Below are 54,253 nucleotides of genomic sequence, written 5' to 3'. Positions count from 1 at the left end.
CTTCGTACACCTCCCCCGTCGTGAGGCGTCGATTGCCGCCTACCTCGACCGGCTGCCCGAGGGTGCCGACATCTCCGTGAAGACGCTGGCCAAGGTGTTGCCGGACTACGGGCAGTGCGCCCTGCGGACCGCGCTCCGCCGCCTCTCGGAGGCCGGTCATCTGCGGCGGGTCACCGAGACACACACGAGTGACGGCGGCAGTCCGCTCTGGGTGACGCGTACGTACTTCTCGCGTACGGCGCGGGACGACTCCTGGTGGACGGCCTTATGCGCCGGGAACGTTCCGATGGCCGACGACGACGGTGACGCCCCGCCTCCCACCGCCGGTCCGCCGCGCTCACCAGGCCCACACGTCCGCGTCCGCACCCGGCAACCGCAGTCCCCGGGCTACGCCGCCCTCGCCGCCCTCGGCCGCGCCGAACCCCGTATGACGCTGTCGGCCGCCGACTGCGCGTCCCTCCAAGCGTTCGCCGAGGAATGGCTGGCGCGCGGCGCGACCCGCGACCAGCTCCTGTCCGCCCTGACCTCGGGGCTGCCGCCGCACATCCACCACCCGGGCCGACTCGCCCGCTCCCGGCTGCTCGCCAAAATGCCGCCGGAAGCCACGGAGCCGGGAGCGGGCGGCCAGGCCGACCAGCCGTCCTCCAAGCCCCTCCGGATCATGGAGTGCACCGTCTGCCGCGCCCCCGGTCGGCCCGAAGCGCTGCCCGGCGGGGTCTGCGGCCCCTGCCGGGGCGAGGCCCCACCGGACGACCGGCGGCGGCGTGCGGCGGAGGCGACGGCCTCCCAAGTACGCGCCCAAGTGGAGCATTTGCGCGCGGTCGCACGGCCACCGGCAGCCGGCCGCGGTAGGGCCACCGTCGGCCGACCGTGATCTCACCGCATCGTGGCGCGGCTGTCAGTAGCAGTCAGTAGGGTCGGCGCCATGCTGATCCGATTACGCCGCCCCTGGCGCGCCAGGCTGATCGTGGCACTCACGGTTCTCGCCCTGACCGCCGGCGGGGTGGCACTGATCCTGTGGAGCGAGACACCGCCCCCGTTCCCGTCGCTGCCCGACTCCGGGCCGCACGGCAATGTCCTGACCCAGGTCGTCTTCGAAAGCACCCTCGACCGCGACACCCCGCCCGCACCGGCCACCCTCGGCGGCGCCGTGATGCTGGCCGCGGCAGGGGCCCTGTGCCTCGCCGGCTGTCTCATCGTCCGCCGCCGACAGCAGGCGCCCACGGACTGAGCCGAGAACCCCGCCCTCAACAACCCCCGGGGGCGGGGCCCTGGACCGTGTGGCTGCCCAGCTCGCCGGCGTACCCCGGATCCGCAATCCGGATCCGGACCTCCCTCCGCAATCGGGGCTAATGGGACAGGCGCAGGTGCCAGCCGGCCGGGCCCTCGCCGTCGCCTGCGGGAACAAGGGTGGGGGTGTAGGACTCAGGGACCGGGCTGCCGGCGTTCTCCCAGGTCGTGAGCCAATCCCGGAGAGCGGAAAGCGACGGGGAGTCGGGGCTGTCGGCGAGGATCATGCCGTCCTGCTGGATCACGGCGGCCGTCTCGCTTGTGGAGTGGCCGATGGCCCACAGGTCCGGCCGGAGTCCGGCCATCGTGAGCTGTGGGTTGCCGAGGGCGGCGACAAAGGTGCGCCAGCTGGGCCAGTCGACTTCTCCGCCCTCGTACGGCTCAGTGTATTCAGCGTGCAGGAGCCTGTTCAGGGTGGTGCGGGCGCCGGTGTGCAGCCGGTCGTCCTGTGCCCGCCAGGCCAGGGAGATCCAGGAGGGGCCGGGAACGCGGTTCTCCCAGTCCACCCAGCGGCCCGGCAGATCGAGGTCTCCCTTGGGGGAGGCGGTCGCCTCGATGTACCCGCCGGTGAACACCGCTTCCACCGCGGGCTCGCCACCGTGGACGCGAACCTTGGCGACCACCGTCATGTTGGGCACCTCCGCGATCGGCAGTGGCGCGACAATCAATCCGCGGTCGGCGATCTGATCCGTCCATGCTTTGGGCAGCAGTGGCGGGGTGCACCAGGCCACCACCCGGTCGTACGGCGCTCGTTCAGGGAACCCGGCTGTGCCGTCGGCGGTGTAGCAGTGGGCGTTTTCCAGACCCCGCTCGGCCAGGATGACGTTGGCCCAGCGCGTCAGGTAGGCGTCGATGTCGACGCTGGTGACCTCCCCTCCGGGGCCCACCAGGCGGGCGATCAGCTCGGTGGAGTAGCCGGAGCCCGTGCCGTATTCAGCGACCCGCATGTGCTGCTGCAGGTCCAGCGTGGTCAGTTCGCGGTGGATGACCGATGGGTTCGAGCGGTGCGGCGTCGGGCCGCGGCCTTCGTGATGGGTGTAGTGGCGCTCGGGGACTTGCTCGGCGGCCAGGGCGACGGCGCTCACGGCTCACTCCTTCGAGGTGGGGTACGCGTATGCGACAACCGGTCCGGGCGGGTGAAGGACACGGCGCCCGGAGGGCTCGGTGGATCAGATCGTCAGGGCGGTGTGGTGGTGCCAGCCGGCCTCGGTGTACTCGCCCACCGGGCCACCTCCGGACAGTTCGGCCCAGGCGTGGTACTCCACCGGCGGCGGCAAAAACCTCACGCCTACACACCAGTGCAAGCGGCGCCCGAGTAGGGCGGCAGCCAGGACCGCGCCGAGCGAGGTCTCCATGCAGGCGGCACGCCCCGGCCACAGCCGACTGGTGTGCCGCACTGCTTCGACCAAGGCCTCCGCCCGCTCGGCGGTAAGCGGGCGGCGTCCGGCCCGCCGGGCGAAGCGGACTGCGCGGGTGGTGTGGCGGAAGGGCAGCCGCAGCAGCACCAGGGCCACTGCGAGGCCGGCCACCGCGGCGCAGCGTTCGAGGACGGTTCCGGTGCGGACGGTGGAGTACGCCTCCATGCTCGTCATCGCCACCACCTGCCCCGGCTGCGCCCCCGGCGGAGAGATTCCTTGGCGGCGAGGCCCTGTGCGGTGAGCGCGGCGGCGACAGCACGGACGTCGGCGGCGGCCTGCTCGAAGGCGGTGCCGTAGCGGGTGGCGTACTGGCCGGCGGCCTCTTCCTCGGTGCCGCCCGCCAGCAGGAGCATCACGGCGGCGGACGCGGTCTCGGTCAGATATGTCCAGCGTCCGGTGCGCTCGTCCAGGATGGCGCCGCCTTCGTCAGTGAGGACTGGGTGAGTGCTCTCACGCAGTCGCCACACGGGAGTTCACCTCCCACCATTCCGGGGCGGTCTTCAGCTGCCGCAGCCAGACTTCTGCGGCGATGGCGAGGTGCAGGGCGCCCTGGGCGGTGGGCAGTCCGGCCGCTGCCCGCTGGAGCATGGCGGCCACCGGCGCCTCGGTGACCAGACCCGCGGCAGCCAGCCGGGAGGAGGGGCCGAGCAAATCCATTAGCACGGAGGCGTGTTGGCGCAAACCGGCGTAGGCGAGGGCGTTGAAGCCGCCTTTCGTTACCCGAGTCAGGACGAAGGGCGGCAGCACGTCGGAACGGGCGAACGCCTCGCCCAGCAGGGGCTTGTAGCGGCCCGGGGTGCCGCGCTGGTCGGCGGGTACGGCCAGGCAGGCTCGGACGACCTCGTTGTCCAGGAACGGGGCGGCGACCTCGATGCCGTATGCGGCGAGGGCGATGTCACGCAACCCGGTGGTGTCCGCGCCGACCCGGGCGAGGTCCTGGCGGTCGGTCCATGCCGCCAGCCGGGCGGGACCATCGGCCAGTTCGGCGGCGACGTCGAGAGCGCCGGCGAGCCGGCCGCGTACGTCCGGGGTCATCCAGTCGGCGGTGGCCAGCAGCGGCGTCCAGGACACTGGTCGTTCTGCCTGGGGCACCCACGGGCGCGAAGGGCGCCGCAGTTCGGAAGCTGCCGTGCGCAAGGCTCCGGCCAGATACGTGCGGGCTGCTGGGCGGGCCCGGCGCAGCAAGGCCAGGGCGGAGGTGTGCCGGAGCCGAGCGTGGGCCTGTGCGTGCTGCCAGGCACGATGATGCCGGCGCTCGCGCAGGAGATCGGCCAGGTAGGACGAGGGCGCGGACAGTGCCGTGTCCCCGGCCGCCCCGGTCAGGTGCACGCCCGCGGTGTGGCGTCCGGCGACCGTATCCAGGACGGTCCGCTTGATGGAGGCGGTCACCACGTACGCGTTCGGGGCGTCGGTGACCGGCAGTGCCGGAAGGTCCTCAAGGCCGGCGTAGTAGACGGTCTCCGGGCTCCCCGGCACTGTGCGGTGCGCGAGGCCCGGCACCGTGGCCGCGGTGCGGACTGCATACGCCAGGTCGTCGTCCCGCAGACGTGCGTCGGCGAACGTCACCGCGGTCACCGCGCCGCGCTGGGCGGCCAGGCAGGTCAGCGTGGTGGAGTCCAGCCCCGCCAGGTCCGCGCTGACAGGTCGGCCGTCGCATCGAAGACCGACGGCTTCGGATAATGCGGCGCGCACCCTCGGTGCGGCATCGCGCAGTTCCACCGGCTCGTACTCGGCCGGCTCGTACCGGAGAGCGCCCGCGCCCTGCGGGCCGATCAGCAGCAGGTGCCCGGTCGGCACCCGGCTCACCGAGCGGTGCAGGCTCCGCTGCCCCAGGACGTCCGGCTGGGCCAGGGCGAGGTGGGCGGCCAGCGCGGTCGGATCAACCGGAGCCCCGTCCAGCGCCGCCAGCGCGGTAGCGGAGGTCGACCACCATGTCCCGGCGCCGTCGGTCCGCCAGTACACCGGGTGCTGACCGGCCAGGTCACCGAGCACTGCCAACTGGTCGCCGCTGCGGGCGATGGTCAGGTAGGAGCCGGGCCAGCGAGTCAGCGCCCGCCAGCTTTCCGATCGCACCGCCGTCAGTGACTCCTGGAACTGCTGGTCATCGGCGCCGCAATCGCCGACGACCGCCACCGCCAGCGCGCCCGAGCCCGCCGCCCGGACCCGCGGCGCGGGCCAGTTGACCGTCCATGTCGTCTCCAGGCCCGGCACCGGGCGCCCGCTGCGCGGAAGCCGGCCGTACCGGCTACCTCCGTACCAACCCGTACTCCACCGCATTGCCGCCCGCTTTCTCGAAGTTCGTGGTGTCCATCGCTTTCGGTGGTCAAAGAGCGGGCGCCGGGCCGCTTCAGGCCGTGCCTCAGCACGACCGTCGCGGGCCCGGCGCTCTCTCACACCCCGGTGCCGGCCGTGGCACGTGGCCCCGTCGGCTCCGGGCAGAACGCGGGTCAGGCGTTCTTGTACTGGGTGTCGTCGGCGGTGTCGAAGTTGTTCGTGCCCAGCGTCACCTCGGCGATGTCTCCGGCGTCCAGGACGACCGGCGCGCTGTAGACAGGCTTGGTGGTCTGCTCCATGATCGAAACCTCCAGGTTCTTGTGTCCCCCGAACCCTCCAGTGGGCGCGAGGCAGACGTCCGTACCGGGTCGAACGGTGGGGACGGGAGAACCGCTTGGCCCCCGCCGCTCGGCCTGATGAACAGTCAACCCACGGCCGGGGTACGGCGGTACGGTGGCGGGCAGGGCAAGAGGTATATCGGGTATACGGGCAGGTGCTCCCATGGCCACGCGCACGCCGAACCAGCAGCTCAAAGAGCTCGTCGCCGAGTCCGGCCTGACCTATGCAGCCGTGGCCATGGCTGTGCGCACGGTGGCCGCCGAGTGCGGCACGGCTTTACGCACCAACAAGTCGACCGTCGAGCACTGGATCGCCGGCGTCACACCCCAAGGCGACACCGGCCGCTACCTCGCCGTCGCGCTGTCCAGGCGGCTCGGCCGTCTGCTCACCCCGGCCGACCTCGGGCTGGCCCCGCCGGAGGAGGATGACAGCATCGGGCTGGCTCTTGAGGACGACCCGATCGACGCCCTACTGCCGATGTGGAGGTTCGAGTTGGACCGCCGCCGTTTCCTCACCACCTCCGCCTATTCGGTGGCCGCCGCCGCCCTGCCCCTGTCCTACGTACAGGAGATCGCCGACCGCACCGCCGCGGCCCGCAGCGGCCACACCGTTGGCATGGCCGAAGTCGCCGCCGTGCGCGACATGGTGCGTGTCTTCTCCGAGATGGACGAACGCCACGGCGGACAGCACGGCCGCAGCGCGCTCGTTCAGTACCTGCGCGACGACGTCGCGCCACTGTGCAGGGGGCGCTTCCGCACCGAGGAACTGCGTCAGCAGATGCTCTCCGCCGCCTCCCGTGGCGTGCATCTGCTGGGCTGGAAGTCCTACGACGCAGGCCAGCAGGGCCTCGCGCAGCGCTATTACCTTCAGTCCTACGCACTCGCCGTCGAATCCGGCGTCACCGGGCACGACGGGTTCGTGATGCGCACGATGGCCATGCAAGGGCTCAAGTTGCACCGTCCCGAACACTGTCTCGGCCTGGCCGAGACGGGGCTGAACCACGCCAACGGCAAGGTCGACGCCCAGACCGAATCCCTCTTCCGCGTCGTCCACGCCCACACCCTGGCCAAGGCCGGACGGCGCACGGCCGCCCTTGCCGAAGCCGAGCGGGCGAGCACCCTGCTGACCGCCGGCCCCGGCGACGAAGTGCCGTTCTGGGCCCTGGCCTGGGGGCCTCCGGCCGCGTCGGTGTACTCGCGCAACGCCAAGGTCTACGAGACGCTCGGCGACCACCGCACCGCCGCCGAGCACTACGACCGCGCCGCCGGCGCCCGCCCCGCGGGCACCTACGCCCGCATCGTCGCCCTGGACCTGGTCGCCGGCGCCGAGATGCAGCTCAAGCGCGGCCAGATCGAGCAAGCGTGCACCACCTGGAACCGGGCCCTCGACCACATGGACGGCGTACGGTCCGTGCGCACCCGCAAGGCAGTCACCCGCATGCGCGGCGACCTCGCCCGATTCCGCGCCCGCGGCGTACGCTGCGCGGCCGAACTGGATGAACGCGCCATCGACTTCCTCGCCGACGCCTGATCCGACGGGTGGCTCCGCCTCCACTCGGTACGTCACTGGCCTCGGGCCGCTCTGAGAGCAGCACTCGCCCCGGACACGATCGCGTCCTGTATCTGCATCCGGCGCCCCGGGCATCCAAGAGGCGCGAGCGGCCCTCGCCGGGCCGGACGTCACCGTGTAGTGAAGCGTCCTGTCCGAAAGACACGTCCCAGCCGCAGCCGACGCCGGACGCCCCCGAAAACGCCGCCGGGGCGGCACCCCCTGGGAGGAGGGTGCCGCCCCGACGTACGTCTGGACGTGCGGTCCGGGAGGACCGGTGTCTGATCCGCGAGGATCAGAAGTCCATGTCACCGCCCGGCATGCCGCCCGGAGCGCCCGCCGCGGCGGCCTTCTCCGGCTTGTCGGCGATGACGGCCTCGGTGGTGAGGAACAGCGCCGCGATGGAGGCGGCGTTCTGCAGCGCGGAGCGCGTGACCTTGGCCGGGTCGATGATGCCCTCGGCGATCATGTCGACGTAGTCGCCGGTCGCGGCGTTGAGGCCGTGACCCACGGGCAGGTTGCGCACCTTCTCCACCACGACGCCGCCCTCAAGGCCGCCGTTGACGGAGATCTGCTTGAGCGGGGCCTCCAGCGCGAGCTTCACGGCGTTGGCGCCGGTGGCCTCGTCGCCGTCCAGGTCCAGCTTCTCGAAGACCGAGGAGGCCTGGAGCAGGGCCACGCCACCACCGGCGACGATGCCCTCTTCGACGGCCGCCTTCGCGTTGCGAACGGCGTCCTCGATGCGGTGCTTGCGCTCCTTGAGCTCGACCTCGGTGGCGGCACCGGCCTTGATGACGGCCACGCCGCCGGCCAGCTTCGCCAGACGCTCCTGCAGCTTCTCGCGGTCGTAGTCCGAGTCGCTGTTCTCGATCTCGGCGCGGATCTGGTTGACCCGGCCCTGGACCTGCTCGCTGTCGCCGGCACCGTCGACGATGGTGGTCTCGTCCTTGGTGATGACGACCTTGCGGGCGCGGCCGAGCAGTTCGAGACCGGCGTTCTCCAGCTTGAGGCCGACCTCCTCGGAGATGACGGTGCCACCGGTGAGGATGGCGATGTCGCCGAGCATGGCCTTGCGGCGGTCACCGAAGCCCGGGGCCTTGACGGCGACGGACTTGAAGGTGCCACGGATCTTGTTGACGACCAGGGTCGACAGGGCCTCGCCCTCGACGTCCTCGGCGATGATCAGCAGGGGCTTGCCCGACTGCATGACCTTCTCCAGCAGCGGGAGCAGGTCCTTCACGTTGCTGATCTTCGAGTTGACGATCAGGATGTACGGGTCGTCGAGCGCGGCTTCCATGCGCTCCATGTCGGTCGCGAAGTACGCCGAGATGTAGCCCTTGTCGAAGCGCATACCCTCGGTGAGCTCCAGCTCCAGACCGAAGGTCTGGGACTCCTCGACGGTGATGACGCCTTCCTTGCCGACCTTGTCCATGGCCTCGGCGATCAGCTCGCCGATCTGGGTGTCAGCGGCGGAGATGGAGGCGGTCGAAGCGATCTGCTCCTTGGTCTCCACGTCCTTGGCCTGCTCCAGCAGGGCGGCGGAGACGGCCTCGACGGCGCGCTCGATGCCGCGCTTGAGGGCCATCGGGTTGGCGCCGGCGGCGACGTTGCGCAGGCCCTCGCGGACCAGAGCCTGGGCCAGGACGGTCGCGGTCGTCGTGCCGTCACCGGCGACGTCGTCCGTCTTCTTCGCGACCTCCTTGACCAGCTCGGCGCCGATCTTCTCGTACGGGTCCTCGAGCTCGATCTCCTTGGCGATGGACACACCATCGTTGGTGATCGTGGGGGCGCCCCACTTCTTCTCGAGGACGACGTTGCGGCCCTTGGGGCCGAGGGTGACCTTGACGGCGTCGGCGAGCTGGTTCATCCCGCGCTCGAGACCGCGCCGTGCCTCCTCGTCGAACGCGATGATCTTGGCCATGTGAAGTGGTCCTCCCGGACTGGGGTGGATTGCTCCGGACCTGGCTGGCGCCCGCGACGGACGACCTGCAGACCTGTGTGGTTCCTTGCCCCACCCGGCCTACGGGCCTCACCGACCCGGTCCTTCGTTGTCACTCTCACTGGGAGAGTGCTAACGCAATGATTAGCACTCGCCCCCCGTGAGTGCAAGGCAGCTTCGAAGATGCCTCCCATCGGGGTGGCGCCCGAGCCCCGTGGGAATGACGGGTGAGGCAGGTCCCCCGGGGTCCGCCGGCCCGCAGCCCGCACCCGCCCCGCACCCGCCCGTCCGCCGACAGCGGACAGCGAACAGCGGTCGACGGGCGTGGCGACAGCCGAAGGCCGCCGTCAGCGGACAGCAGAAGGCCCGCACCCCTCAGGGGTACGGGCCTTCACTACGCAGCAGTCGGTCGGCGCCTCAGCCGGCCACCCGGACCATGTCCGCCTGCGGCCCCTTCTGGCCCTGCGAGATCTCGAACTCGACCCGCTGACCCTCCTCAAGGGTGCGGTAACCGTCCATCTGGATCGCGCTGTAGTGGACGAAAACATCCGCACCACCGTCGACCGCGATGAAGCCGTACCCCTTCTCCGCGTTGAACCACTTGACGGTGCCCTGAGCCATGCCTAACTCCCCTATTACTGGCCCTTGCGCAGGACCGCACTCCGCGGACCCGGGTCAGACCTCACCCCATGAAAGCCCTGTGGGGTGTGCGCCGGAACGCGTCGACCGCCGCTGAATGTATCTGCACAGATGCCCAGCGCAACAGGTCAATCGGACGAGAATTCTGGGGCCGGAGAATCGGCTATATGCGGCGAAATCCCGGTTCTCCCGGGCAAGTCGGGCCGGGCATAGCTCACCTAAGCGACATATGTTGCCCACACTTTGGGCACAACTGATCGCGATCTCATATGCGTTCGGCACACGCACGCGCTATAGCGGAGGGGTATCACCCCAATGGTATCTCCTTTCACAACATGGAATTGCCCCGTCCGCTTTCTGGCGGACGGGGCAATTCCGGTCAAGCAGGCCAAGAATTGGCGCAAATCAGCAGCCTCCGGCTACCGCCGGAATGATCGAGACGCCCGCACCGTCCGGGGTCGGCGTCTGAAGGCCCTGCTCGAAGCGCACGTCGTCGTCGTTGACGTAGACGTTCACGAAGCGGCGCAGCTTGCCGGCGTCGTCGAGCACCCGGGCGGCGATGCCCTGGTGGTTCTGCTCCAGGTCGGCGATCACCTCGGAGAGGGTCGCGCCCTCGGCGGCGACCTCGGCCTGGCCGCCGGTGTAGGTGCGGAGGATGGTGGGGATGCGGACCTTCACGCTCATGGTTCTGCCTTCCGGGTATTGCGGAGTACGAGTTCGGGGACGGTGGCGCGGCCTCGTGGCGGACGGGCCGGCGGCCTCGCGGCGGAGGTGGCGCGGCCCCGTGCGCGGACGGGGCCGGCGGCCTCAGCCGGCCAGGCCGGCCGCGCGGAACGCGTCCAGGTCCGGACGGATCGTGGCCGTGGGACCGGAGGTCGGGGCGACCGCGTCCAGCGTCTTGAGGCCGTCTCCGGTGTTCAGGACGACGGTGGTCAGGGACGGGTCGAGCACGCCGTCCTCGATCAGCTTCTTGGTCACGCCGACGGTCACGCCGCCCGCGGTCTCCGCGAAGATGCCTTCCGTCCTGGCCAGCAGCTTGATCGCGTCCACGATCTGCTCGTCGTTGACGTCCTCGACCGCGCCGCCCGTGCGGCGGGCGATGTCGAGCACGTACGGGCCGTCGGCCGGGTTGCCGATCGCCAGCGACTTGGCGATGGTCTTCGGCTTCTGCGGGCGGACCACGTCGTGCCCGTCCTTGAAGGCCGCGGACACCGGGGAGCAGCCCTCCGCCTGGGCGCCGAAGATCTTGTACGGCTTGTCCTCGACCAGGCCGAGGGCGATCAGCTCCTTGAGCCCCTTGTCGATCTTCGTGAGCTGCGAGCCGGACGCGATCGGGATGACGATCTGGTCCGGGAGCCGCCAGCCCAGCTGCTCGCAGATCTCGTACGCCAGGGTCTTGGAACCCTCGCCGTAGTAGGGGCGCAGATTGACGTTGACGAAGCCCCAGCCCTCGCCCAGCGGGTCGCCGATGAGCTCGGAGCAGAAGCGGTTGACGTCGTCGTAGTTGCCCTCGATGCCGACCAGGTCACCGCCGTAGACCGCGGCCATGACGACCTTGCCGGCCTCCAGGTCGTGCGGGATGAACACGCAGGACTTGAAGCCGGCCCGGCGCGCCGCGGCGCCGACCGCGCCGGCGAGGTTGCCGGTGGAGGAGCAGGAGAGGGTGGTGAAGCCGAAGGCGCGGGCGGCCTCGACGGCGATCGCCACGACGCGGTCCTTGAAGGAGTGCGTCGGGTTGCCCGAGTCGTCCTTGACGTACAGCCCGCCGGTGACGCCCAGCTCGGCGGCGAGCCGGTCGGCCTGGACGAGCTTGGTGAAGCCGGGGTTCAGGTTGGGCTTGTCGGCGACGTCGGCGGGGACGGGCAGCAGCGGGGCGTAGCGCCAGATGTTGTCCGGACCGGCCTCGATCTGCTTCTTCAGACCCTCGGGGTCGCCGCTCGGCAGGTCGTACGCGACTTCGAGCGGCCCGAAACAGTCCTGGCACGCGAAGATCGGGCCGAGCGGATTGCGCTGTCCGCACTCGCGGCAGGACAGCGCGACAGCGGGGCCCAGAGCGACGGTGGGGGTGTTTTCGGTGACTTGCACAGCCATGGAGGCGAGGCCCTTTCTCCTCATCTTCCTCGCGGCGAATCTCGCCACGAGACGGATTTGGCACCTTCCCTAGCCGGGAGCCTCGCGCGCGGGACGTCAGCGTCCTTGCGGCAAGACCGGCTGGAGGGTTGCCGGGGCTTCAACGGGCCGTATCCCTCTGCCCCTCTGGATGAGCGGTATGGCGCTGGGCCGAAACCCAGGCGTTTGTGGCGCGGACCCCGACATGCGACGGTCATCCGCGTTGTTCAAGACTGTAACCGACGGCACTGACGGTTGAGATAGTCGTCCGAACCGCGAGATGGATCACAAGGCCGCCGATCCGGCGGCGACCGAGGAGTCGTAGACGTGCTGGAAGAGGTGGAGCGCTGGCTGAGCAGCCGCTCCTGGTCCGCCGCGGACCGCCCGCTGGGGCAGCTGCTGGAGGCGAAGCACCAGTCGGGCCGCACGGTCAGTGTCGTCCTGCCGGCGCTCGATGAGGAGGCCACGGTCGGGGCGATCGTGGCGGTGATCCGCGCCGAGCTGATGACCGGGCCGGTCCCGCTCGTCGATGAGCTGATCGTGCTGGACTCCGGCTCCACCGACCGCACCGCCGAGGTCGCGGCGGCGGCCGGCGCCCGGGTGGTCCCCCGCGACAGCGTCCTGCCGCGGCTGCCGGCCCTCCCCGGCAAGGGCGAGGTGCTGTGGCGCTCCCTGCTGGCCACCACCGGCGACATCATCTGCTTCATCGATGCCGACCTGCGCGAATTCTCCGCCGCCTTCGTCTCCGGGATCGTCGGCCCGCTGCTGACCGAGCCGGACATCCAGTTCGTGAAGGCGATGTACGACCGCCCGCTGGAGACCGGCACCGAGGGCGCCGGCGCCGGCCAGGGCGGCCGGGTCACCGAGCTGGTCGCCCGCCCGCTGCTGAACCTGCACTGGCCGCAGCTGGCCGGCTTCGTCCAGCCGCTGGGCGGCGAGTACGCGGCCCGCCGCTCCCTCCTCGAACGCCTCCCCTTCCCCGTCGGCTACGGCGTCGAGCTCGGCCTGCTCGTCGACGCCCTGCACACCGTCGGCCTCGACGCCCTCGCCCAGGTCGACGTCGGCGTCCGCAAACACCGCCACCAGGACGGCCAGGCCCTCGGCCGGATGGCCGCCGCGATCTACCGCACCGCCCAGCTCCGCCTGGCCCGCGGCCACTTGGTGCGCCCCCGGCTCACCCAGTTCGACCGCGGCGCCGACGGCTTCGTCCCCCGTACGACGGACGTGGACACCGAGGAGCGTCCGCCGATGGCCGAGATCCCGGAGTACGCGGAGCGGCGGGCGGCGTGAGGGGCGGCGCCCCTCGGCCTCCCCGCGGCTGACAGGTGACGACGGACGGCATCCGAAGCCGCACCCCGGGCGTGTCGCCGGTGCCGACCCCAGCGCCCCCCTGACCTGGCGACCCCGGACGTCACGCGGCCCACCTCCCCCAACTCCCAGGAGGGAAACGCATATTCCCTTACCCGCGAGTAGTCGGACCGAGTAGGGTGACAGCGTTCTTGATCATTCCAGTCTGACCAGGGGGAAGTCTGTTCATGCGTATTTCTACGGGGAAGATCCTCACCGCCGTGACGGCAGTGGGGGTGCTGGCCACTGCGACGCCCGCTCAGGCGCAGTCGGCCGACTCGGCACAGCAGCCCGTGACCAAGGCTGCCGCCACCCACTCCGCGGGCACCAAGGTCGCGGCGGCGGGCCTGCGCAAGCTGTACGACGAGCGCTTCACCGTCAAGCCCAACAACGCGCACTACCCGGGCCTCAGGGTGAGCCCGGCCAAGGCGATGAAGTCGCTGAAGCACTGCTTCAACTGCACGTTCCCCGTCAAGGGGGCGCCCAAGAAGTTCCCGAAGGAGAACCAGCGCATCAACCTTGAGGCCTGCGCCGTCTTCTTCGCCTGCAAGGACGCTCCGGTGCGCTACCACGGCCTCGGCAACATGAAGAACGCCTGGTACTTCACCGCGGAGAAGGGCCACTTCGACGGCGCGGGCTCGAAGGTCTACTTCAACTTCTACACGGGCTCCAAGGGCTACCTGGAGCTCCATGTCGAGGGCTACGTCACCCACCCGAGCGTGCCCGACTCGCTCAACAAGCGCTTCGCCGTCGAGAAGTGGCAGAGCTTCGCCCACAACATGGGCGTCGAACTCGACTGATCCCCCCGCCCACCGCGGAGGACGCGCGTCACTACCGCTGCGCCCCCGGCCCCTGACCGGCCCGAACCGGTCAGGGGCCGGGGGCGCTCCCCGTTCCGGACTGGGCGGCGCAGCGTTTGCGGTCTGCGGCTCAGGCGTCGAAGTCGTACTCCAGCACGTAGGCGGACGAGTCGAGGATCATCTCGTTGACCTCGACGGTCCGTCCGTCGGCGGTCACGGCCGTGCGGCTGATGAGGATGACGGGCGTGCCCGCCGGAAGGTGCAGACGGGTGGCCTCCTCCGGCGCCGGCATGCGTGACCGCACCTCTTCCCTGAAGCGGGCGGGCCCCGCACCCAGCTCGGCGAGCCGCGCGTAGGTGCCGCCGGCCCCGGTATCCGGCTGGGTGATCGCCGATCCCGCGACAAGAGCAGCGGGGAGGGAGGAGGTGGACAGCAACACCGGCTTACCGTCGAGCACGAACCTGCGGCGCCGCACGATCACGGCGTCTCCCGGCGCCATGCCGAGCTGCGCCGCGACGGTTTCGGGCGCCGGCTCCTCGTCCACGGTGACCTCGTCGACCACCAGATCACGGTCCGGGACATCGGCCGACCAGACCGACCGCCCCTCACCCCATTGCTCCCGAGCCAGCCGCGGGACGCCACGGCGCCGGACCGGCTGGAACGCCCGCACGAAGACCCCGGCACCCTTGCGGGCCTCGGCAAGCCCCTCCGAGGTGAGCACACCGAGCGCCTGCCGGGCCGTCATCCGCGCCACGCCGTGCCGGTCCATCAACTCGTTCTCCCCGGGCAGCCGGTCTCCGGGCCGGAACTCCCCCTCCGCAATCGCCCGCTTCAGAGCGTCGGCGATCCGGCGGTATTTGGGCGACGAGCTCTCCTGTGCAGCCATCGCGACGCATCCCTCCTGGCGATCTCTAGACATCCTAGAGATCCGTTCGAGTGCCACAGCGTCACCACCTACCTCAACGTCAACCTCTCTAGAGAAGTAGTTGACGCTATGCAGTCATCCCGATTCAATATGTAGCGATCCAACTTCTCTAGAGAACTGGAGTCGCCGTGACGCCTCCTGCGCGCCCACGCCTGCTTCCCTGGTCGAGTCCGGAGGGGAAGCCGTGCTACCTGCTCTCCGACGGGGACGGCCCGGTCACCCGGCAAGCGGACACCGTTGAACGCGCCCAGCTCGCATCCGGTGAGGTCCTTCTGGGGCACGCCCGCGCCCTCCTCCGCGACAACGGGACCACCAAGCCCGAACTACGCTTTCTGGTCGGTTGCTTGACGGGCGCGCTCGGCGACACGCTGCGCATCTCCCGCAGCCGGGGCGACCGTCTCGGCTGCAGGCATCCGGAACCCGCGGAAGATGAAGCGGCGTCGTCCCAGGACGCGTTCCGGCCGGGCGGCGGCTGAGGAGTGGTCACCCGGCCGCGTCTCTTGGCCGCTTCCGTACGTTTGCGCGGATCTGTGGCGGGTTACTGTCGCGACATGGTGTCCGAGCGCAGTGCAGCTGCCCCTGTGGGGGCCGAGGTTCTTGTTGCGTCCAATCGCGGGCCGGTCTCGTACGGCCTGGCGGAGGACGGCACGCTCACCGCCAAGCGGGGCGGGGGCGGGCTGGTGTCCGGGCTGTCGGCCATCGGACCCGACGTCAATGCAGTGTGGGTGTGTGCGGCGCTCGGTGACGGGGACCGGGAGACCGTGCGGCGGACGGGTGGTGCGCTGGAGCCGGGGGACACCGGCGGGCAGCGGGTGCGGATGCTGGACATTCCGGCCGAGGCGCATGCCGCCGCCTACAACGGCATCGCGAACTCCGTGCTGTGGTTCGTCCACCACATGCTGTACCAGACGCCGCTGGAGCCGGCCTTCGACGCGGAGTTCCGAGCGCAGTGGGCGTCGTACGAGGCCTACAACCGCGCCTTCGCGCAGGCGCTCGCCGACGAGGCCGCCGAGGGGGCGGCGGTGCTGGTGCAGGACTACCACCTTTCCCTGGTCCCGGGGATGCTCCGGGCACTGCGGCCCGACGTACGGATCGCCCATTTCTCGCACACCCCATGGGCGCCGCCGGAGTACTTCCGGATGCTGCCGGACGACATCGCCGAGCAGTTGTTGCGGGGGATGCTGGGCGCCGACCGGCTGGGGTTCCTCACCCACCGCTGGGCGAACGCGTTCCGCGCCTGCTGCGCCGAGGTGACCGGCGGCACCGAGAACACCCGGATCGGTGTGCACGGGCTCGGAGCGGACGCCGACTTCCTGCGCGAGCGCTCGCAGCGGGCGGACGTCGACGAGCGGATGGCCGCCCTGCGGGAGCAGATCGGCACCGGGCCCGACGGGACGGCGCGCAAGACCATCGTCCGGGTGGACCGGACGGAGCTGTCGAAGAACATCGTGCGGGGGCTGCTCGCCTACCGCGAGCTCCTGGCCGGGCACCCGTCATGGCACGAGCGTGTCGTGCATGTCGCCTTCGCCTATCCCTCACGCCAGGACCTGGCCGTCTACCGGGAGTACACGGCGCAGGTCGGACGGCTCGCCGAGGAGATCAACGCCGAGTACGGCACGGAGAGTTGGCAGCCGGTCGAGCTGCATGTGAAGGATGACTTCGCGCGCTCGCTGGCCGCGTACCGGCTGGCGGACGTGGCGCTGGTCAACCCGATCCGGGACGGGATGAACCTGGTCGCGAAGGAGATCCCGGTGGTCTCCGACCAGGGCTGTGTGCTGGTGCTCTCCCGGGAGGCCGGGGCGCACGAGGAGCTGGGCAAGGACGCCCTGACGGTCAATCCGTACGACGTCAGCGACACCGCGCGGGTGCTGCACGAGGCGCTGACGATGGCGGCCGGGGAACGCGGCGAGCGCACGGCGCGGCTGGCCGCTGCCGCCACGGCGCTGCCGCCGGCGCAGTGGTTCCTGGAGCAGTTGCAGGCGTTGCGGGCGCTGTAGGGAGAGCCCCCGGCAGGCGGCAGCCGGACGCGCCGCGCCGGCGTGTCCGGCGCGGCGCCGCTTGGTCCCGGCCAGGGGCCTCCCTTGGCTCCGGCCAGGGGCCCGGAAGGGGATCACGCGTCAGGGTTGCCGTGCGGGGCGTCGAGGATGATGTCGGCGGCGCGGGCGATGACCGGGGCGCGGGTGCTGCCGGGGTGGTCGGCGGCGAGGAAGTGACTGCCGATGGCCGCGCAGAAGGCGAGCAGGGCGCGGGCCTCGACCTCCTCGGGGTCGGCGCAGAAGGTGCCGATCGCGTCGCGGGCCAGCTGCATGCGCTTGTTGTCCACGCGGCGCAGGCGGTCGGCGACGGCGTGGTCACGGCGGGCCCATTCGCGGACGGCCAGGTCGATGGGGAGCAGGCGGTCGCTGGAGAAGGTGAGCCGTCCGGCCAGGCGGACCTTGTTCCGTGCGTCGCCGCCCTCCCGCTCGACCCGGTCCACCACGTCGTCCACGCTCTCGCGCTCCCAGGCGTCCAGCATCTCGGTCAGGAGTGCGTCACGGTCGGCGAAGTAGCCGTAGAAGCCCCCCTTGGTCACCCCCAGCGCCTTGGCGAGCGCTTCGACCCGCACCGCGTCCACTCCGCCTGCGGCCAGCGCCCGAAGCCCTTCCTCGACCCACTTCTCGCGCGGTGTGCGCAATGCGCCCATCCGTGACCCACCTCACCCTGTCGCACCTGTTGTACGGCTTCGTATAACAGGTCTGGCCCTCGCCTTGTGCGGCATCGTATAACCCGAGAGGGGCACGTCATGTCATTCGGTGTTGCGGCGGGGGCCTTGGCGGGAGTGCGGGTGATTCAGCCCAGCCGGCCGGCCAGGGCGGCGAGCAGGGCGACGACTCCGGTCGGGCCGTCGACCACCAGGTCGGCGCGGTCGGCCAGCTCGGCGACCTCGTTGCTGCCGCTGCACACCAGGACGCCGCCCAGGCCGTCGGAGCGCAGCTTTTCGACGGCGGCGAAGGCCGCCAGGTCGCCCAGGTCGTCACCGGCGTACAGGACGGTGGTGGCGCCGGTCTCGCGGACCCAGTCGGCCAGGGCCACGCCCTTGTCCATGCCCGGCGGGCGGAGTTCCAGGACGAGGCGGCCCGGCTCGACGATCAGGCCGTGACGTTCGGCGAGCGCGGTGAGCGGGCCGCGCAGTTGGTCGAAGGCGCCCTGTGGGTCGGTGGCGCGACGGGTGTGGACGGCGATGGCGCGGCCGCCCTTGCGCTCGATGGCGTTCTCGATCCAGGTGCCGTGCCAGACGCCGGAGGCATCCAGGACGCCGGGGAGCTCGGCCTGTATGGCGGCGATGCCCGGGGGCGGGGCGGGCGCGTGGACGGTGCCGGTGGCGGCTTCCCAGCGCTCGGCGCCGTAGTGGCCGAGGACGGTGAGACGGTCCAGGCCCGGTGCCTCGGCGAAGCCGCCGAGGCGGACCGCGACGGTGGCCGGGCGGCCGGTGATCACCGCGGCGGCGCGCAGCCGGGGCGCCAGGCGGCCGAGGGCGGCGACGGCTCCGTCGTGGGCGCGGGCCTTCGCCGGGTCGGGGACGATATCGGCGAGGGTGCCGTCGAAGTCGAGGGCGATGACGGCGCGTTGCGGGTGGGCCAGCAGCGCGGCGAGGCCGTCGCGGCCGGCAGCGGTGCGCGGGGTCGGTACGGATCCGGGTCCGGGTGTCGGCTGGGAGTGCGGCGCGGCGTTCGGGGGGCTGCCCATGGCGCCGACCCTACCGGCGGACGGCGGGCGGCGGGGGCACCTCCACGAGGGCCGGGAGGGTGCAGGGGCGCACCAGGACGGCGCGGTGGGCGCCCGCGTCAGCGGCGGCAGCTCTGTCGGCGGCGGACACCCGCGCCGACCGCCCGTGTCAGCCGCCCGCGCCGGCCGCCGACGGCTGCGTCAGCGGCAAGGGCCGTGCGTCAGCGGCGGGCGCGGCGGGCGTCACGGACGCGGCGCAGGCGGTTGACCGTGACGGGGTCGTGGGCGAGCGCGCGGGGGTCGTCCAGGAGCGCGTTGAGGAGTTGGTAGTAGCGGGTCGGGGAGATGCCGAGCTGTTCGCGGATGGCGCGCTCCTTGGGGCCGGGGCCCGGCCAGGAGCGGCGTTCGACGGCGAGCACCGCCTCGTCCTGGGCGGTCAGTCCCGCGGCGCTCGCAGCGGCCGGGCCAGCCGTCCCTTCCGGGACGCCAGTGGCCTCCGCGCCGTCCGTGCCTTCCGTACCGCCTGTCATCACGCTTCCACGATAAGCGCACGGTCGGACCGGGCCCGGCCGCTCGCCCCGGCCGGATGGGGACGGCCGGGGCGAGGGCAGCCCACCGGCCCGAACCGGTCGGCCCGCCTTCTCGCCCGCACCCGCGCCCCCACCGTCATTCGCCGGTGTTGTCCGCCGCGTCCGCGGTGTTCTGGATGTCGGTGAGCACCCCGGCCGGATTGCCCCGGGGGTCGACCGCGGCGCCCATCTTCGCCTTGACCGTCTTGGAGATCAGCGGCCAGGACGTCTTGTTCGCCGGGTAGAACTCGGCGTTGGGGAGCTGCTCGAGGAAGCCGTGCAGCTTGGCGTACCTGTCGTCGCCCTGCATCGCCTCGGAGGCGGAGGTGGTGACCGGCAGCAGGCCGTAGTCGCCGGAGAACTTCTCGACGTTCTTGTCGCTGTAGACGAAGTCGAGGAACTTGCCGACCTGGGCGCGGTGGCCGCCCTGCTTGAAGGCCATCATCCAGTCGGCGACGCCCATGGTGGCCTTGGCCTTGCCGTTGGTGCCGGGGAGTTCGACGCTGCCGTAGTCGATGCCCTTGGCCTCGGCCTGCCTCATCAGGGTGGGGTGGCCGTTGAGCATGCCGACCTTGCCGTCGGCGAAGTCCTGGAAGGCGTCCTTGCGGTTGAGCTTGGCCGGGTCGGTGCCGGTCAGGCCCTTGCCGACGAGGTTTTCCTTCAGCCACTTGAAGGTCTTGACGTTCTCCGGCGAGTCGATCGTGTACTTGCCGATGCTGTCGGTGTAGCCGCCGCCACCGCTGAGCATCCACTGCATCGTCTCGGCCTGGGTCTCCTCCGGGCCGAGCGGCAGCGCGAAGGGCATCTTGACGCCATGGGCCTTCAGGAGCTGGGCGTCGTGGGCTATGTCGTCCCAGGTCTGCGGCGGGGAGGTGATGCCGGCCTGGGCGAACAGCTTCTTGTTGTAGAAGAGCCGCCGGGTGCTGGCGCCGAAGGGCATGCCGTACTGGACGCGCTTGTATTCACCGGCCTCCGCGAGGGAGGGGGTGAAGTCGGCCTGGGTGGTGACGTTGAGCAGCTTGTCGACACCGTAGAGCTGGCCCTTGGCGGCGTAGTCGGCGTAGGCGCCGATCTGGGCGAGGTCGGGTGCGTGGCCGGACTTGACCAGGTCCTCGACCTTCTTGTCGACGTCCGTCCAGCTGTAGACCTCGACATCGATCTTGGTGCCGGGGTGCTTCTTCTCGTAGGCGCGGGCGAGCTCGTTCCAGTAGTGCCGGGAGCTGTTGGACGGGCTGCTGCCATAGTCCGCCGCGATCAGTTTGAGAGTGACGTCATCGCTACCGGAGCCGCTGCCGCAGCCGGTAAGAGTCAGCGTCATGGTGGTGGTGATGACCGCCGCCAGGCTCAAGTACCGCCGCTGCACCGCTGTTTACCGCCCTTTGTTCTGAAAATCCGTACTTGCCGGGGCGCCTGGCCCCGCCGTCTGCGGGGTCCCCCTGCAACGGCATGAACAGCGGGCCGGGCCCGCGTCCGTACCAGAGTCTCCCCCGCGCCCTTTACAAGGTCTACACCACCCCCCGTTTCACGGAGGCGCAGGCCGTCGGGCCCTTCCCCGTGGGCTCCCTCCGGGTGATCCGATCGGTGAGTGGACTAGACCTTTCGGGGCGGATCGCGCGAAACTGTTCCCGTGAGACACGTCATCGCCCTTGATGTGGGCGGCACCGGTATGAAGGCCGCCCTCGTAGGGGTGGACACGGCGCCTTCCGGGGAGACCGCCACCGGTCCTCCCGTGCTGCTGTACGAGGCACGGCGCCCCACGGGCCGGGAGCGGGGCCCCGACGCGGTGGTCGAGGCCATCCTCGGCTTCGCCGCCGAGCTGCGTGACCTCGGCGCGGCCCGCTTCGGCGTCCCCGCGGCGGCGGCCGGCGTCGCCGTCCCCGGGATCGTCGACGAGCGTTCGGGCACCGCCGTCTACGCCGCGAACCTCGGCTGGCGGGACGTCCCGATGCGGGCGCTGCTGTCCGAACGGCTCGGCGGGGTGCCGGTCGCCCTCGGCCACGATGTCCGCACCGGCGGCCTGGCCGAGGGGCGGATCGGCGCCGGGCGGGGCGCCGACCGGTTCCTGTTCGTCCCGCTGGGCACCGGGATCGCGGGCGCCATCGGCATCGGCGGCCGGATCGAGGCCGGCGCGCACGGCAGCGCGGGAGAGATCGGCCACATCGTCGTACGGCCCGGCGGACGCGTCTGCGGCTGCGGTCAGCGCGGCTGTCTGGAGACGGTGGCCTCGGCCGCCGCGGTCGGCCGTGACTGGGCGGCGGTCTGCAAGGATCCGCAGGCCGGCGCGGCGGACGCGGCCAAGGCCGTGGAGTCCGGCGACGAGCGGGCCCGCGCGGTCTGGCACGACGCCGTGGACGCCCTCGCCGACGGCCTGGTCACCGGGCTCACCCTGCTCGACCCGCAGACCCTGATCATCGGCGGCGGACTCGCCGAGGCGGGCGACACGCTGTTCACGCCTCTGCGGGAAGCGGTCCGCCGCCGCGTTACGTTCCAGCGGCTCCCCTCGATCGTCCCGGCGGCCCTGGGTGACGCCGCCGGGTGCCTGGGCGCAGGCCTGCTCGCCTGGGATCTTCTCTCCACGGAGGTAACCGCCTGATGGCACGGCAACAGTTTGCGCAGCGGCCCTCGGGCCCCGGGCGCACCGTTCTGACCGGCGCCCGGATCGCCCGGCCGTCCGGCGTCGTCGAGCCCGGCCGGATCACCGTCGAGGGCGGCCGGATCGGCGATGTGCACAGCCGGGAGGCCGACCTGGACGAGGCGGCGGCCGGACGGGTGGTGGACCTGACGGACCACCTCATCGTCCCCGGCTTCGTCGATATGCACGTCCACGGCGGAGGCGGCGGCTCGTTCTCGTCCGCCGACCCCGAGGAGTGCATGACGGTGGCCGAGACCCACCGCAGGCACGGCACCACCTCGATGGTCGCCTCCACCGTCACCGGCGAACTGACCGACCTCGCCCGGCAGGCCGCGGTGCTCGCCGAGCTGGTCCAGCAGGGCGAGCTGGCCGGTATCCACTTCGAGGGCCCGTTCATCTCCGCGCACCGCTGCGGCGCCCACCAGCCGGAGCTGCTGCGCGACCCGGACCCGGCCGACGTCCGCAAGCTGCTCGACGCCGCACACGGCACCGCGTCGATGATGACCGTCGCGCCCGAACTGCCCGGCGGCCTGGAGTCCGTACGGCTGCTGGCCGACGCCGGGGTGATCGCCGCCCTCGGCCACACCGATTCCGACTACGACGCCACGCGCCGGGCCATCGAGGCCGGCGCCACCGTCGCCACCCACCTCTTCAATGCGATGCCCCCGCTGGGCCACCGCGCGCCGGGCCCGGTCGCGGCCCTCCTGGAGGACGAGCGGATTACCGTCGAGCTCATCAACGACGGCACCCATCTGCACCCGGCGATCCTGCAGCTGGCGGTCCGTGAGGCCGGCGCCGGACGGGTCGCGTTCATCACCGACGCCATGGGCGCGGCCGGGATGAACGACGGGATGTATCCGCTCGGCCCGATGCAGGTCGAGGTCAAGGACGGGGTCGCGCGGATCAGCTCGGGCCCCACGGCCGGTTCGATCGCCGGCTCCACCCTCACCCTGGACCGGGCCTTCCGGCGCGCGGTCACCCTCGACGGCCTGACGGTCGACCAGGCCGTACAGGCACTTTCGGCCACCCCGGCCCGCCTCCTGGGCATCGACGACCGGACCGGCTCCCTGCAGACCGGCAAGGACGCCGACCTGGTGGTGCTGGACGCGGCGTACGAGGTGGTGGGGGTCATGCGCCGGGGCGAGTGGGTGGTGCGCCCGAAGGGGGCCTGACGCCGGACGGGGCGGCGGTCTGACGCGGGCAGAGGCGGCGGGCGTCTGACGCCCGACCGGACGGCGGTCAGGGACAGGGCGAGGGCAGGGCGGCAGTCAGGGGCAGGGCGGCGGTGAGGGGCGCGGTCGAGGGCCGGGGACACGGTCGGCGGTCAGGACACGGTCGGCTGACGGGCCTCGGCGGCTCCGGTACACCCGGGAGCGGGCCGGGTCTGGGCCAACGACCACCAGCGATGGCATGATCGCTCGCGCACTTGTCCGTATGCCACCGCCGTGCGCGGTGGCCCGACGCCCGGCCGCCCGGCCATGACTGCCCGGAGGGGCGACCATGATCCTCACGGTCACGCTGAACGCCGCCCTGGACATCACCTACCGCGTTCCCCGGCTCCGACCGCACGCCACGAACCGGATCACCGAGGTGTCCGAACGCCCCGGCGGCAAGGGCCTGAACGTCGCCCGGGTGCTGGCCGCCCTCGGCCACCGCACGGTCGCCACCGGCTTCGCGGGCGGCGGCACCGGCGAGGCGCTGCGCGCGCTGCTCGCCGAGACCGACGTCACCGACGCACTGGTCCCGGTCGGCGGCGCCACCCGCCGCACCGTCGCCGTCGCCGACGCGAGCAGCGGGGACACCACCCAGCTCAACGAGCCGGGCCCGACCGTCTCCCCCGCCGAATGGGACACCTTCCTCGGCACCTACCGCGAACTGCTGGGCGAGGCGCGGGCGGTGGCGCTGTGCGGCAGCCTGCCGCCGGGCGTCCCGGTCGACGTCTACGCCCGGCTCACCCGGGCCGCGCGCAGCGCCGGCGTCCCGGTCCTGCTGGACACCAGCGGCGAACCGCTGCGCCGGGGCCTGGCCGCCCGCCCCGACCTCGCCAAGCCCAACGCCGACGAACTCGCCGCGCTCACCGGCAGCACCGAACCGCTGCGCGCCGCCCGCGACGCCCGCCGCCGCGGCGCCCATGCGGTCGCCGCCTCACTGGGCCCGGACGGCATGCTCGCGGTCACCGCCGACGGCGCCTGGCAGGCCGCGCCGCCGCAGCGGATCGCCGGCAACCCGACGGGCGCCGGCGACTCCGCGGTGGCCGGTCTGCTGTCGGGGCTGGTGGAGGAGCTGTCCTGGCCGGACCGGCTGGCCCGTGCGGTAGCCCTGTCCGCCGCGACCGTACGCGCCCCGGCAGCGGGCGAGTTCGACGCGGCGACGTATGAAGAGCTGCTGGCGCGGGTGGTGGTGACGAGCGCACACCCCACGTCCGGCCCGGCCCGCTGAGCAGCAACGCACCGGGCCACCACGACCGGACGGCCCTCAACGGCATGCACCCGCCGAACGCGCACACCTCACTGCAACCGCCACTGCAATCGCCCGACGAAAACGGTGTGCCGCGGGGGCCGTTCTCCCCTGCGGCACACCGTCGGCGCCTACCGGACCGTCGCCGGCCCGGCCGTCGTCAGCGCTTGACCTGGCCCGCCTTGAGGCTGACCTTGTCCAGGTTGAAGTCGCACTTGTTGCCCTGCTCGCACGAGATCTTGATGGTGTTCGTGCCCTTGTTGAGCTGGATCCAGGCGAAGGTACGGGTCCAGCCCTTGTCCCACTCGCCTTCCTTCGCCCCCGCGAAGTTCTCCATGTTCAGCTTCGTCGAGCGCGGCTGGCCATTGATGGTCAGCGAGGAGTCGGCGTCCTTGCCCGGCACGCCGTAGCCGACGAAGAGCGTGTAGTCGCCGGAGCGGGGCACATCGACACTCCACGTGGCCGACGCGCCGGGGGTGTTCATACCCGCCACATACGTCCCGCCGTCCGAGCGGGCGCCGGGCACGTCCTTGGCCGTGGTCGCCCCGCCGTCGAGCCGCAGGCTGCCGGCGTCCTGGGCGGGCAGCTTGCCGGGAGCGGGCTTCTTGGGCTTGTCACCGGGGTGCACCTTGCCACCGGCCGACGGCTCCGACTTGCCCGCGGTGTCGTCCTGGGAGTTCTTGCCGTTGGTGAGCATCGCGACGCCGATGCCTATGCAGACCACCGCGACCACGGCGACGGCGCCTATCAGCAGGCCGTTGCGGCCGCGGCGCGGCTCCTGGCCGCCGCCGTTGCCCGGGCCCGCGCCCGGACGCGCGCGGTCCCCGCCGGGCAGCGTTTCCGGCGCGGCGTAGTGGGCGTTCTGCTGCCCGTAGGTCACCTGCTGCGGGGCCTGCTGTCCGTACTGGCGCTGGCCGACCGCCCGCACCTGGTTGTAGGAGGTACGCGGGACACCCGGCTGCCGCGCCGCCGCGCCGTCGCCCGACGGGCCCGATGCGCCGCCCTCGCCGCCTTCCGAGCGGTAGAGGTAGCCGAACGGGTCGTCGTTCTCCGGCGTGTCCGCGCCGTTGTTGCCGGCCGTCATTCCGTGTCACTCCCAAGCGATCTGTGCGCGTCTGGACGCGTCTTCCCGCGTGCGCTGTCGTCTGCCGCGCGAACTGGTCTGGCGGGCCCCCGGCGGCACCGCGCCGCATCGGCGCAGCCTACCCCCTCAAGGCCTGCGCACACCGAGCCCGAAGGGCCACAAGATCACTACAGATCGGTGAATTGCTGGTGTGCGGGCCGTGGGGTGCCGGGTGTGAGATACGCGGCATCCGGCCCGGGGCGAGGCGGGCGCCCCGGGCGGCGGGGACTCCGGCCAATGGGGGGCGCTACGGGCGACGGGAGGGACCCGGCCATGCCACCCGCCGACGCCGCCCGCTCCGCCCGCCGCTCACCCGGCCGCCCGCCGGTTCGCCTTCGAGCGGGAGCGCTTTTCGACGTACATCCGCTGATCGGCCGACTCCAGCACTTCCTCGGCCGTCATCCCGCAGCTCGCCCAGCCGATGCCGAAACTGGCGCCCACCCGGACCGCCCGGCCCTCCACCCGGATCGGCGGGATGATCGCGTTCCGCAGCCGGACCGCGAGATCCTGGGCGTCGGCGGTGCCGAGACCGTCGGCGAGCACCACGAACTCGTCGCCGCCGAGCCGGGCGACCGTATCGCCGTCCCGGACGCCGCTGGTCAGCCGGCGGGCGACCTCGATCAGCACCGCATCGCCGGTGTTGTGCCCGAAGCGGTCGTTGATCGACTTGAAGCCGTCGAGATCGCAGAAGAGGACCGCGAGCCCCTTGGAGCCGTCGTCGGCCGGCCCGTCCGCGGGGGCGACGAGGTGGACGTGGTGGTCGAACGGGGCCGGGGGCACGCCCTCGAAGCCGTCGAGCCCGTCGAAGGGCTCCTTGCCGTCCGGCCGGAAGCCGGGCGCCTCGTGGGGATCGGTGTGCAGGACGCGCGAGGCGTAGGCGTCCGCCATCGAGCCGGGCGTGCGGGAGCACAGCCGGGCGCCGAGCCGGGCCCGCAGCTCCGCGCTGTTGGGCAGTCCGGTCAGCGAATCGTGGCTGGCGCGGTGCGCGAGCTGCAGCTCGTGCCGCTTGCGCTCCTCGATGTCCTCGACGTGGGTGAGCAGGAAGCGCGGCCCGTCGGCGGTGTCGGCGACGACGGAGTTGCGCAGCGAGACCCACACGTAGGTGCCGTCCCGGCGGGCCAGCCGCAGCTCGGCGCGGCCGCCCTCGGCGGAGGTGCGCAGCAGCGTGCCGATGTCCTCGGGGTGGACCAGGTCGGAGAAGGAGTAGCGGCGCATCCCGGAGGCCGGGCGGCCCAGCAGCCGGCACAGCGCGTCGTTGGTGCGTAGCAGCCGCCCGTGCTGGTCCCCGCCCATTTCGGCCACGGCCATGCCGCTCGGCGCGTACTCGAAGGCCTGCCGGAAGCTCTCCTCGCTGGCGCGCAGCGCCTGCTGCTCGCGCTCCAGCCGGACCAGGGCGCGCTGCATGTTCGCCCGCAGCCGGGCGTTGCTGATCGCGATGGCGGACTGGAAGGCGTACATCTGCAGGGCTTCCTGGCCCCAGGGGCCGGGCCGCCGGCCGTTGCGCGGCCGGTCGACGGAGATCACTCCCAGCAGCTCGCCGCCGCCGTTGGACGCGGTGTACATGGGCGCGAAGAGGCGGTCCATGGGGTGCCACTCGTCGGGGAAGCGCGGCACGGGCCCGGCCGTGTGCCACTGCGGTACGTCGTCGTCATCGAGCACCCAGCCCTCGGTGTGCGGGATGAAGATCAGGTCGCCCCAGCGCTCGCCCATGGCCAGCCGGCGCTCCCACGAGGTGCGGGAGCCCGCCCGCCCGGCCATCAGCGCCTCGGCGCCCGCGCTGCCGGCGACCGCGGCGACCACGAGATCGCCGTCGGGGCGGACGAGGTTGACCGCGGCCAGCTCGTAGCCGAGCCCGTTGATCGCGCCGTCGGCGACCGTCTGCAAGGTGTCCGCGAGACTACGTGCGGTATTCAGCTCGGCGACCACTTGGTGCAGCTGCCGCAGGGTCGCAAGACGGACGTATGGCTCCGACTCGGTCTCCATCGCTCGCTCTCCCTGAGACCTCGACAGCAAACTCCACGATTCTTTGTCGTCCGATTCCACGCTCACTGAATCACAGTGAGCTGTTCACTCGGTACACAGGGTCAACAATTAGCGCCTCCTGTGACTCAAGTCACAAAGTCGGAAGGGTGTTTGGCGATCTTCCATAAACCCGCCACGGGAGCGCGCCTTCACTCTTTCTACACTTGCTGAACGCAAATTTCTGAGTGTTCCGGACTTCCGTCGTCAGACCTAGGACGCGGCTGGTCCCCGGGCCCGATGCGCGGCGCGGGCCGACGAAGTTAGCTTTTATGGCGTGTTCACGAAAAGCCCTGCCGATACGGCGGCCTCCGGGCCCACCGCCCCTTCCGCACCCGTCGTCGCCCTCACTTCCACGCCGGACGGGGTGCGCATCCCGCATTCTGTTGGAGTGAGTGACGACGAATTCCGTGCCGCCCTGTCCCGCCTCGCCGCAGGCGTGGTGCTGATCACCGCCCGCGACCCGGACTACGGGCCGCACGGCGAGGACGTCGGCATGACCGCCACGGCATTCCTGTCGGTCTCCCTCGACCCGCCGCTCGTGATGGTGAGCGTTCGCAACGATTCACGGATGGACGACCTGCTGGCGCTGCAGCCGCTGTGGGCCGTGTCGGTGCTCTCGGGGCATCAGCGGCAGATTGCCGGGCGGTTCGCGATGAAGGGGCGGATCAGCGACCGGCTGCTCTTCGAGGACCTCGGGTTCGTACGGGGCGAGGTGTCCGGTGCCCCGCTCATCGGCGGGGCGCTCGCCACCATGGAGTGCCGTACCGAGCAGCGGGTGGTGGCCGGCGATCACACGCTCGTCATCGCGCGGGTCCTGGCCACGAAGCTGTCCAGCGAGGACGACGGGCCGCTGACGTACTTCCGGGGGAAGTACCGGCAGTTGGGGTGAGGGGCCCGGGGACGGGCTGAGGATGATGCCTGCGGGACGGGCGTGATGGTCGGGGCGGCCGGGGGACGGCGCCTGCGGGCCGGTCAACGCCGGTGGCGGTCCGGTCAGCCCCAGTCGCGGCCCGAGCGGCCGCGCTTGGTGTCGCCGCGCTGCTTCTTCTCCCGCAGCCGCCGCTCGTTGATGCCCCGTGGGATCCGCGACTTGCGGCGCGGCTTGGGCGGTGGCGCGGTGGCCTCGGCCAGCAGCGCGGCCAGCCGGACGGCGGCGGTCTCGCGGTTGCGCCACTGGGAGCGGTGCTCCGAGGCCCGTACGGACAGCACGCCGTCGGTCAGCCGGCCCGCCAGCCGCTCCAGGGCGCGCTCCTTCCACACCGGCGGCAGCGCCTGCGTCCTGCCGAGGTCGAAGCGCAGCTCGACCTGGCTGTCGCTGGTGTTGACGTGCTGGCCGCCCGGACCCGAGGAGCGCGAGAACCGCCAGACGAGCTCGGCCTCGGGAAGGACGACCGCACCGCGGATGACATGGGGCCCGGACATGCGTCCTATGATCTCGCGCGCCACGGGACCCGTCACCCGCTTTTCCTGGTCCATTGCGGCACATCCGGCATCAGGATTCGGCAAAGAAAGTAAAGAGAGCTGGAACCTCCCGGACCTCCGATGGCGTTGTGGTGGGTGACGGTAGCTTCGTCCGCAGTACGGAGCCCGACGCTTCGACGAGTCGACAAGGAAAGGGACTTCCCATGGCTGTAAGCCTGTCCAAGGGCGGCAACGTCTCCCTCACCAAGGAGGCACCGGGCCTGACCGCCGTCACGGTGGGCCTCGGCTGGGACGTCCGCACCACCACCGGCACGGACTTCGACCTCGACGCGAGCGCCATCGCGGTCAACGGAAACGGCAAGGTCTACTCCGACCAGCACTTCGTCTTCTTCAACAACAAGGCGACGCCCGACCAGTCGATCGTGCACACCGGCGACAACGTCACCGGCCAGGGCGAAGGCGACGACGAGCAGATCAACGTCAACCTGGCGGCGCTGCCGGCCGACATCGACAAGATCGTCTTCCCGGTCTCGATCTACGACGCCGAGAACCGCAGCCAGAACTTCGGCCAGGTGCGCAACGCGTTCATCCGCATCGTCAACCAGGCCGGTGGCACCGAGGTCGCTCGCTACGACCTCAGCGAGGACGCGGCCACCGAGACCGCCATGGTCTTCGGCGAGCTGTACCGCAACGGCGCGGAGTGGAAGTTCCGCGCGGTGGGCCAGGGCTACGCCTCGGGCCTCGTCGGCATCGCGCAGGACTTCGGCGTCAACGTCTGAGCCACGCCTGCACCCGGCGCGGCCGGGTCGGCGCACGGAGGGCCGGTTCCCCACGGGGAGCCGGCCTTCGGCGCGTTCTGGGGGCGGAGAGCCGTGGGGGCGGCGGACCCTCGGCGCGTCCGAGGGGCCGGGAGCGTGGGGGCGGGTGCGCTCTGCGCGCGTGGGGGCTGCGCGGCTCCCCTCAGGCGACCGCGGCCTCCGCGCCGGCCTCCTCGGGGGGCGTGGCCAGCACGGCCACTTCGTCCAGCGACAGGCCGAGCGTGCCGGCCAGCGCGGCGACCGTGAAGAACGCCGGGGTCGGCGCCCGGCCGGTCTCGATCTTCCGCAGCGTCTCGGCGGACAGCCCCGCCGCCGCCGCGACCTCGACCATGCTCCGCTCGCCGCGCGCCCTGCGCAGCAGCGCGCCGAGCCGTTCACCGCGTTCGCGTTCCCAGGGGGTCAGTGGAGTGCGCACCATGCCCGTGATACTAATACCGGTAAACAAATACCGGTAAATAAATACCGCCCCCTTGCCGCTGCCGCCGCCGTGCGTGCGGTGCGGCGTGGGAGGCGGCGAGCGGGAGGTAGCCCCATGGTCGAGATCAAGACGGATGCGGCGCTGGACGCGATGCGGGTGGCCGGCCGGGTGGTCGCCGACGCGCTGGCCGCGGCGCGGGCGGCGGCCGCCCCGGGCGTGCGGCTGCTGGACCTGGACGAGGCCGCCCATACGGTCCTGCGTGAGGCCGGCGCCACGTCCCCGTTCCTCGGCTACCAGCCGTCCTTCGCGCCGACCCCGTTCCCCGCCGTCCTCTGCGTCTCGGTCAACGACGCGATCGTGCACGGCATCCCGAACGCCACCCGGCTGCGCGACGGCGACCTGGTGAGCATCGACTGCGGCGCCCTCGTGGACGGCTGGGCCGGCGATGCCGCCCTCAGCTTCACGGTCGGCACCGCCCGTGCCGAGGACCAGCGGCTGATGGACACCACCCGGCAGGCGCTGGAGGCGGGCATCGCGGCGGCCGTGGTCGGCGCCCGGATCGGCGACATCTCCCATGCGATCGGCAGCGTCGGACGCGCGGCCGGCTACGGCATCCCCCGTGACTTCGGCGGCCACGGCATCGGCCGCCAGATGCACGAGGACCCGTCGGTCCCCAACGACGGCCGCCCGCACCGCGGCTTCGTCCTACGCCACGGCCTGGTCCTCGCCATCGAGCCGATGTTCCTGGCCGGCGGCAAGGACTTCTACGCCGAGGACGGCGACGGCTGGACCCTGCGCACCACCGACGCCTCCCGCGCCGCCCACTTCGAGCACACGGTGGCGGTGACCGAGGAGGGGCCGCGAGTGCTGACCGCGGCGTAGCGGGAGCGGCGGGTGGCGAGGGGGCAGCGGAGTGGGGGCGGCGGAGGGCGCGCCAGGGGGCGCCGGCGGGGCACATGCGGGCGGGGCGCCGGGCGGGCGGGAACGGCCGGAGACGGGCGCGGAGACCGGCGTGGGCAGGCGGGGCACGGGCGTCTCTCCGTGCGGCCGGTGCGGGCGTCCGCGCGCCGCACCGGCGTGACACCATCAAGGCGTGATCGACCTCGGCTACTCCCTCTCCCGCCGCTTTCCGGATCCGCCGCAGACGGACTACCGGACCGCGGACGTGCGCACGCTGCGCCACGACCTCTTCTGCGGCGATGTCTACCTCGCCGACACGAAGACGGACCGCGAGCTGTCCACGGCCTGGGGCTGGGTGCCGGTCCTCGACTTCGCCTGGGCGCTGTGCGATATCGTCGAGCAGCTCGACACCGACCCCCGGGGCAACCGCTCCGCCCGTCCCGTCCACGCCGAGCTGGACTTCACCGAATCCGCTGACCGGATCTTCTTCGAGCGCCGCTTCGGCTGGGTGGACGTGGACGCCGACTGGATGGCGGCCGACGAGGCCCCGCTCACCTTCAACCACGCCGCACTGCGCCGCGAGGCCCGCGACTTCCTGCACGACCTGATCGCCGACCTCACCGATATGCACGACGGCCTCGGCGACAACCCGGCCATCTGGGACCTCCAGGCCCGCTTCCCCCGCGTCTGAGCGCCCGGCCGGGCCGGCGGCTCACTCCACCCGCACCCCTATCTGGGCCGCGAACGCCGGTGCCAGATCCAGCAGTTGGGACGCGCTGATCACCGCGCCCGACAGCCGGTCGATCCCCCGGGCGACATCCAGCGCGGCCGCGCCCCGCAGATCGACGTCCGTCATTCGCGCCTCGGAGAAGTCCACCCGCGACAGCGTGCAGTCGTCGAAGGTCACCCGCTCCAGCTCCGCCCCCGCGAAGTCCGCCTCGACCAGCACACAGCCCTCGAAGGCGACGTCCCGCAGCTTCGCCCTCCGCAGATTCGGGAAATCGATCTTCCCGCCGCGCACCACGACACGCTGCAGCACCGCGCCGTGCAGCTGGGTCCCGCCGAGCCGGGCGTCCGTCACCTCCACATCGCGCAGGGACGCCTGGGAAAGGTCCGTGCCGACACCGCGGACGCCACTCAGCACGCTGTCGATGATCCGCGCCCGGCTGAGCACGGTCTCGTCGAGCGCACAGCGCCGCAGCGCGCAGTCCAGGAAGCGCGCGCCGCGTGCCGACTGCCCGGCCCAGTCGGCGTCCGCGAACTCCAGCCCGTCGTAATCCCCCTCGGCCTCCAGCTCCCCGCCGTCGTACGCCGCCAGCTCCGGCAGCCGCACCTCCGGCCGCCGCACCGCCCGCACCGTCTCCGCACCGCGCCCTGCCACCGGGCCACCGCCTTCCTGCCGTCCGCGCCGTCCTGCCGTCCGCGCCGTCCGCGCCGTCCGCCGCTGCGGCCCACGCCCGCCGTTGCGGCCCGCGCCCGGACTCCGGTCCACGCCTGCACACCCCATCGTGAACCACACCACTGACAACGCACCCTGACCTGCGGAAATACCCGGCAGCCCGCGGAGGATGCGCGGCCGCGGCGGTAGGCGCCCTGGCGCAGAGCTGCCCGACCACAGCCGCCCCCGGCCGAAGCGGTCGGCCCCCTACCGCACCACCGCCATCTCCCGGGCCGTCTGGTTCAGCCGCCGCCCGCCCGACTCCGTACACGTCACGATGTCCTCGATACGGACCCCGAACCGCCCCGGCAGATAGATCCCCGGCTCGATCGAGAAGCACATCCCGGGCACCAGCGGCAGATGCTCGCCCTCCACCAGATACGGCGGCTCGTGCGTGGTGACCCCGATGCCGTGGCCGGTGCGGTGGATGAAGTACTCGCCGTACCCGGCGGCCTTGATGATCTTCCTGGCCACCCGGTCGATGTCCTGGCACGCGACGCCCGGCCGCACCGCCTCGAACGCCGCCTGCTGCGCCTCCCGCACGATGTCGTGCACCTTGCGCTCCTCGGCGCCCGGCGTCCCGACGTGCACGGTCCGCGAGGTGTCCGAACCGTACCCGTCCTTGAGGCCACCGAAGTCGAGCACGACCATGTCGCCCTCCTCGATGACCCGTTCCCCGGCCTCGTGGTGCGGATTAGCGCCGTTGGGGCCCGATCCGACGACCGTGAAGTCCACCTGGCTGTGCCCGTGCCCGGTCAGCAGCCGCGCCAGGTCCGCCGCCACCTCCTGCTCCCGCCGGCCGCCGAAGCGCACCCCCAGGATCTCCTCGTACGTCGCGTCCGCGGCGGCACCGGCCGCGGCCAGCCGCGCCACCTCATGGGCGTCCTTGACCGCGCGCAGCATCGGCAGCGCCTCCGTCAACGCGGTGTAGGCGGTCCCCGGCAGGCACCGCTGCAGCCCCAGCAGATGCAACGCCCACGTCCCGTCGGACACCCCGTAACGCCCTTGCGGATCCACCCACTTGGCGACCTCCGCATACGGTTGTGATCCGTCGGTCCACCCCGACACCTCCATCGCCGGGGCCCCGGCCGAGCGCGCCGCGTCCGGATACTCCAATACGGGCACCAGCAGCCGCGAGCGCCGCCCCGGCTCGATCACCAGGGCGGTCAGCCGCTCGGTGTCCGCGGGCGGACGGTAGCCGCACAGCCACACCAGATCCGGCCCCGGCGTCACGATCAGCCCGGCCAGCCCGGCATCGGCGGCGGCCCGGCCCGCCCGGTCCATCCGCCGCTCGTAGTCCTCGTGCGTCATCGAAGTCACCATGCCGGTGAACTTACGCCGGTACGCCCCTTCCGGCCCGTCAAAAAACCTTTCCGGCGGGCCTCTTCCCCCCGTCCGGTTCACCCGGCCGTCCGCCCCTGTCCCCGGCGGGCGCATCGCCGGTCCGCCCGCCGGGCCGGCCCCCGTTACCGGCCCCCGTTACTCCGGCACCCGCTCGCCGATACGGCCGCGGTACGCGTGCAGGGCGCGGGCGCTGTTCCAGCCGAGCACGCCCACCACGCGGCCGCCCTCCTGGTAGAGCGCGACGAACCGGCCCGTCCGCGGATCGCCCTCGACACAGGTGACCCGGGCATCCGCGGGAGACCGGCCGTGGAACTGGATCTTGGCGTCGTACTGGTCGGTCCAGCCGAACGGGACCGGCGCGTAGGGCACCGCGTCCCCGGGCTTGGCGAGGAGGTTCCTGGCGACGGCGAGGGCCTGGGTGGTGGCGTTGGTGCGCTGTTCGAGGCGGACGCGGCCGCCGGTGACCGGGTCCGGCCAATTGGCGACGTCGCCTGCCGCGTAGACCCCGGGGGCGGCGCGGCAGTGGCTGTCGCAAAGCACCCCGTCCCCCAGGGGGACCGTGGAGCCCGCCAGCCAGTCGGTGGCCGGCACCGAGCCGATCGCGACCACGACCACATCGGCGGGGAGCCGGGCGCCGTCGTCGAGCACCACCTCGGTGACCCGGCCCATCCCGCCGGTCAGGCCGGCGACGCCGCGGCCCATGCGCAGCCGGACCCCGTGGTCCTGGTGCAGTCCTGCCACCAAGTTCCCTACCCAGGGGCCGACTTGCGCGGCCAGCGGGATGGGCGCGATATCGACGAGGGTGACGTCCAGGCCCAGCCCCCGTGCGGTGGCGGCGATCTCGCTGCCGAGGAACCCGGCGCCGATCACCACGACCCGCGGGCCGCCCAGCAACTGCGTACGCAGCGTCAGGGCGTCGTCGAGCGTGCGCAGGACGTGCACCCCGGCCAGGTCGTGACCGAAGGGCAGCCGGCGGGGCCGCAGCCCGGTCGCGATGACCAGGCCGTCGTAGCGCAGCCGGTCCCCGTCCTCCAGGGTGACGGTGCGGGCCGCCGGGTCCACGCCGGTCGCCCGGCAGCCCAGGCGCAGCTCGGCCTGCAGGCGCCCGAGGTCGGCGTCCTGGCGCAGCACGGTCGTCTCCGGTTCCCGCTCACCGGCCAGGACCTGCTTGGACAGCGGCGGCCGGTCGTAGGGCGCCCGGGGTTCCTCGCCGACCATGGTCAGCGTCCCGGCGAAACCCTCGCGGCGAAGGGCCTCGGCCGTGGTGAGCCCCGCGGCCGAGGCGCCCACCACGACGATCCGTTCCTTCTCTGGCACTACTTCAGCACCTCGATGGCCAGCGCCGGGCAACGGGCGGCGGCGTCCTCCACCGAGGAGTGCTGCTCCTCGGGCGGGAGGGCGTCCAGGAGGACGACGACGCCGTCGTCCTCCCGCTGGTCGAAGACCTGGTCAGCGGCCAGCACGCACTGGCCCGCGCCGACGCACTTGTCCTCGTCGATGATGACCTGCATCGGTATTCCTCTTCTTCCGTTTCTTCCGTGGAGGGGGTGCCGGATGGCGGCCGGGGCGCCGGCTACCAGGTCACGGGCAGTGCGTGGACGCCGTAGATGAGCATGTCGTCGCGCATCGGCACGTCCTTCGCCGGTACGGCCAGCCGCAGGGAGGGGAACCGGTCGAAGAGGGCGGACAGGGCGGCCTTCATCTCCACCCGGGCCAGCTGCTGGCCGATGCACTGGTGGGCGCCGTGCCCGAAGGCCAGGTGCGGGCTGTAGGGCCGCTGCACGTCCAACTGGTCGGGGTCGCCGGTGAACTGGCCGGCGTCACGGTTTCCCGAGGTCAGGGAGGCGAGCACCGTGGTGCCGGCCTCGATGCGGTGGCCGTCCAGCTCCAGGTCCTCGCGCACCACGCGGCGCAGACCGAACTGGATGATCGTGAGGTAGCGGAGCAGTTCCTCGACGGCGTTGTCCCAGAGCGAGGCGTCCGCGCGCAGCGCCGCCAGCTGGTCGGGGTGGTGCAGCAGGCACATGGTGCCCAGCGCGATCATGTTCGCCGTGGTCTCGTGCCCGGCGAGCAGCAACAGCGCGCCGACGCCCGCCATTTCCTCGTCGCTGAGCCGGCCGTCCTGCACCAGGCCGCTGAGGATGTCGTCGGTGGGGCGGGCACGCTTGGCCTGGACCAGTTCGTGGATGTGCTGGTTCATCGCCAGGTGCGCCTGCTGGACCTCCTCCTGGCTCGCGTCCAGCCGCAGCATGTTGCTCGAATTCCGCTGGAAGTCCGCACGGTCCGCGTACGGCACCCCCAGCAGCTCGCAGATCACCAGCGAGGGGACGGGCAGGGCGAAGTCCCGGAGGAGGTCGACCGGCTGCTCGGCGGACGCCATGGCGTCCAGGTGCTCGGCGACGATCCGCTCCACCGCGGGCGCCAGCTGCCGCATCCGGCGCACCGTGAACTGGCCGGTGAGCAGCCGGCGGATCCGGGTGTGCTCCGGGCCGTCCATCATGATGAACATCCCCGGCGGGGGCGGCGGCACCGGTGTGCCGGCGGGCGCGAAGGCATCGGCGCGCGCGGGCCGGCGGTTCGCGCCGAACCGTGGGTCGGCCAGCACCGTCCGTACGTCGGCGTGCCGGCTGACCAGCCAGCCGTCCGTCCCGTCCGGGAAGGTCACCGGCGTGATCGGGGCCTCTTCGCGCAGCGTCCGGTACCCCTCGGGCGGGCTGAACGGGCAGGTCCGCTCGGTGGGCTGGGTCCGGGCGTCGGGCCGGGGCCGGGTGGTGGGCTGGGTGTCGGTCATCGGACGGTCCTTTCCATGGGGGGCTGGGTGTGCGCCGGGTTGATGGGATCTGTGGAACCAGTGGCGTGTACGGGGCCGGTGGGGCGTACGGGGTCGGCGGGGCGCGCCGGGTCCGCCCTCAGGCCGGCGTCCGCGGGGCGGGCGGCGTCCGCGGGGAGGCCTGCGTCCGCGGGGAGGCCGGCGTCGCAGCGGTGGCCGCCGAGGGCCCGCAGGTAGACCCGCCAGCCCAGCAGGGCGCCGAGCCCGAAGACGAGCGGCCCGAAGACATCGACCGAGCCGAGGGCGACGGCCTGGCCGGACAGGAACAACGGGAGCTGGATGGTCAGCATCAGGACGTTCCCCGTGAAGAGGACGAGGCTGCCCCTGGCGAAGGCCCGGCGTCGCACCGCGCAACGCCGCCACGCGGTCCGCTCGCCCGTGAGCAGCCCCACCATCACCCCCAGCGGCGGCCACCCGAGCAGGACCAGCACCGGTGCCGCCACGGCCATCGCGCAGTGCAGCACCAGGTGCGGGAGGAAGAAGCTGGTGGCCTGCCCGGTCCGGGCGGCCAACGCGCCCTGGACACAGACGAAGCCGAGGATCCCCAGCGCGCGCCCCACGGGCTCCTTGCGCACCAGCCGGTGGACGAAGGCCCCGGCCCCGGCCATGAAGGCGAGCGTCAGCGCGATGCCGAGCCGGTGGGTGAGGGCGAAGGTCAGGGTGAATCCGAAGACGGGCGCGATATCGATCACGGCGCCGCGCAACCGGCTCCGCACGGCGGCCCGGACGGCATCCACACCGCCGGCTTCGTCATGTGCGGCAGGGTCCACGGGCTCTCCAGGCTTCTCGGCGGACGGGCTCTTTCCGGTGTCGTGGCTCAAGAGAAACCGCCCTCGCTGACCCGTCGCGGTCAGCAACCTGACCGTTGCCTGACAGCCTCAGCGGGCCGGGGTAACGTCTGCCGCGCCCGCGGGCCGGGGCAAGGGGCCGGAAGCGACGGCCCGTAACCGACAGTCAGGCAGCCGCCGGTCAGGCAACCGCCTGCCAGGGAACCGCCTGCCGCGGCGACTCGTTGTCGTGACCGCAGACTCCGTGACCGATTGGTGCCCGCCATGCCTTCCGCCTCGCCGACGAGCGACGCACCGCTGCCCCGGGGAATGGGGCAACGGCTGCTCGTCGTGGATGACGACCCGCGGATGGCGGAGCTGCTGGAGACCACCTTGGGCCTCGCGGGCTACACCGTGGCGACCGCGGGCTGCGGTGCCCAGGCCCTGAGCGCGTACGAGGCGCAGCCCCCGGATCTGCTGGTGCTGGACGTCATGCTGCCCGACATGGACGGTTTCCGCCTGTGCCGGCGGCTGGTGGAGAACGGGGCGCGGCTGCCGGTGCTGTTCCTGACCGCGCGCGATTCCGTCGAGGACCGGGTCACGGGCTTCGCCATGGGCGCGGACGACTACCTCACCAAACCCTTCAGCCTCCCCGAACTGCTGGCCAGGGTGCACGCCTTGCTGCGGCGCGCGGGCCGGTCCGCGGAGGAGAGTGCGATGCTGCGTTTCGCCGACCTGAGTGTGAACGAGCGCAGCCGGCGGGTGCGCCGCGGGGACCGGCTGATCGCGCTGTCCCCGACGGAGTACAAACTGCTGCGTTATCTGCTGATCAATGCCGACCAGGTGATGTCGAAAGAGCAGATCATGGACCACGTCTGGCAGCACCGCTTCGGAGCGGGCGTCGTCGAGAAGCTGGTGTCCCGGCTGAGGGCGAAGGTGGACGACCGGTCCCCCGCCCTGATCCACACGGTGCGCGGTTTCGGCTACAGCCTGCGGCTGCCCGGAGGCGGCTGAGGTGGCCGCCGCCTGGCGCGGCTCCTTGCGGGCGCGGCTGATGATCGGGGTCGTCCTGCTGGCGGCCGGGGGCATGGTGGCCGTCAACGCGGTGTCGCTGATCGGGCTGCGCCTCAACCTCATCGATGTCGCCGACGCCACGCTCGCCAAGGCCCGCACCACCGTGCAGCACCGGGTGAACGACCAGGCGGCCCCGGTCAACTCGGCAGGACTCAACTCCCTCATTCCCGACGGCGTGTACGTCGCGCTGGTCGACGACCACGGCAAGGTCGTCGCCCAGACACCGGCACGTGACCTCAACGGGCAGCTCCGCGCTCGCCCCGACCTGCCGTCGCCGGTCCCGGACGGCTTCGCCGACCGGCCCCGCACCCTGTCGGCGAAGAGTGCGCCCGTACCCCGCTACCGCGTCCTGAGCTTCCCCGTCGGCCCGTCCGCCACGGTCCGGCCCGCGCCCGGCGCGCCGCCCCAGCGGTTCAGCACGGTCGTGGTCGCCAAGAGCCTCCAGCCGGGGGAGGACGTCGTCTACTGGCTGATCGGCGCCGATGCCGCCGCCACGCTGGCCGTGCTCGGCGGCATCGTGCTCCTCAGCCGCGGCGTACTCCGCGTGGGCCTGCGGCCGTTGCGCGACATGGCCGCCACCGCGAAGGCCGTCGCCGACGGCGACATCGACCAGCGCATCGAGGTCGCCCGGCGCCACTCCGAGGTGGGAGAGGTCGCCACCGCCCTCAACCGGGCGTTCGACGAACGGCAGCGGTCCGAGGAACAGCTACGGCAGTTCGTGGCCAACGCCTCGCACGAACTGCGCACCCCGCTGACCACGATCCGCGGCTGGGCGCAACTGCATCTGCACGGTCTGGCCCAGGATCCCGAACTCATCGAGCGGGCGATGCAGCGCATCGAGGGCGAGGCGGCCCGGATGCACGCCACGGTCGAAGAACTGCTGCTGCTCGCCCGGCTCGACCAGGGCCGCCCGCTCGCCGGCGCACCGGTGAACCTCGGCACGCTCGTCAAGGAAGCCGTCGGCGATGCCCGGGTCCGCGACCCCGGCAAGCCGGTCACCGTCGAGCCGGCGGGCGAGGTCTTCGCCTGCGGCGACGAGGACCGGCTCCGGCAGGTGCTGCAGAACCTCCTGAGCAACGCCCTGCGCTACACCCCGCCGGGCACCCCGATATCGGTGGGCGCCCGTGCACTGCCCGGCGACACGGTGGAGCTGACGGTCCGCGACCAGGGCCCCGGCATGCCCCCCGAGACCGCCGAGCGCATCTTCGAACGCTTCTACCGCGGCGAGGAGTCCCGCGACCCGGCCGCCGGCGGCACGGGCCTGGGCCTGAGCATCGTCAAGTCGATCGCCGAAGCACACGGCGGCACGGTGACGGTCCACACCGCACCGGGCGAGGGCAGCACCTTCACCGTCATGCTGCCTGCCCCACGGTGAGCGGCCCCAAGGCCGCGCCCGTCGAGCGGGCCTGTGCCGACCAGCGGGCCTCCGCCGAGGAGACCGCCGAGGTCCTCGCGGTCCCGGACTTCCGGCTGCTGTGGGCCGCGAACGGATTCCGGTACGCGGCCTCCGAGGGTCTGATCCCCGCTCCTCGCACCGGTCAGGCCCGCCCCGCCCCCGGCCCCTGACCGCCCTCCTCCCCCTCCCCCGCGGGACGCTGCGCCAGCGCCGTCCAGGAGCGCAGGAGCAGGTCGAAGGCGTCGACGACGACGTCGTCCGGAATGCCGGCGGGGGCCAGCAGGCGCTGGATGAGCAGGCCGTCCTCCAGGGCGTGGACGATCAGGGCGAGGAACGCGGGGTCGGCCGGCGACTCGACACCGCGGGCGGCGAACGCCTGCTCCAGGCCGGCGGCATGGGCGTCGCGGGCGAGGAGTTCACGTTCGGCGAGCAGCGGCCGCAGTTCCTCGTTCCGCAGCGCGTGCAGGACGAGTTCCATGCGCAGGGCGAGCCATGCGGGCAGGTGCCGGGCGCGGTCGCGGTTCCAGGCCCGGAGCCTGTCGAGGGCGTCGGCGAAGGAGGTGGCGCCCTGGGTGAGGGCGCCGACTTCGTCCAGTTCGCGGCGGGTGCGGTGCTGCAGCAGCTCGGCGACCAGGGCGTTCTTGTCCTCGAAGTTCCCGTAGAAGGCGCCGCGGGTGTAGCCGGCGCGCTCGGCGATCTGCTCGACGGAGGTGCCGTTGACGCCGCGTTCGGTGAACAGCTCGGCGGCGGCGTCCAGCAGCCGGCCGCGGGTCCGCTGCCGGCTCTCTTCGCGGGTCAGGCGCTTGCGTTCGGGTGTCACGACGGCATCCTACGGCGCACCGCGGCCAGATATTCAGTTCTGTATCCAAATACAGGTCTGTATGTTCGCTCCGTATCTTCACTGTCTGAACGGAGGGAGGGCGGGCCCGATGGGGACGACGGCCACGGAGCTGTGGACGCTGGAGGCGTCGGAGTTGGCGGAGCGGGTGGCTCGGGGAGAGGTGTCGGCGGCGGAGGCCGTAGAGGCGCACCTGGAGCGGATCGCCGCGGTGAACCCGCAGGTGAACGCGGTGACCCGGCTGCTGGAGGACAGTGCCCGGCAGGCGGCGCGGGAGACCGACCGGCGCCGGGCCGCCGGGGAGCGGCTGGGCCCGCTGGCCGGGGTGCCGTTCACGGTGAAGGAGAACATCCACGTCGCCGGATCGGCGACCACGCACGGCGTGCCGTACTTCCGCGACCGGGTGGCGCCGTCGGACGCTCCCCCGGTGCGACGGCTGCGCGCGGCCGGGGCGATTCCGGTCGGCCGCACCAACATGCCCGACCTCGCGATCGCCGGAGTGCACACGGTCAGCCAGCTGTTCGGGGACACCGTCAACCCGTGGGACCCGCGGCGCACTCCCGGCGGCACCAGCGGCGGCGATGCGGTCGCGGTGGCGACCGGCATGGCACCGCTGGGCCTGGGCAACGACTCCGGCGGGTCGGTGCGCAACCCGGCGGCGTTCAACGGCGTCGCGGGGCTGAAACCGAGCTACGGGCGGTTCCCGGCCGACCACCGGATGAACGATCAGGAACCGGTCCTGGGCCACCAGCTCTTTCCCGTGGACGGGCCGCTGGCCCGGTCGGTGGCGGACCTGCGGGCGGCGTACGAGGTGCTGGCGGGCACGGACCCGCAGGACCCGCGGGCGGTCCCGGCGCCGCTGTACGGGCCGCGGCCGGAAGCGCCGGTGCGGGTCGGCGTGGTGACCGACCCCGGCGGCCGCGGCGACGTCCACCCGGACGTGCGCGCGGCGATCGAAGCGGCGGCCGCCGCCCTGGAGGACGCCGGGCACCCGGTCGAGGAGGTAGAGGTGCCACGACTGCAGGACGCCCTCGACGGCTACGGCGCGCTCCTGCGAGCCGAGTTCAGCCTGGCCTGGCCCGTGCTCCGGCGACTGCTCACCGAGGACAGCGCCCGCCACATCGAGCTGGACATCCGGCGCCACCCTGCCGTCGGCCTGGCGGAGTACCTGCGGCAGACCGGTGTGCGCCTCGGCGTCCAGCGCGCGTGGGCCCGCTTCTTCGAGCACTGCCCGCTGCTGCTCGGGCCGGTGTCCACGCAGCCGGCACCGGAGCCGGTGATTCCGCGAACCCCGGAGGAGCGCGACGCGATGATGTCGCCGATGCGCCTGCTGACCGCGACGACGTACGTGGGGGTGCCGGCCGTGGCCGTGCCCACCGGTCTCGCGGCCGGCCTGCCGCAGGGCGTCCAGGTCGTGGCGGGGATGTACCGCGAGGACCGGTGCCTGGACGCGGCCCAGCGGATCGAGGAACGCCTGGGCGTACTCACTCCGGTGGACCCGCGCGCCCACCGGGCCGGCAGAGAGGAGAAATGAGAACCGCACGGAAGCGCAGCTTCCACTCAGATGGTCAACTACCGCCCCTGCGCTGCAATTTGGCCATAAGTGGCTCAGAAGTGCCGCATTGGCATCTTTGAGCCACCTGGGGCGACCAATTTCGGATGGCGATCGACGGCCGGCAGCCTAGAATCAGCCACATCGGCCGGTCGCCCGCCTGGCCGATGCCGTGCACGGGTTCCGGGGGAGAACCACCGGGTGCCGCCGTTTCCGGAATGGCGGCACTCAATGACGTGTGCGGAGGACCACGGCGGGCGGGGTGCGCCGTCATCTCGGCACCTGGGTACGGAAGGACCGGGCCGGCGATCGGCCCGGCACGGGCCGACGCGACCGTCCGCGAACAGCCCCGTACCCCTTGCTTCATGGAACCACCGGCCCCCACCGGCCTTGATCGGGAGGGACGCCCGTGGCGCACCGTCGCGATCGCCGACCTGCTGCTTTTCATGATCCGCTGGAGATTTCTGTGACATCTCGCCCCGTCATCGCCGTCATAGGCGGTGGTGCCGCCGGAACCGCCTTCCTTGCCGCCTGCGCCCGTGAACTCTCCGCCGACAGCCGGGAGTTCGCCGCGGACATCCATGTCTTCGACCCGACGGACCGGTTCGGTCCCGGCGTCGCCTACGCACGGGACACCCACGCCGCCCTGTTAAACCGTCCGCTGTCGGCGATGTCCGTGGACTACAACGACCCGGGCCAGTTCCGCCGCTGGCTCAATCGCTCCGCGGAGCAGCTGCGTTCCACCGCCATCCCGCTGGACTGGAAGACCGCCTCGGCCTTCGCTCCCCGCGCCGCCTTCGGCCACTACCTGGAGGGGGTCTTCGCCGGGGCGTGCGACGATCTCGAACACCTCGGCGCCCGGGTCACGACCGTACGCAGCTCGGTCACGGAGATCGCCGAGGTCACCGGGGCCGCCGGGGCCGCCGGGGCCGCCGGGGCCGCCGGGGCCGCCGGGGCCACGGGGACCGGCGGGGCCGCCGAAGGCCCGGACGCCTACACCATCACCACCGCGGACGGCATGACCTTCACCGCCGACAGCGTGATCCTGGCGGTCGGCACGCTGCCTCCCGTCGACGTTTTCGGCCTGGCCGGCGCACCAGGTTTCATCGCCCAGCCCTATCCGCTCGCACCGTCGCTGGCCTGCGTGGATCCCGCGGACCGGGTGCTGGTGCTGGGCACCGGGCTGACGGCCGTCGACAGCGCGCTCGTGCTCACCGAGCAGGGCGTCGGGGTCACCCTGGCCTCCCGCTCCGGCTTCGTACCGGATGTGAGGTCCAGTCCGGTATCGCGCTGGGACGATCCGGAGCACTCCTTCGGCGGCCTGGAACTCGCCGCCCGGGGTGCCGTGACGCTCCGGGACATCTACGCCCTCATCGATTCCTCGCTCCGGGAGCACGGCACCAGCCTGCGGGACGCGGTGCGCCCGTACGCGGAACGGTGGCCCGCGGCGGAGCTGCTGCGGTCGCGGCTGGCCGACCCCGGGCCCGCGGGCCTGCTCCAGCGCTGCGTCACCGCACTCACCCCGGCGTACTCCGCGCTCTGGCGGGCACTGCCCGCCGGGGAGCAGCGGGCCTTCCTGCGACGACACCACCGGGCCTTCGCCTGCCTGCGGAACCCCATGCCGCCGGTGAACGCGCGCAAGCTGGTCGCGCTCGCCGAGGCAGGGGACGTCAGCTTCCGGCGCGGTGTCACCGCGGTGCGCAGGGAACCGGGCGGCGGCTTCACGGCCGCGTTCGCCGACGGCTCCACCGAGCGGTACGACCGGGTCGTCAACGCCGTCGGCCGGACCAACGACCTCACCGCCGCCCCCGAAGGCTCGCTTCTGCGGGACCTCGCGCGCCGGTCCCTGGTGGCCGCGCACCCGGCAGGGGGCATCCAGGTGGAACCGGAGAGCAACCGTGCGCTCCGTCCGGACGGCACCCCCCGGCCGGGCTTCCACGTGGTCGGCGACCTGGCCTCGGGCGTCCACTTCCATTCCAGCTCCATGGAGTACGTCGCCCGGCAGGCGGCGCGGGTCGCCCGGTACAGCGTCGACGAGCACGACCGGTACGCCCTGCAGGCGGTCTGATGACCGACATCCGCCTCTCCCGGGGACTCACCCTGTGCCTGATGTCACTGGTGTGTGTGCCCCAACTCGCCCTCGCCGCCTTCGTTCCGGCCATCCCGCAGATCGGGGCCCACTTCGGCGCGGGCGAGTCGGACCTCAGCCGCTCGATGGTCGGCTACATGGCGGCATACGCCATCTCCATGCTGGTCACCGGCCAGTTGGCCGACCGGTACGGAGCGAAGCGGACCCAGCTGGCGGGCCTCGCCCTGTTCGCGGGCGCCTCCGCGCTCTGCCTGCTGGCCCCGAACGTCGCCGTCTTCATCGCCGGCCGGGTGCTCCAGGCCCTGGGCGCCGGCGCGGGCACGGTCATCGCCCGGCTCTGGGTGCAGAAGGACCTCCCGCAACGGGAACGGCTCAATGTGCTCACCGCGCTCACGACAGTGATCGCGGTGACCCCCGCCGTCTCGCCGCCGCTCGCGGGCCTTCTGGTGCAGTACGCCTCGTGGCGCATGCTCTTCGTCTGTATGACGGCGGTCGGCGTCGGCACCCTCGTGGGCGCCGTGTTCCTGCTGCCCTCCGACACGCCGCGCAACGGCTCGCAGACGGCCGCCGGACGGCAGACGACGGGACCGGGAACGGGGCCGTCATCGGGCCCGGGAACGGGGCCGGGAACGGGACCGAGGCCGGGATCGGGACCGGGAACGGAGGCGGGGCAAGCAGCGGCCCCCGCGCCCGCATCCTCACCGGAACCCCCGCCCCGCACCTCCCCCGAAGGCCCCCTCACCGCCTACCGGCGCATCCTCGGCAACCGGGACTTCACCGTCTTCGCCACCGCCATCAGCCTCGCCTGGTGCGCGTACTTCACCTTCACCACCTACTCCAGTCACGCCATCCAGGTCGGCCTCGGCGCCTCCCCCGTCGAGTACGGGGCCCTGTACACGCTGGTGATCGCCGGTTACGTGACGGGAAGCAGCGTGGCCAAGCGCCTGGGCCGGGTGCGCTCCCTGGAGCTGGTCGCCCGGCTCGCCTCCTCGGTCGCGGCGGCCGCGGCGCTCGTGATGTCCGTCAGCGTGCGGATCTGGCCGGACGAGCCGTTGAGCCTGGTCGTCCCCATGGCGTTCTGCATGGTGGGAGTCGGGGCGATGTTCCCGACCTGCCAGGCCGGCATGATGCGCTACGACGGACGGCATGCAGGCGCCGCCTCCGGCTTGTTCTTCGCGCTGCAGATGGCCTCCGGCGCCGCCTACACGGGAGTGACCGGACTGGGCGGTGACCCGGAGTTCCCAGGCCTCGCGGTGGCCATCGCCCTGCCCGCACTCGCCCTGCTGCTGGTCTGCGCCGTCCTGATGCACTCCGCCGCGGAGCGGTCCCCGCAAGGGCCGGCGGACGCGCCGTGCCCGACGCCCGAACGACACCCGGGCACGGAACCCGAACTGCCCCCCGTACAGCCGGAGCCCCCCACGACGGCGGCACCCCACCACGAGAAACAAGGTTCCTGACCGGCACCAGGCATCAGCGAAGGCCGGAACCAGACACCTCCGCGCAGCGCGGAGAGCACCCGGCCACGGCACAACGTGTCGTGGCCGGGTGCTCCCTCGACCGCTCCCCCACTCCCGTCACCACGCACACGCCCACGCCCATGGAGACGCCCACGCGCGCCCGTCAATGGCTACGTCCGCCATGACAGAAATTGGCGACGCGGGATATGAATGTCTACTACTGTCAGTGTAGTTTTCCCTCGGCTGCAGCAACAGAACAAGACTCCCCCAAGGCCGAGCGTCGCGTGCCGGTTTGGCTCCGCCGCCCTGGGCCGGTCTGTGGGCAGCGTTTCCCGCGAACCATGCCCAACCGCTGTGCGGTGCGGTTCGGCCAGGCATGGACGGTGCCCGGCCCGTGCCTGCGGAGCCTGGGCGGTGACCGAGGAGCCGACGTATTTCCGGTCGAATACGGGCGAGCGGCGATTGTGAATATCTCATGCCGCAACTACAGAAATGGCCACTGCTGCGGTATGGGTTTTTTGCGCTCTCGAAAGCGTCCCGATCATGTGCCGCGCATGGCCGCCCGTACCGTGCTACCGTCGATCTCAGTTGCAGTTGTGGTTCCCAAGACTTCAAGCGTGCTCGCTGTCGTACATGGCGGAGCGCTTTCGTATTTTCCGGTGTTTATTTCCGGACGGGCAATCAACGCAGCGATACGGAGCTCGCACGGCGTGGGCTCCGGGCACTGCCCCGAAGGAGATATGACATGGCTACTGGCACCGTGAAGTGGTTCAACTCGGAAAAGGGTTTCGGCTTCATCGAGCAGGAGGGTGGCGGCGCCGACGTCTTCGCCCACTACTCGAACATCGCCGCCCAGGGCTTCCGTGAGCTGCAAGAGGGCCAGAAGGTGACCTTCGACGTCACGCAGGGCCAGAAGGGCCCGCAGGCCGAGAACATCGTTCCCGCCTGAGGCTGACGCGTCACACCGCAGCTGGGGCCCGCACTTTGGGTGCGGGCCCCAGCTCGTTGTTTTTCGGTTTTCCCGCGTGCCCCGCCAACAGCCGCGCACGCGGCATTCGGCACGCGACAGCCGGCTTCTCTTCTCTGCGGCGTTTCCGGCCCCGCTTCGGTGTGCAGGGTCGACACATTTCCGCCCCGCTTCGCTTCATCTCAATTCATCGGTTCGTTCTTGCGATTCTTTGTGTGCGGCTCATTGCCGCCGGGAATTCCTCGACGTACCGCATCGAGGAAGGTTCGCCATGAACCGCACAGCTCGCACGAATGACCGCTACTCCCGCTCTGCCGCTTCGTCCGGCTCAGGCCGCGGCGGCTACCGCTCCGGTGGACCGAACCGCTCGGGCACGGGCCGTTCCGGGGGCCCCGGACGGCGTCCCGCGACGCCGCAGGGAGAGTTCGCCCTGCCCGTCACCCGCACTCCCGCCCTGCCCCCGGCCGAAACTTTCGCCGAACTGGACATGCCGTCGGCGCTGCTGGCGGCCCTCGGCGCGGAAGGCGTGTCCGCCCCGTTCCCCATCCAGGCCGCCACGCTGCCGAACTCGCTGGCCGGCCGCGACGTGCTGGGCCGTGGGCGCACCGGTTCGGGCAAGACGCTCGCCTTCGGTCTGGCCCTGCTGGCCCGTACCGCCGGGCAGCGCGCCGAGCCCCGCCAGCCGCTGGCACTGGTCCTGGTCCCCACCCGGGAACTTGCCCAGCAGGTCACCGATGCCCTCACCCCCTACGCCCGGTCGCTCAAACTGCGGCTGGCCACCGTCGTCGGCGGGATGTCGATCGGCCGGCAGGCGAGCGCGCTGCGCGGCGGTGCCGAAGTGGTCGTCGCCACGCCGGGCCGGCTCAAGGACCTCATCGAGCGGGGTGACTGCCGGCTGAACCAGGTCGGCATCACCGTGCTGGACGAGGCCGACCAGATGGCCGACATGGGCTTCATGCCCCAGGTCACCGCGCTGCTCGACCAGGTCCGTCCCGAGGGGCAGCGGATGCTCTTCTCGGCCACCCTGGACCGCAACGTCGACCTGCTGGTCCGGCGCTACCTGACGGACCCCGTGGTCCACTCCGTCGATCCTTCGGCGGGCGCGGTCACGACAATGGAGCACCATGTGCTGCATGTCCGCGACGCGGACAAGCACGCCACCACGACGGAGATCGCCGCGCGTGAGGGCCGGTCGATCATGTTCCTGGACACCAAGCATGCGGTGGACAAGCTCACCAAGCATCTGCTGAACAGCGGTGTGCGCGCCGCGGCACTGCACGGCGGCAAGTCCCAGCCCCAGCGCACCCGGACCCTGGCCCAGTTCAAGACCGGCCAGGTCACGGTCCTGGTGGCCACCAACGTCGCGGCCCGCGGCATCCACGTCGACAACCTCGACCTCGTCGTCAACGTCGACCCGCCCAGCGACCACAAGGATTACCTGCACCGCGGTGGCCGTACCGCGCGGGCCGGCGAGTCCGGCAGCGTCGTCACCCTCGTCCTGCCCAGCCAGCGCCGCACCATGAACCGCCTGATGGCCGACGCGGGCATCACCCCGCAGTCCACCCAGGTCCGCTCCGGAGAGGCCGAACTGAGCCGCATCACCGGCGCCCAGGCTCCTTCCGGGGTTCCCGTCACCATCGCCGCACCGGTCGTCGAGCGCCCCAAGCGCAGCGGCTCCTCCACCCGCGGCCGCCGCAGCCACCCCGCCCGGGCCCGCCGTGCCGCCGGTTCAGCCCGCACCGCGACACCGACCGCACGGCAGAACTCCTCGGCTTCGGCCGCCTAGACCGGCCCCGGAGGAGCACGCTCGGCGCGTCGGATCACCCTCGTCACGGAGGCTTTCGTTGATGCTGCAGAACTATCCCCAGGCGGACTGCTCCGGCAAGGCAGTCGGCGACGTCATGTCGTCGCCGGGACCACAGGTCGGCGACGACATGATCGTCGACGTGGCCCTGTCCGTCCTCATCGGGGCCCGTGCCCACCATCTCCTCGTCCGGGACGAGGACGGGCGGTGTACGGGCCTGATCACCCGTTCCCAGATGACAGCCCACCACCAAGGCTCCTGGTACACCGAGGAGACACGGTTGCGGGACCTCAGCTACGACCGTGGGCCCTTCACTTCGCCCGTGATGTCTGCACACGACGCGGAACGCGCCATGCGTCAACGCGCGCTGCGGGCGTCACCCGTGATTGATGAGGACGGGCACGCCCTCGGCGTCATCGTCCTCACCGCTTGATCCCCCTCCGTCCGTGCCGGCGCTCCGTTTCCGGCTTCTCTTCGACCTTGTAGAGGCACTATGCGCGTTGTCATCGCCCGCTTCCCCTTCGACCTGCTCAAGACCGAGGTGCAGGACGCGATGAAGGGCATCAAAGCCGAACCCATCACGGGTGAGTCCGTGCTCATCGGTCGCCGCCATTACCCCGTCAAGCAGGTCGGGGAGATCATCACCCGGCAGGACCGCCGTGACTTCTCCGCCGGTGAAGTGACCCGAGCCCTGAGCCGCCTCGGCTTCGTGTGCCGCCCGGCTGCCGCGCTCGTGCCACCGACCGGTCTCACTCCACTGGAGACGGCGTCGGCCTTGCTGGGGCACCCGGCCCGAACCTGACCGGACCGCTGTGGGCAAAGGATCCGCTCCACTACCCCGGCTCGCGTGGCCGGCGGGCAGCCGGCCGGTGGAGCCGATGCGGCTTCCACGAGATCTTCCACGCCCTGACCGTGGCAGGCTTCACCGCGCACTACATCGCCCTCTTCCTCGCTCGAAATCAGGGACACCTCGACCGCGGCGCCCGGCCCGGTTCCGGCCCGCCTGGCGTCAGGCTGACGGCGCAGAGCTCCGGCGACGGTACCGACATCGACGGACTCACTGAGGGCCCGCAAGAAGGCGGGGGTTGTGCCGAGCATTTCGGCGGCCGGCCCCATGGTGTAGGCGGGGTAGTCCTCGTCGTTGAGACGGTCGTGAGAGATTTCTGCGGTCATGTGCACCGCTGACCGGCGAATGCATTGTGGGGCCCTGGTGCCGAACACGCACCAGGGCCCCGAGGGGTTGAACACCATCTGCCGGCTTACTGCGGTGCCGGCCTTCTGTTTCCGCACCGTCGCCCGGGAGAGGGCGGGAAGTGCAGGGATCGCGGATGCGTGACCGGGGACCACCTTCCAATCCGGGGCCTGCGGTACCCGAGCGGACTCACTTCCTCACCCGGGCGATCCTGATGGCGTCTGCCTCCTTCTCATTCCTGGGTCGACCTGCTTGCTCCTGCGGACCCACTGTTCTGCTCGCGGCCCCGGGGGCCGCCCGGCCCGGCAGTCAGTCGCGGGGCCCACGTACATACCTTTCGGCCCCGCGACTCCACTGCCGTGCCTCTTCTGGACACTGCACGCGCGGCAGTTCGACCTCTGCCGCGCCTTTCGATCTCTTGGCTACGAAAAAACCCTAGCCCCCGGAAGGCTGCATGTCTACCGTCGACATGGCAGATTTTCTGTGAAGATGGTGTCCGAGCTTCTGTCCTTCACCCCTAATGAAAACTGCGCCAGGAAGCGCGTGGCCGGCGCACGGGAACCAAAGGGGCGGGCACCCCGACTGCCACGGTCAGCGACTTCAGCTCAGCCCCCCATTACCTTCTTGGTGGCCCCGCAACTGCTCGAAGCTGTCGCGCGGGTCGCCGTCGCGTCATTCCTGCGCTCGCCCCCTCGGGCCGGTTGCGCCGCCCGGGCTCGCTCGTGCCCGCCGGACCCGGTCGACCCGGATGACACTCTTCCGGGTGTGCCATGAGGCAGAAGTCCACTCGCTGACTGTTGAGAAAATCTGTCACGCCGAGAGTAGACATGGATGCGTGCGGGGGTTAACGTTTCCTCGTACCCAAGAAGTCGAAGAGGGCACGGCAGAGATGAACTGCCGCGCAAGCAAGTCAGACAGGATGCGGAACGGCAGTGGAGCGACGGGGCCGGAAAGGGTGGTTCCTTCACTGACTGCCGGGCCGAGCGGCCCCAGGGGCCGCATGCAGTACCCGCAATATCCAGCAGTACGACCGAGTAACCGAATCAGGTAAGGAGCAGACGCCATCAGGATCGCCCGGGCGAGGAAGAACACCGCTCGGGTACCGCAGGCCCCGGATTGGAAGGTGGTCCCCGGTCACGCATCCGCGATCCCCGCACTTCCCGCCCTCTCCCGGGCGACGGTGCGGAACAAGAAGGCCGGCGCAGTCAGCCGGTAGATGGTGTTGAAAGCTCGGGGCCCGGGTGCCGTTACGGCACTCGGGCCCCTCGACGCGCCCCCGAAAGAAGAGGTCTATGCCCCCTCGCAGTCCCCGCCCCGTCGACAAGTTCGACGACGACGACTACCCCGCCTACACCATGGGCCGGGCCGCCGAGATGATCGGCACCGCCCCCGCCTTCCTCCGCTCCCTCGGCGAGCACCGCTTGATCACCCCTCTGCGCTCCGAAGGTGGCCACCGCCGCTACTCCCGCTACCAACTACGCATCGCAGCCCGCGCCCGCGAACTCGTCGACGCCGGCACCCCCATCGAAGCCGCCTGCCGCATCATCATCCTCGAAGACCAACTCGAAGAAGCCCAGCGCATCAACGAAAGCCTGCGCACCCGTGGCGCCACCTCGTAACAACCTTTCGAGACCGACCTGCCCGAGCTGATCACCGCTGCGGCCGCGGCCTGCCCCGCGACGGCAGACCGTGCCCCGGCGGCCGGGCCAACCCTGTAAACCAGGCCCGACCGCCGCACCGGGATTCAGGAGGGCCTTGCCTCGCTTGGCGGGGTCGCCCTTGCGGGGATGATCCGCCGGTCAGGAATCGACACGGCGGCGATGGCCGGGGCGTGGCCGCGTAGGCGTAGCCGGCAACATCGGACAGGGACGCCGAGCGAACCAACGTGACGGCACGCGGCACGGGGCTCCCTTTCGCGGCAGATCCGGGGCACTCACGGCTTTCTCAAAGACCGACTCCGCGTGCGACGCAAGCTCTGTCCGCCAACTCCCGCACTGGGCCACTGCCGTCGGCCGCCGAATCGGTCTGCACGGTCAGCCTGTCAGCACCCGTCCGTCTGCACGACGCCCAGCACGGCTGCGCCACCCTGCCCACCGCGACTGGCGCCGCCCCGCGCGTCCTGATGGATGCCCACCGCAACAGTCAGATCAGCATGACCAAGGACGTCTGCACCCACCACGCCCAGGACACCCAACGGGAAGCGATCAGCCCCATGGACAGGCCCCCGAAGCGACGGCTCGATCAGGACTGATCTCGACCGACCGCGCCGTTGATGTCACCCGTAGATGCCAGAAGCCCCAGGCCATCCACCGGCCCGGGGCTTCTTCCCTGCTCAAGCTCAGAGCCCCCTGTCGGATTCGAACCGACGACCTTCGCTTTACAAGAGCGGTGCTCTGGCCAGCTGAGCTAAGGAGGCGTGCGTGAAGCAGTGTACCCAGGTGGGGCGGATGCCGGTTCCCAAATTGGTGAGTGCGGGGGTACTGACACCGGGGGCGGCTGCGGGTAGCGTCACGGAGAGTCCATATCAGTGGACTACACCACTCCTTTTACTCGGATCGTCCGGCACGTTCCTGCCGGTGAAGGGACTTTCACCATGGCTACGGTCACGTATGACCAGGCAACCCGTATCTACCCGGGTTCCGACAAGCCCGCCGTCGACAAACTGGACATCGCCATCGAAGACGGCGAATTTCTTGTCCTGGTCGGCCCCTCCGGATGCGGCAAGTCCACCTCGCTGCGGATGCTCGCGGGGCTGGAGGACGTCGACGGAGGCGCCATCCGTATCGGGGACCGCGATGTCACCCACCTCCCGCCGAAGGACCGGGACATCGCCATGGTGTTCCAGAACTACGCGCTCTACCCGCACATGACGGTCGCCGACAACATGGGCTTCGCGCTGAAGATCGCCGGGGTACCGAAGGCCGAGATCCGGCAGAAGGTCGAGGACGCGGCCAAGATCCTCGACCTCACGGATTACCTGGGGCGCAAGCCCAAGGCGCTGTCCGGCGGTCAGCGGCAGCGGGTCGCGATGGGGCGGGCGATCGTCCGGGAGCCGCAGGTGTTCCTCATGGACGAGCCGCTGTCCAACCTGGACGCCAAGCTCCGCGTCCAGACCCGTACGCAGATCGCGGGGCTGCAGCGCCGGCTCGGGATCACGACCGTGTATGTCACCCACGACCAGGTCGAGGCCATGACCATGGGCGACCGGGTGGCCGTGCTCAAGGACGGACTGCTGCAGCAGATCGATTCGCCGCGGAACATGTACGACCGGCCGGCGAATCTCTTCGTGGCGGGGTTCATCGGGTCGCCGGCCATGAATCTGGTCGAGGTGCCGATCACGGACGGCGGTGTGAAGTTCGGCAACAGCGTCGTCCCCGTCAGCCGTGAGGCGCTGACCGCGGCCGCCGACAAGGGCGACACGACGGTGACCGTGGGTGTGCGCCCCGAGCACTTCGAGATCGTCGAGCAGAACGGCGCCGCCGCGAAGTCGCTCTCCAAGGAGGCCGCCGACGCGCCGGCCGGCCTGGCCGTCACGGTCAATGTCGTTGAGGAGCTGGGCGCCGACGGCTATGTGTACGGCACCGCGGAGGTCGGCGGCGAGGTCAAGGACCTCGTCGTACGGGTCAACGGCCGCCAGGTCCCGGACAAGGGCGCCCGGCTGCACGTCGTACCGCGGCCGGGCGAGACGCACGTCTTCTCGACGTCGTCCGGAGAGCGCCTGACCGACTGATACGCGCCCCGGGCCGATACGCGCCCCGGACTGGTACCGGCCCCAACCCGGCCGATACGGGATGAGGGAAGCGTGAATGCGGCGGCGGTAGCGGGTGGTACGCAGCACTACCCGCTACCGCCGCCGCTGCGTTGTGTGCCCGCGGCATGGCGGCGTGACGCCGCGACGGCGCGACGGCATGGCGCCAACTCGGCGCCATAGGGACATAACCGTGCTTTTCGTATCCGTGCGTCAACATCGAAACCGCACCGACGAGCCATTACATCCCTCGATAAGGTGACCAAATGTCGCCAAATCATCACTCCTCGCTACCATCTCGACCGTGAACTCCGCAGCCCGCCGCATCGGCAGAACTCTCGCCCTCGTCCTCCCCGTCGTCCTCGTGCTCTCCGGAACCCTCGCGGTCACCCGCGTTCCGTGGGCATCGACGGCCACCGACTCCCAGGTGCTGACCGCGTCGTCCGGAAGGGTCTCCACCAAGGCCGGTCCGCTCGCCCCGCAGGAGGCCCTGCGCAAGCGGCTCCTGGTCGAGCTCCAGGAGAAGGATCCGGGCGTCGCCCTGACTCACCTCCAGGAGGCGACCACCAAGCGCCCCTCGCTGGCCAAGCACTGCGTCTCCATCGCCCGTGACCTCGGCCGTGCCGCGGTCGCCAAGTACGGGGCCGCACACCGCGCTCAGGCCTTCTCCCGCCCGGTCTGCGACACCTCCTTCGCCACCGGCGTCGCCGCCGCCCAGTGACCCCTGCTCGCACCGCATAGGGTGCGATCCATGACAGGTGCCCAGCATCCTCACCCCACGCAGGCCGTGGTCCTGGCCGGCGGCCAGGGCTCACGTCTCCGCCCGTACACCGACGACCGCCCCAAGCCGATGGTCGAGATTCCCGGCACCGGGACCCCGATCATCGGCCACCAGCTGAACTGGCTGGCCGAGGAGGGCGTCACGGACGCCGTCGTCTCCTGCGGGCACCTGGCCGGGGTACTCCAGGAGTGGCTGGACCGGGCCCAACTGCCGTTGCACGTCACGACCGTTGTCGAGACCGAGCCGCTGGGCCGCGGCGGCGGCCTGAAGTACGCGGCCGGC

53 protein-coding genes, 1 tRNA gene, 3 pseudogenes and 1 riboswitch (2 of these 58 only partly in view) are annotated in these 54,253 nt (G+C 71.5%); of the genes and pseudogenes, 29 read left to right on the top strand and 28 right to left on the bottom strand.

Annotation, left to right across the window (positions count from 1 at the left end):
* Both ABZ851_RS25105 and ABZ851_RS25100 read left to right on the top strand, forming a co-directional pair.
* Positions 1–874, top strand: the 3' portion of a protein-coding gene (locus ABZ851_RS25105; protein WP_361131524.1) for a hypothetical protein. Its footprint begins 125 nt before the window's first position; the window shows 874 of its 999 coding nt (coding positions 126–999); the start codon falls outside the window, past its left edge; it ends in the stop codon at positions 872–874.
* 51 nt (positions 875–925) lie between these two features.
* Positions 926–1,231, top strand: a complete 306-nt coding sequence (locus ABZ851_RS25100) for a hypothetical protein (RefSeq protein ID WP_361131521.1) — start codon at positions 926–928, stop codon at positions 1,229–1,231.
* A 118-nt stretch (positions 1,232–1,349) separates the two neighbouring features.
* On the opposite strand, the gene ABZ851_RS25095 is transcribed toward ABZ851_RS25100, so the two are convergent.
* The 5 genes from ABZ851_RS25095 to ABZ851_RS25075 all read right to left on the bottom strand — a co-directional run bounded on the left by ABZ851_RS25095 (position 1,350) and on the right by ABZ851_RS25075 (position 5,281).
* Positions 1,350–2,375: a methyltransferase domain-containing protein gene (locus tag ABZ851_RS25095; protein ID WP_361131518.1), complete on the bottom strand. Its 1,026-nt coding sequence runs from the start codon at positions 2,373–2,375 to the stop codon at positions 1,350–1,352.
* An 84-nt stretch (positions 2,376–2,459) separates the two neighbouring features.
* Positions 2,460–2,882: a lasso peptide biosynthesis B2 protein gene (locus ABZ851_RS25090; RefSeq protein ID WP_361131515.1), complete on the bottom strand. Its 423-nt coding sequence runs from the start codon at positions 2,880–2,882 to the stop codon at positions 2,460–2,462.
* Complete coding sequence (locus ABZ851_RS25085) at positions 2,879–3,175, bottom strand: PqqD family peptide modification chaperone (protein ID WP_361131512.1); 297 nt, start codon at positions 3,173–3,175, stop codon at positions 2,879–2,881. Before ABZ851_RS25085 ends, ABZ851_RS25090 begins: the two co-directional genes overlap by 4 nt.
* On the bottom strand, positions 3,159–4,985 hold the full coding sequence (locus tag ABZ851_RS25080; protein WP_361131509.1) for an albusnodin/ikarugamycin family macrolactam cyclase: 1,827 nt from the start codon (positions 4,983–4,985) through the stop codon (positions 3,159–3,161). The genes ABZ851_RS25085 and ABZ851_RS25080 overlap by 17 nt, the downstream gene beginning before the upstream one ends.
* Before the next feature lie 170 nt (positions 4,986–5,155).
* Positions 5,156–5,281: a lasso RiPP family leader peptide-containing protein gene (locus ABZ851_RS25075; protein WP_361131506.1), complete on the bottom strand. Its 126-nt coding sequence runs from the start codon at positions 5,279–5,281 to the stop codon at positions 5,156–5,158.
* Positions 5,282–5,483: 202 nt separating this feature from the next.
* On the opposite strand from ABZ851_RS25075, the gene ABZ851_RS25070 reads away from it, so the two are divergent.
* Positions 5,484–6,851: a hypothetical protein gene (locus tag ABZ851_RS25070; protein ID WP_361131503.1), complete on the top strand. Its 1,368-nt coding sequence runs from the start codon at positions 5,484–5,486 to the stop codon at positions 6,849–6,851.
* A gap of 313 nt (positions 6,852–7,164) precedes the next feature.
* On the opposite strand, the gene groL is transcribed toward ABZ851_RS25070, so the two are convergent.
* The 4 genes from groL to thrC form a co-directional block, all read right to left on the bottom strand.
* A complete protein-coding gene (groL, locus tag ABZ851_RS25065; protein ID WP_088799383.1) occupies positions 7,165–8,790 on the bottom strand; it encodes a chaperonin GroEL in 1,626 nt (541 codons plus the stop codon).
* Between the two features lie 435 nt (positions 8,791–9,225).
* Entirely contained in the window at positions 9,226–9,429 is a 204-nt protein-coding gene (locus ABZ851_RS25060) for a cold-shock protein (protein ID WP_003986833.1), read from the bottom strand.
* A gap of 423 nt (positions 9,430–9,852) precedes the next feature.
* Positions 9,853–10,131 (bottom strand): MoaD/ThiS family protein, encoded by a 279-nt coding sequence (locus tag ABZ851_RS25055; protein WP_093492012.1) that lies wholly within the window; start codon positions 10,129–10,131, stop codon positions 9,853–9,855.
* 123 nt (positions 10,132–10,254) lie between these two features.
* Entirely contained in the window at positions 10,255–11,538 is a 1,284-nt protein-coding gene (gene thrC / locus ABZ851_RS25050) for a threonine synthase (protein ID WP_361131499.1), read from the bottom strand.
* Between the two features lie 17 nt (positions 11,539–11,555).
* A riboswitch (SAM riboswitch) is annotated at positions 11,556–11,714 on the bottom strand.
* Positions 11,715–11,883: 169 nt separating this feature from the next.
* Between thrC and ABZ851_RS25045 the strand changes: the two genes are divergently transcribed.
* Together ABZ851_RS25045 and ABZ851_RS25040 are read left to right on the top strand one after the other, a co-directional pair.
* A complete protein-coding gene (locus ABZ851_RS25045) occupies positions 11,884–12,846 on the top strand; it encodes a glucosyl-3-phosphoglycerate synthase (protein ID WP_361131496.1) in 963 nt (320 codons plus the stop codon).
* Positions 12,847–13,091: 245 nt separating this feature from the next.
* Complete coding sequence (locus ABZ851_RS25040; protein ID WP_361131493.1) at positions 13,092–13,703, top strand: hypothetical protein; 612 nt, start codon at positions 13,092–13,094, stop codon at positions 13,701–13,703.
* 130 nt (positions 13,704–13,833) lie between these two features.
* Here ABZ851_RS25040 and ABZ851_RS25035 read toward each other — a convergent pair whose 3' ends face one another.
* A complete protein-coding gene (locus ABZ851_RS25035) occupies positions 13,834–14,589 on the bottom strand; it encodes a GntR family transcriptional regulator (RefSeq protein WP_361131490.1) in 756 nt (251 codons plus the stop codon).
* 167 nt (positions 14,590–14,756) lie between these two features.
* Here ABZ851_RS25035 and ABZ851_RS25030 point away from each other — a divergent pair, with 167 nt between their 5' ends.
* Together ABZ851_RS25030 and ABZ851_RS25025 are read left to right on the top strand one after the other, a co-directional pair.
* The gene (locus ABZ851_RS25030; RefSeq protein ID WP_361131487.1) at positions 14,757–15,104 is read left to right on the top strand and encodes a hypothetical protein; all 348 of its coding nucleotides are present in this window, start codon (positions 14,757–14,759) and stop codon (positions 15,102–15,104) included.
* A gap of 75 nt (positions 15,105–15,179) precedes the next feature.
* Entirely contained in the window at positions 15,180–16,625 is a 1,446-nt protein-coding gene (locus ABZ851_RS25025; protein WP_361131484.1) for a trehalose-6-phosphate synthase, read from the top strand.
* A gap of 113 nt (positions 16,626–16,738) precedes the next feature.
* Here the strand turns inward: ABZ851_RS25025 and ABZ851_RS25020 are convergent, their stop codons facing one another.
* The 4 genes from ABZ851_RS25020 to ABZ851_RS25005 all read right to left on the bottom strand — a co-directional run bounded on the left by ABZ851_RS25020 (position 16,739) and on the right by ABZ851_RS25005 (position 20,220).
* On the bottom strand, positions 16,739–17,311 hold the full coding sequence (locus ABZ851_RS25020) for a TetR/AcrR family transcriptional regulator (RefSeq protein WP_361131481.1): 573 nt from the start codon (positions 17,309–17,311) through the stop codon (positions 16,739–16,741).
* A gap of 146 nt (positions 17,312–17,457) precedes the next feature.
* Positions 17,458–18,354, bottom strand: a complete 897-nt coding sequence (gene otsB / locus ABZ851_RS25015) for a trehalose-phosphatase (RefSeq protein WP_361131478.1) — start codon at positions 18,352–18,354, stop codon at positions 17,458–17,460.
* Between the two features lie 200 nt (positions 18,355–18,554).
* A complete protein-coding gene (locus tag ABZ851_RS25010) occupies positions 18,555–18,863 on the bottom strand; it encodes a DUF3263 domain-containing protein (RefSeq protein WP_361131475.1) in 309 nt (102 codons plus the stop codon).
* Between the two features lie 136 nt (positions 18,864–18,999).
* The gene (locus tag ABZ851_RS25005; protein ID WP_361131472.1) at positions 19,000–20,220 is read right to left on the bottom strand and encodes an extracellular solute-binding protein; all 1,221 of its coding nucleotides are present in this window, start codon (positions 20,218–20,220) and stop codon (positions 19,000–19,002) included.
* A 309-nt stretch (positions 20,221–20,529) separates the two neighbouring features.
* Here ABZ851_RS25005 and ABZ851_RS25000 point away from each other — a divergent pair, with 309 nt between their 5' ends.
* The 3 genes from ABZ851_RS25000 (at position 20,530) to pfkB (ending at position 23,973) form a co-directional block, all read left to right on the top strand.
* Positions 20,530–21,495, top strand: coding sequence for an ROK family protein (locus ABZ851_RS25000; protein ID WP_336053459.1), 966 nt, complete (start codon positions 20,530–20,532; stop codon positions 21,493–21,495).
* Positions 21,495–22,706 (top strand): N-acetylglucosamine-6-phosphate deacetylase, encoded by a 1,212-nt coding sequence (nagA, locus tag ABZ851_RS24995; protein ID WP_361131469.1) that lies wholly within the window; start codon positions 21,495–21,497, stop codon positions 22,704–22,706. The genes ABZ851_RS25000 and nagA overlap by 1 nt, the downstream gene beginning before the upstream one ends.
* A gap of 328 nt (positions 22,707–23,034) precedes the next feature.
* Positions 23,035–23,973, top strand: a complete 939-nt coding sequence (gene pfkB / locus ABZ851_RS24990; RefSeq protein ID WP_361131467.1) for a 1-phosphofructokinase — start codon at positions 23,035–23,037, stop codon at positions 23,971–23,973.
* A 178-nt stretch (positions 23,974–24,151) separates the two neighbouring features.
* Here pfkB and ABZ851_RS24985 read toward each other — a convergent pair whose 3' ends face one another.
* Both ABZ851_RS24985 and cdgB read right to left on the bottom strand, forming a co-directional pair.
* Complete coding sequence (locus ABZ851_RS24985) at positions 24,152–25,075, bottom strand: carbohydrate-binding protein (protein WP_361131464.1); 924 nt, start codon at positions 25,073–25,075, stop codon at positions 24,152–24,154.
* A 348-nt stretch (positions 25,076–25,423) separates the two neighbouring features.
* Positions 25,424–27,097, bottom strand: a complete 1,674-nt coding sequence (gene cdgB / locus ABZ851_RS24980) for a diguanylate cyclase CdgB (protein WP_361131461.1) — start codon at positions 27,095–27,097, stop codon at positions 25,424–25,426.
* Between the two features lie 427 nt (positions 27,098–27,524).
* Here cdgB and ABZ851_RS24975 point away from each other — a divergent pair, with 427 nt between their 5' ends.
* Positions 27,525–28,025, top strand: coding sequence for a flavin reductase family protein (locus ABZ851_RS24975; RefSeq protein ID WP_361131458.1), 501 nt, complete (start codon positions 27,525–27,527; stop codon positions 28,023–28,025).
* Between the two features lie 104 nt (positions 28,026–28,129).
* Here the strand turns inward: ABZ851_RS24975 and arfB are convergent, their stop codons facing one another.
* Complete coding sequence (arfB, locus tag ABZ851_RS24970; protein ID WP_088802263.1) at positions 28,130–28,558, bottom strand: alternative ribosome rescue aminoacyl-tRNA hydrolase ArfB; 429 nt, start codon at positions 28,556–28,558, stop codon at positions 28,130–28,132.
* A gap of 203 nt (positions 28,559–28,761) precedes the next feature.
* Here arfB and ABZ851_RS24965 point away from each other — a divergent pair, with 203 nt between their 5' ends.
* Positions 28,762–29,337, top strand: coding sequence for a TerD family protein (locus ABZ851_RS24965; protein WP_311627133.1), 576 nt, complete (start codon positions 28,762–28,764; stop codon positions 29,335–29,337).
* Positions 29,338–29,518: 181 nt separating this feature from the next.
* On the opposite strand, the gene ABZ851_RS24960 is transcribed toward ABZ851_RS24965, so the two are convergent.
* Positions 29,519–29,794 carry a helix-turn-helix transcriptional regulator gene (locus ABZ851_RS24960; RefSeq protein ID WP_361131453.1) on the bottom strand — a complete coding sequence of 92 codons (276 nt, stop codon included), beginning with the start codon at positions 29,792–29,794 and terminating at the stop codon, positions 29,519–29,521.
* Between the two features lie 114 nt (positions 29,795–29,908).
* Here ABZ851_RS24960 and map point away from each other — a divergent pair, with 114 nt between their 5' ends.
* Complete coding sequence (gene map, locus ABZ851_RS24955; RefSeq protein ID WP_361131450.1) at positions 29,909–30,676, top strand: type I methionyl aminopeptidase; 768 nt, start codon at positions 29,909–29,911, stop codon at positions 30,674–30,676.
* A gap of 211 nt (positions 30,677–30,887) precedes the next feature.
* Positions 30,888–31,385, top strand: a complete 498-nt coding sequence (locus tag ABZ851_RS24950; RefSeq protein ID WP_336053474.1) for a hypothetical protein — start codon at positions 30,888–30,890, stop codon at positions 31,383–31,385.
* A 21-nt stretch (positions 31,386–31,406) separates the two neighbouring features.
* On the opposite strand, the gene ABZ851_RS24945 is transcribed toward ABZ851_RS24950, so the two are convergent.
* From ABZ851_RS24945 to ABZ851_RS24920, 6 genes are all read right to left on the bottom strand, one after another.
* A complete protein-coding gene (locus ABZ851_RS24945) occupies positions 31,407–32,051 on the bottom strand; it encodes a pentapeptide repeat-containing protein (protein WP_361131625.1) in 645 nt (214 codons plus the stop codon).
* A gap of 288 nt (positions 32,052–32,339) precedes the next feature.
* The gene (locus ABZ851_RS24940; protein WP_361131622.1) at positions 32,340–33,443 is read right to left on the bottom strand and encodes an aminopeptidase P family protein; all 1,104 of its coding nucleotides are present in this window, start codon (positions 33,441–33,443) and stop codon (positions 32,340–32,342) included.
* A 168-nt stretch (positions 33,444–33,611) separates the two neighbouring features.
* Positions 33,612–34,793 carry an FAD-dependent oxidoreductase gene (locus ABZ851_RS24935; protein WP_361131447.1) on the bottom strand — a complete coding sequence of 394 codons (1,182 nt, stop codon included), beginning with the start codon at positions 34,791–34,793 and terminating at the stop codon, positions 33,612–33,614.
* Complete coding sequence (locus tag ABZ851_RS24930; protein WP_361131444.1) at positions 34,793–34,987, bottom strand: ferredoxin; 195 nt, start codon at positions 34,985–34,987, stop codon at positions 34,793–34,795. The genes ABZ851_RS24935 and ABZ851_RS24930 overlap by 1 nt, the downstream gene beginning before the upstream one ends.
* A 62-nt stretch (positions 34,988–35,049) precedes the next feature.
* Positions 35,050–36,267 carry a cytochrome P450 gene (locus ABZ851_RS24925; RefSeq protein ID WP_361131441.1) on the bottom strand — a complete coding sequence of 406 codons (1,218 nt, stop codon included), beginning with the start codon at positions 36,265–36,267 and terminating at the stop codon, positions 35,050–35,052.
* Positions 36,264–37,076, bottom strand: coding sequence for a DUF3159 domain-containing protein (locus tag ABZ851_RS24920; RefSeq protein ID WP_361131438.1), 813 nt, complete (start codon positions 37,074–37,076; stop codon positions 36,264–36,266). The genes ABZ851_RS24925 and ABZ851_RS24920 overlap by 4 nt, the downstream gene beginning before the upstream one ends.
* A 282-nt stretch (positions 37,077–37,358) precedes the next feature.
* Between ABZ851_RS24920 and ABZ851_RS24915 the strand changes: the two genes are divergently transcribed.
* Genes ABZ851_RS24915 through ABZ851_RS24905 form a run of 3 tightly spaced genes read left to right on the top strand, consistent with a single transcriptional unit; the run spans position 37,359 to position 39,713 of the window.
* Positions 37,359–38,087: a response regulator transcription factor gene (locus tag ABZ851_RS24915; RefSeq protein ID WP_336053480.1), complete on the top strand. Its 729-nt coding sequence runs from the start codon at positions 37,359–37,361 to the stop codon at positions 38,085–38,087.
* Position 38,088: 1 nt separating this feature from the next.
* On the top strand, positions 38,089–39,522 hold the full coding sequence (locus tag ABZ851_RS24910) for a HAMP domain-containing sensor histidine kinase (protein WP_361131435.1): 1,434 nt from the start codon (positions 38,089–38,091) through the stop codon (positions 39,520–39,522).
* Positions 39,519–39,713 (top strand): hypothetical protein, encoded by a 195-nt coding sequence (locus ABZ851_RS24905; protein ID WP_361131432.1) that lies wholly within the window; start codon positions 39,519–39,521, stop codon positions 39,711–39,713. Before ABZ851_RS24910 ends, ABZ851_RS24905 begins: the two co-directional genes overlap by 4 nt.
* Here the strand turns inward: ABZ851_RS24905 and ABZ851_RS24900 are convergent.
* Complete coding sequence (locus tag ABZ851_RS24900) at positions 39,686–40,363, bottom strand: TetR family transcriptional regulator (RefSeq protein WP_361131429.1); 678 nt, start codon at positions 40,361–40,363, stop codon at positions 39,686–39,688. The genes ABZ851_RS24905 and ABZ851_RS24900 overlap by 28 nt on opposite strands.
* A 109-nt stretch (positions 40,364–40,472) precedes the next feature.
* On the opposite strand from ABZ851_RS24900, the gene ABZ851_RS24895 reads away from it, so the two are divergent.
* The 7 genes from ABZ851_RS24895 (at position 40,473) to ABZ851_RS24865 (ending at position 49,052) form a co-directional block, all read left to right on the top strand.
* Positions 40,473–41,915 carry an amidase gene (locus ABZ851_RS24895; RefSeq protein WP_361131426.1) on the top strand — a complete coding sequence of 481 codons (1,443 nt, stop codon included), beginning with the start codon at positions 40,473–40,475 and terminating at the stop codon, positions 41,913–41,915.
* A 484-nt stretch (positions 41,916–42,399) separates the two neighbouring features.
* Positions 42,400–44,001 (top strand): FAD/NAD(P)-binding protein, encoded by a 1,602-nt coding sequence (locus ABZ851_RS24890; RefSeq protein ID WP_361131423.1) that lies wholly within the window; start codon positions 42,400–42,402, stop codon positions 43,999–44,001.
* Complete coding sequence (locus ABZ851_RS24885) at positions 44,001–45,479, top strand: MFS transporter (protein ID WP_361131420.1); 1,479 nt, start codon at positions 44,001–44,003, stop codon at positions 45,477–45,479. Before ABZ851_RS24890 ends, ABZ851_RS24885 begins: the two co-directional genes overlap by 1 nt.
* Positions 45,480–46,224: 745 nt before the next feature.
* Entirely contained in the window at positions 46,225–46,428 is a 204-nt protein-coding gene (locus tag ABZ851_RS24880) for a cold-shock protein (RefSeq protein ID WP_268773195.1), read from the top strand.
* Between the two features lie 289 nt (positions 46,429–46,717).
* Positions 46,718–48,232 (top strand): DEAD/DEAH box helicase, encoded by a 1,515-nt coding sequence (locus ABZ851_RS24875; RefSeq protein WP_361131417.1) that lies wholly within the window; start codon positions 46,718–46,720, stop codon positions 48,230–48,232.
* A 61-nt stretch (positions 48,233–48,293) separates the two neighbouring features.
* Positions 48,294–48,683 carry a CBS domain-containing protein gene (locus ABZ851_RS24870; protein ID WP_361131414.1) on the top strand — a complete coding sequence of 130 codons (390 nt, stop codon included), beginning with the start codon at positions 48,294–48,296 and terminating at the stop codon, positions 48,681–48,683.
* A gap of 60 nt (positions 48,684–48,743) precedes the next feature.
* Positions 48,744–49,052, top strand: coding sequence for an SCO5918 family protein (locus ABZ851_RS24865; protein WP_361131411.1), 309 nt, complete (start codon positions 48,744–48,746; stop codon positions 49,050–49,052).
* 251 nt (positions 49,053–49,303) lie between these two features.
* On the opposite strand, the pseudogene ABZ851_RS24860 reads toward ABZ851_RS24865, so the two are convergent.
* Positions 49,304–49,423 (bottom strand): annotated as a pseudogene (locus ABZ851_RS24860) (MerR family transcriptional regulator); the annotation flags it as partial.
* A gap of 1,311 nt (positions 49,424–50,734) precedes the next feature.
* On the opposite strand from ABZ851_RS24860, the gene ABZ851_RS24855 reads away from it, so the two are divergent.
* Complete coding sequence (locus tag ABZ851_RS24855) at positions 50,735–51,061, top strand: MerR family transcriptional regulator (RefSeq protein WP_361131408.1); 327 nt, start codon at positions 50,735–50,737, stop codon at positions 51,059–51,061.
* A 211-nt stretch (positions 51,062–51,272) separates the two neighbouring features.
* Here ABZ851_RS24855 and ABZ851_RS24850 read toward each other — a convergent pair.
* Positions 51,273–51,344 (bottom strand): annotated as a pseudogene (locus ABZ851_RS24850) (RidA family protein); the annotation flags it as partial.
* A gap of 148 nt (positions 51,345–51,492) precedes the next feature.
* Here ABZ851_RS24850 and ABZ851_RS24845 point away from each other — a divergent pair.
* A pseudogene (locus tag ABZ851_RS24845) lies at positions 51,493–51,693 on the top strand (site-specific integrase); the annotation flags it as partial.
* Positions 51,694–51,784: 91 nt separating this feature from the next.
* Here the strand turns inward: ABZ851_RS24845 and ABZ851_RS24840 are convergent.
* Positions 51,785–51,858, bottom strand: a tRNA-Thr gene (locus tag ABZ851_RS24840).
* Between the two features lie 177 nt (positions 51,859–52,035).
* Here ABZ851_RS24840 and ugpC point away from each other — a divergent pair.
* The 3 genes from ugpC to ABZ851_RS24825 all read left to right on the top strand — a co-directional run.
* A complete protein-coding gene (gene ugpC, locus ABZ851_RS24835) occupies positions 52,036–53,172 on the top strand; it encodes a sn-glycerol-3-phosphate ABC transporter ATP-binding protein UgpC (protein WP_361131405.1) in 1,137 nt (378 codons plus the stop codon).
* Between the two features lie 322 nt (positions 53,173–53,494).
* Positions 53,495–53,911: a hypothetical protein gene (locus tag ABZ851_RS24830; protein ID WP_088799324.1), complete on the top strand. Its 417-nt coding sequence runs from the start codon at positions 53,495–53,497 to the stop codon at positions 53,909–53,911.
* 30 nt (positions 53,912–53,941) lie between these two features.
* Positions 53,942–54,253 carry the beginning of a nucleotidyltransferase family protein gene (locus ABZ851_RS24825; protein ID WP_361131402.1) on the top strand. It continues 417 nt past the right edge of the window, so 312 of the gene's 729 nt are visible here — the first part of the coding sequence; the start codon lies at positions 53,942–53,944; its stop codon lies off the right edge, out of view.

It is taken from the genome of Streptomyces sp. NPDC047049, assembly GCF_040643995.1.
GTDB classification, from domain to species: Bacteria; Actinomycetota; Actinomycetes; order Streptomycetales; family Streptomycetaceae; genus Streptomyces; species Streptomyces mooreae.
The sequence above is the reverse complement of the archived record's forward strand: the minus strand, read 5'-3'. Positions and strand labels throughout refer to the sequence as shown.

Excerpts from the sequence above, each read along its gene's own strand:
- ABZ851_RS24925 (WP_361131441.1), bottom strand. The coding sequence starts at position 36,267 with ATGACCGACACCCAGCCCACCACCCGGCCCCGGCCCGACGCCCGGACC.
- ABZ851_RS25080 (WP_361131509.1), bottom strand. The coding sequence starts at position 4,985 with ATGCGGTGGAGTACGGGTTGGTACGGAGGTAGCCGGTACGGCCGGCTT.
- nagA (WP_361131469.1), top strand. The coding sequence starts at position 21,495 with ATGGCACGGCAACAGTTTGCGCAGCGGCCCTCGGGCCCCGGGCGCACC.
- cdgB (WP_361131461.1), bottom strand. The coding sequence starts at position 27,097 with ATGGAGACCGAGTCGGAGCCATACGTCCGTCTTGCGACCCTGCGGCAG.
- ugpC (WP_361131405.1), top strand. The coding sequence starts at position 52,036 with ATGGCTACGGTCACGTATGACCAGGCAACCCGTATCTACCCGGGTTCC.
- ABZ851_RS24865 (WP_361131411.1), top strand. The coding sequence starts at position 48,744 with ATGCGCGTTGTCATCGCCCGCTTCCCCTTCGACCTGCTCAAGACCGAG.
- ABZ851_RS25005 (WP_361131472.1), bottom strand. The coding sequence starts at position 20,220 with ATGACGCTGACTCTTACCGGCTGCGGCAGCGGCTCCGGTAGCGATGAC.
- ABZ851_RS25060 (WP_003986833.1), bottom strand. The coding sequence starts at position 9,429 with ATGGCTCAGGGCACCGTCAAGTGGTTCAACGCGGAGAAGGGGTACGGC.
- ABZ851_RS25070 (WP_361131503.1), top strand. The coding sequence starts at position 5,484 with ATGGCCACGCGCACGCCGAACCAGCAGCTCAAAGAGCTCGTCGCCGAG.
- ABZ851_RS24855 (WP_361131408.1), top strand. The coding sequence starts at position 50,735 with ATGCCCCCTCGCAGTCCCCGCCCCGTCGACAAGTTCGACGACGACGAC.
- ABZ851_RS25090 (WP_361131515.1), bottom strand. The coding sequence starts at position 2,882 with ATGACGAGCATGGAGGCGTACTCCACCGTCCGCACCGGAACCGTCCTC.
- ABZ851_RS24930 (WP_361131444.1), bottom strand. The coding sequence starts at position 34,987 with ATGCAGGTCATCATCGACGAGGACAAGTGCGTCGGCGCGGGCCAGTGC.
- ABZ851_RS25010 (WP_361131475.1), bottom strand. The coding sequence starts at position 18,863 with ATGACAGGCGGTACGGAAGGCACGGACGGCGCGGAGGCCACTGGCGTC.
- ABZ851_RS24870 (WP_361131414.1), top strand. The coding sequence starts at position 48,294 with ATGCTGCAGAACTATCCCCAGGCGGACTGCTCCGGCAAGGCAGTCGGC.
- otsB (WP_361131478.1), bottom strand. The coding sequence starts at position 18,354 with ATGGGCAGCCCCCCGAACGCCGCGCCGCACTCCCAGCCGACACCCGGA.
- ABZ851_RS24985 (WP_361131464.1), bottom strand. The coding sequence starts at position 25,075 with ATGACGGCCGGCAACAACGGCGCGGACACGCCGGAGAACGACGACCCG.
- ABZ851_RS24940 (WP_361131622.1), bottom strand. The coding sequence starts at position 33,443 with ATGACGCACGAGGACTACGAGCGGCGGATGGACCGGGCGGGCCGGGCC.
- pfkB (WP_361131467.1), top strand. The coding sequence starts at position 23,035 with ATGATCCTCACGGTCACGCTGAACGCCGCCCTGGACATCACCTACCGC.
- ABZ851_RS25035 (WP_361131490.1), bottom strand. The coding sequence starts at position 14,589 with ATGGCTGCACAGGAGAGCTCGTCGCCCAAATACCGCCGGATCGCCGAC.
- thrC (WP_361131499.1), bottom strand. The coding sequence starts at position 11,538 with ATGGCTGTGCAAGTCACCGAAAACACCCCCACCGTCGCTCTGGGCCCC.
- groL (WP_088799383.1), bottom strand. The coding sequence starts at position 8,790 with ATGGCCAAGATCATCGCGTTCGACGAGGAGGCACGGCGCGGTCTCGAG.
- ABZ851_RS25040 (WP_361131493.1), top strand. The coding sequence starts at position 13,092 with ATGCGTATTTCTACGGGGAAGATCCTCACCGCCGTGACGGCAGTGGGG.
- arfB (WP_088802263.1), bottom strand. The coding sequence starts at position 28,558 with ATGTCCGGGCCCCATGTCATCCGCGGTGCGGTCGTCCTTCCCGAGGCC.
- ABZ851_RS25055 (WP_093492012.1), bottom strand. The coding sequence starts at position 10,131 with ATGAGCGTGAAGGTCCGCATCCCCACCATCCTCCGCACCTACACCGGC.
- ABZ851_RS24965 (WP_311627133.1), top strand. The coding sequence starts at position 28,762 with ATGGCTGTAAGCCTGTCCAAGGGCGGCAACGTCTCCCTCACCAAGGAG.
- ABZ851_RS24875 (WP_361131417.1), top strand. The coding sequence starts at position 46,718 with ATGAACCGCACAGCTCGCACGAATGACCGCTACTCCCGCTCTGCCGCT.
- ABZ851_RS24885 (WP_361131420.1), top strand. The coding sequence starts at position 44,001 with ATGACCGACATCCGCCTCTCCCGGGGACTCACCCTGTGCCTGATGTCA.
- ABZ851_RS25100 (WP_361131521.1), top strand. The coding sequence starts at position 926 with ATGCTGATCCGATTACGCCGCCCCTGGCGCGCCAGGCTGATCGTGGCA.
- ABZ851_RS25025 (WP_361131484.1), top strand. The coding sequence starts at position 15,180 with ATGGTGTCCGAGCGCAGTGCAGCTGCCCCTGTGGGGGCCGAGGTTCTT.
- ABZ851_RS24960 (WP_361131453.1), bottom strand. The coding sequence starts at position 29,794 with ATGGTGCGCACTCCACTGACCCCCTGGGAACGCGAACGCGGTGAACGG.
- map (WP_361131450.1), top strand. The coding sequence starts at position 29,909 with ATGGTCGAGATCAAGACGGATGCGGCGCTGGACGCGATGCGGGTGGCC.
- ABZ851_RS24880 (WP_268773195.1), top strand. The coding sequence starts at position 46,225 with ATGGCTACTGGCACCGTGAAGTGGTTCAACTCGGAAAAGGGTTTCGGC.
- ABZ851_RS25075 (WP_361131506.1), bottom strand. The coding sequence starts at position 5,281 with ATGGAGCAGACCACCAAGCCTGTCTACAGCGCGCCGGTCGTCCTGGAC.
- ABZ851_RS24895 (WP_361131426.1), top strand. The coding sequence starts at position 40,473 with ATGGGGACGACGGCCACGGAGCTGTGGACGCTGGAGGCGTCGGAGTTG.
- ABZ851_RS24915 (WP_336053480.1), top strand. The coding sequence starts at position 37,359 with ATGCCTTCCGCCTCGCCGACGAGCGACGCACCGCTGCCCCGGGGAATG.
- ABZ851_RS25020 (WP_361131481.1), bottom strand. The coding sequence starts at position 17,311 with ATGGGCGCATTGCGCACACCGCGCGAGAAGTGGGTCGAGGAAGGGCTT.